Here is a 56,483-nt window from a genome sequence, read left to right on the forward strand (position 1 = left end):
TCGAGCACGACGGCGGCGTCGCGGATATCGGCACCGCCACCGCCGTACTCCTCGGGGATGAGCATGCTCATCCAGCCGGCGTCGTAGAGGGTGTCGACGAACTTCTCCGGGTACTCGTGCTTGGCGTCCAGCTCACGCCAGTAGTCGTTGTCGAACGGCGTGCACAGGCCGTCGATGGCCTCGCGGATGGCCACCTGCTCGTCGGTGAGGCTGAAGGCCGAGGACTCGATGACGCTCATGGGACCCTCTCAGGGGATCGGTGGGGAAGTGGGTGTCGCCAGTGGACCGCGTTGCGTGGCAGAGGGGAACTGCCGCTCTCACCCAACGGAATTGGGTGCGTATGCCGCGTGGCCGGCTACTGCTCGATGCTGCCGAGCAGCACGCGAGAGGTCGCCGACGTGGGCAGCTCGTCGAGGGCCGCGGCGAGGGCCGCGGACCGCTCCGGGCCGAGGTCGCGGGTGGTGAGCGCGAACTTGAGGGCGAGCTGCTCCGGGGTGAGCGGCCGCTCAGTGGTGCCGAGGTTGGTGAGGACCTTCTCCGTGACCGTGGTCCCGTCGACCAGGCGGACGCGCGCGATCGTCGGGAAGTGTCGTGGGTAGATGGCCTCGCACTCGGGGTCGGGCGCGTAGTGCACCGTCGACGCCAGACGTCGGATCGAGGGGTCGGCGAGCGACTCGTCGGTGAAGTCGTCGAGGTAGAGGCCGAGACCCGATCCGCCGTGGAGGGCCATGGCGAAGGTGAAGGGGCCGGAGAACTGCGCATGGTAGGGCGACCGCGGAAACACCTTGGCCTCGCGCGGCTCTGCGATCGTGCGCGTCACGGACACGGGCACCGACAGCTCGACGCGTTCGACGTCCTCGGGCCGGATGCCGCGGGCTGCGAGGGTCAGGGCTGCGTCGATGCCGGTGTGGGTGAAGACGTTTGTGGGGTAGGGCTTGACGAAACAGCGGTCGAGCTCCCACACGTCCCCGAGGTCGCCGAGGAGGGCGTGCAGGGGCGCTCCCGTGACCGGATGGATCCCGGTGTAGGCGTTGAAGAAGCCGAAGCGGCCCTCGAGCACTGACGCGGGAGCCGTGATGCCCCGCGCCGCCATCTGCGCGGCGGTGACTCCGCCGTGCGCGGCCCAGCCGCAGTGCATCCGCTTGACGGTCCCGCCGACCCGGTTTGCCTCGAGGAGACCTGCGCCCATCGAGGCGGCGATGCCCATGGCGTCGGCGACGCCCTCCGCGGTCAGGCCGTAGACGACAGCGGCCGCTGCGGCGGACCCGATGGCCCCGCAGATCGAGGTGGCGTGCAGGCCCCGCTCGAAGAACACGCTGTTGTTGAGGGTCTCGTCGTGGGCCGTCATACCGAGACGGATGGCGATCTCGTTGCCCGCCGCGACGCCGGCGAGCAGCACGCGCCCGGGGGCGTCGACCTCCTCGGCGGCAGCGAGGGCCGCCGGAAAGACGGAGGCAGACGGGTGCAGGATCGAGGGCACATGCGTGTCGTCGAAGTCCAGCGCATGTGCAGCCGTGCCGTTGACGAGGGCCGCGGTCGGGGCAGGCACCCGGTCGCCGGCCCCGATGAGGGCAGCCTGGGCGTGGCCGCCCCAGGACCGCGCGAGGTTCAGGGCGACGCGTACCGGCTCCGTCTCGCGCGCGGCGTAGGCGATCCCGAGCGTGTCGGTCACCCGTGCGAGCGCGTCCTTGGCGATCCGGTCGGGCAGGTTCTCCCGGGTGGCGACGGCGAAGGCGGCCAGGTGGGCGGTGAGCGTGGTCATCACTGCTCCTCCTCCGTGATCAGGGCGAGGGGTCGCAGGGGGGAGCCCGTGGCGCCGACGAGCGGCAGCGGTGCCACGACCAGCTCCCACGACGCAGGCGCCTCGGCCGCGAGCTCCTCGAGCGAGGCCATCTCGATGATCGGCACGCCGCGTTCGACCAGCATGAGGCGGTGCACCGGCAGCCGGGCGTGACCCTGCCCGGCCGGGATGTGCTCGAAGGCCGTCGTGTCCGACCCGACGAAGCTCGGCAACCGTTCGGCGAGCCACGCCCCACCGGACGCATCCGGCCCTGGCACGCCGTCGGCATGGCTGACGAAGGCCACCGCGTCGTGCCAGAGCTGGGCCCAGCCTGTCCTCACGAGGAGCGCTGCGCCGGGCGCGATGCCGGCGGGGCCGCCGTGGAGCAGCCGGGCTGCCGCTTCGAGATCGTCGGCGTCGATCGGACAGCCCGGCGCGAGCCGGTCCACGCCGAGGGCGCGCGGCACATCGAGCAGGACGCCCGGCACGATGTCGGGCGCGATCGTCTCCACGCCGTGGGCGGTGAACCGCCCCGTCCGCTGCGCCTGGGCGGCATCCACGCCGCCGTGAAGACGGCCCTTGTGGCTGATGTGGCTCAGGGCGTCGACGTGGGTGCCGGTGTGCGTGCCGAGCACGAGCAGGTCGTTGGCGCCCGACGAGCCGTCCACGCGGACGGCGTCCCCGTGGCGGCGCAACAGGGCGTGCTTGTAGCCGGGGTGGCTCGGTGACGACGGGATGTCCGGGTGCAGCGGCTGGGCGAGGTCGATGACCCGGCGGCGCGACGGGGCGGGGCGCAGGCCGACCGTGTCGACCGCGTGCGCGACGTGGGGCGTGGCGGCGCTCGTCATGCGAACGCATCCTTCGGGGCCCGGGCGAGGAGCAGGTCGGCCTCGCGCACGATGGCGGGGTCGACGAAGGTGCCGTCGGACAGCGTGTCGGCCGCGCTGCCCTGCCCCTGGCGCTCCCGGGCGGTGGCCACGGTCTCGCGCGCCCACCGGAGCTCCTCGGGAGTCGGTGCGAACGCCTGCCGCACGGCGTCGACCTGAGCAGGGTGGATGCACGAGCGCCCATGGAAGCCGAGCGCTCGCAGCGCGGCGCTGGAGGCGCGCAGCCCGTCCTCGTCCCGGGTGTTGGTGTAGGCGCTCGCGACGGGGGAGGGGAGGCCGAGGGCGCGGCTCGCCAGGACGACCTGCTGGCGGGCGAGCAGCAGGCCCGAGTCGCTCACCGGGCCGCGCGGCAGGCCGAGGTCCGCCCGCAGGTCAGCCTCTCCCAGCATGAGCGAGTGGACACCGGGCACGGCGCCGATCTCGCGTGCGTCGGCAACGGCGCGGGCCGACTCGAGCTGGCAGACGAGCCGGCGGGGTAGGCCCCAGTGCGCGGTCGACGCGGAGGCGAAGGCCGCGTCCTCCGGCGAGTCGACCTTCGCGATGCGCACGCAACGCACCAGCCCGGCCCGGACCAGAGGGGTGAGCGCCTCCACGTCAGCGGCGAAGTCGCGGCTCGTCGGCGGGTTGACGCGCACCACCACCGGTGCGGCCAGCGGCTCGTGTTCGAGCCGGGTCAGGTTCTCCCGGGCCTCGGCCCGGCGTGAGGGGTGCACCGCGTCCTCGAGATCGATGATGACCCCGTCCGCGACGGCAGCCGCCTGGGTGAACCGGTCCGGTCGCACAGCCGGAACGTAGAGCCAGGCCACGGCGCGCTCCCAGTCGAGCTCCGCCGCCGCGGCGGTGGCGGGGGTCATCAGATCGCTCCCGCGGCGCGGAGCTCGGCGATCTGCGCCGGCTCGTAGCCGAGCTCGGCCAGCACGACATCGGTGTCTTCGCCGTGCGCGCGTCCCGTGTGGCGGATCCCGCCGGGGGTCTGCGACAGACGGAAGAGCACGTTCTGCATGCGCACCGCCCCGAGGTCCGGGTCTTCGACCGTCGCGATCGTCCCGATGTGGTTCAGCTGCGCGTCCTCGATCACCTGCGACATGTCGTAGACCGGCGCGATGGCGGCCTCGGCCTGCTCGAACTCCTCGATGACCTGGTCGAGCGGACGGACCGCGATCCAGTCCGCGACGGCCGCGTCGATGACATCGGCGTGCTGCGCGCGGCCCAGGCCCGAGGCGAACCACTCGTGCTCGATGAGGTCGGGTCGGCCCACCAGCCGCATCACGCGTTCGGCGATGGAGTGGGCACTGGAGGAGATCGCGACCCAGCGGCCCTCCGCCGTGCGATAGGTGTTGCGCGGCGCGTTGTTCTCCGAGCGGTTGCCCGCGCGTTGCGTGACGTGACCCAGCTGGTCGTACGCGGTGAGCTGTGGACCGAGCATGGCGAGGATCGGCTCGATGATCGCGAGGTCGACGACCTGACCTTGACCGGTGCGTTCCCGGTGGTGCAGAGCGGTGAGGGTCGCGATGGTGGTCGCGAGGCCGGCGATGTTGTCGGCCAGCGCGAGCGGCGGGAGGGTCGGCGGGCCGTCCGCCTGGCCCGTGGAGAACGCGAAGCCACTCATGGCCTCCGCGAGCGTGCCGAACGCGGGTCGGCGCGCCATCGGTCCGGTCTGCCCGAAGCCGGTCACCCGCACGAGGATGAGGCCGGGGTTGTCCGCCGAGAGGGTCTCGTGGCAGAGGCCCCAACGCTCGAGGGTGCCGGGGCGGAAGTTCTCGATCACGACGTCTGCGTCCCGGACGAGCCGGAGAAATACCTCGCGACCACCCGGCGAGCTGAGGTCGAGCGTCGCCGTGCGCTTGTTGCGCCCGAGCAGGGTCCACCAGAGGCCCTTTCCGTGCTTCGACTTGCCGTGCGTGCGCGCGCCGTCTGGTCGCGTCGGATGCTCGATCTTCAGCACGTCCGCGCCGAAGTCCGCGAGGATCGTCGCGGCCGACGGGCCCGCGAAGAGTGTGGCGATGTCGAGCACCCGAACGTCGGCGAGCGGTCCCTGCCGGGGTCGGGTCTGCTCGTCAGCGGGCGTGGTTTCGGCTGCCGTGCGGGTCACGGGTGCCTCCCTCTTGAGCGGCGGTCGAGCATCCTCGACGGCGGGACTGGATGTTCGGCGAGGCTAGGAACATCACGACGCGACGAACAACGACGGCTATCACTGGGTGATAGAGCCGTGTGACGACCCGGCGACCTCGGTCGCACGCTCTTCCCGTCGGCAGCTCATCGGTGAGCTCGCCCAAGAGGAAGGGACGAGGAATGAGCAGCACCGAGACCCATCAGGTCGAGACGCTCGTCGTGGGCGGGGGCATCGCCGGCCTGGCCACGGCGCTGGGACTCGCGCGCCAGGGCAGGGCGGTCCATGTCATCGAGCGCGCCGAGCGGTTCGGCGAGGTCGGTGCCGGCATCCAGCTCGCGCCCAACGCCATGGCCGTCCTCGACAGCCTCGGCGTCATGGACGCGATCATGCAGGACGCCGTGTTGCCTCAGAAGAAGCGCTACCTCGACGCCGTGACCGGCGAGGAGATCGCGACCATCGACCTGGGCCCTCAGTTCGTCGAGCGCTACGGCTACCCGTACGTGGTGACGCACCGCGCGGACCTGCACGGGGCGCTCCTCCGCGGCTGCCGCGACCACGAACTCGTGACGCTGGAGACCGACCGCGCCGTGACGGGCGCGCGCAACCTCGATGACGGACGCGCCGGCGTCGAGTGCGCTGACGGCATGATCTACGTGGCCGATGCCGTCATCGGCGCCGACGGGTTGCGTTCTGCCGTGAGGCCGCTCGTCGTCGACGATGCCACAGTCCCGTCAGAGTACGTGGCGTACCGCGGCACCGTCCCGGTCGAGACCGTCTCCGCCGAGGCCGCCCAGACCCCGACGGTGCTCTGCTGGCTCGGCCCGCAGATGCACCTCATCCAGTACCCCCTTCGAGGGGGCAAGCTCTACAACAACGTCGCGGTCTTCCGCTCGGAGTGGTACTCGCCGGACCACGACGACTGGGGGACGGAGGCGGAGCTGGACGCACGCTTCGCGCGGTGCTGCACGCAGGTGCAGCAGGCCGGCCGCTACCTCAACCGGGACATCCGATGGCCCATGTACGACCGAGAGCCCATCAGCACCTGGACCCAAGGCGCCGTGACCCTGATCGGGGACGCAGCTCACCCCATGCTCCAGTACCTCGCCCAAGGGGGTGCGCAGTCGCTCGACGACTCGCTCGCGCTGGTCGAGGCCATGGTGAGCGAGCCCTCCGCCCACGCGGCGTTCCGCCGCTACGAGGCGCAGCGCGCCGCGCACACCGGCACCGTCCAGCGCCTTGCCCGAGTCGCCGGCGAGCTGTTCCACATCGACGGGGTCGGACGGGCGCTGCGCAACGCGGCCTTCGCGGACCACGACCCGACGGACTACACGAGCCTCGACTGGATGTTCATGCCGTGGGCCAAGGCCGGCCCGTCGAGGTCCTACCCCTACTGATGTCCCCGTCCCCGCCGAACTATCGACCCATCCCACGTGCGAGCCAGACGACCAGGAGCAGCAGATGAGCACCGACGTGATCCCAGCCACCGACCGCGATGCCTTCTACGCGCGCCTCGCAGCGAACCACTACTCGCCGCTGTGGACGCTCATGGGCGGCCTCGGGCCCGAGCCCACCACCACCCTCGTGCCACACATCTGGCGATACGCGGAGGCTCGCGAGCTCATGGTCGAGGCGGGCGACGTGGTCCCGCTCGAGGACGCCCTGCGCCGCGTGCTCGGCTTCCGGAACCCGGGCTCGCTGGCGCACCAGCGCACCGGTGCAACCGACACCCTGTGGGCCGCCCTGCAGCTGGTCCTCCCCGGCGAGGTCGCCCCGGCGCACCGGCACACCCCCTCGGCGCTGCGCTTCATCGTGGAGGGCGCGGGGGCGTACACGGTCGTCAACGGTCAGCGGGTCGCGATGGAGGAGGGCGACTTCCTGTTGACCCCGAACGGCCACTGGCACGAGCACGGCCACCTCGGTGACGGTCCCGTGATCTGGCTCGATGGCCTCGACTCGCCCTTGGTGTCGCGGCTCAACCAGTACGTCCTCGACGAGGAGGACGACCTCCAGCAGGTCGACGCCGACCTGCCGGCACCGTTTGTCAACGGGATGCTCGCCAAGCACTGGGGCTCGCCCGCGAAGGTCGCCCAGCCACTTGTCTACAAGCTCGCGGACGCGCTGGAGGTCATCGAGCACCTGCGTGACGGCGAGGGCGACCCGTTCGACGACATCGTCGTCGAGTACCGCAATCCGATCTCCGGCGGTTCGGTGATGACGACCATCGCGGCCTTCCTGCAGCTGGTCCGGCCGGGCGTCGACACCCGAGCGCACCGGCACACGCACTCCACCGTCTACCACGTGGTCCGCGGGTCGGGTCACTCGGTGATCGCTGGCGAGCGCGTGGAGTGGACCAAGGGCGACACCATCGCCGTGCCGCTGTGGTACGAGCACTCGCACCACAACCACTCCAGTGAGGACGCGATCCTCTTCTCCTACACCGACAAGCCCGCCGTCGAGGCGCTGGGCCTCGGCCGCACCGCGGCGAGCGCCTGAGCCTTCGGCCGCACCCCAGCCGGAGACCCCAGCCCACCGCAGCCCACTCAGCCCGCCGCACCCATGAGCGGCACCACAGCGAGGAAGACCTGTGAAGCTTTTCGTCTACGACGCCCAACGCCTGGGCGTGGAGGCTACCGACGCCACCATCGTCGATCTCACCGACCTTGTCCCCCTGCACACCGAGCCGAAGGAGCGCATGAACGCCCTCATCCGCGCGTGGGACTCCGTGCGGGACGAGGTCGCCCGTCGCTCCGCACGCGGTGGCGGAGCAGTTCGGTCAACCGTGACGGTCCGCGCCCCTCAGCCGCAGCCGCGCAACCTCATCGCCGCGCCGATCAACTACCACAAGCACCAGCAGGAGATGGGCGGCGGATCAGGCGTCTACCGGGACCGTCCGATCCTCGATGTCACCGTGCGCATCGGCTTCTTCAAAGCCGTCACCTCGATCGTCGGGCCGGACGCCTGCATCCAGCTGCCAATGCCGGACCGGCGATTCGACCACGAGGCCGAGGTCGGCGTGATCATCGGGAAGGAGACGAGGGGCGTCTCGGAGGCCGAGGCGCTCGACCACGTCTTCGGCTTCACCCCGCTGCTCGACATCACCCTGCGCGGCGAGGAGGACCGCTCGTGGCGCAAGTCGATGGACACCTTCACGCCGATCGGGCCGCACATCATCACCGCAGACGAGGTCCCGGACCCGGCGAACCTCGACTTCTGGCTCACCGTCAACGGACAGGTGCGTCAGAAGGCGAACACCTCCCAGCTGATCTGGAGCATCGCCCGGCTCGTCTCCGAGTACTCGCAGGTCGTCACCTTGCAGCCCGGCGACATCATCGCCACCGGCACCCCGGAGGGAGTGGGCCAGATCGTGCCCGGTGACTCCGTGACGCTGACCATCCCGGCCGTCGGTGAGCTGACGATGCCCGTGGTCTCCCGCGCGTAGGGACTGTCGTCCCTGCGATGGCGTGTTTCATCGCGCCTGCTCGTGTTGGCTGCCCTGTGCCAACCTCCTCGGACACGCGGCTCAAGACGCGACCTGCGCGGCCGCGACACCGGCGACGAGCTATCTCGTGATCCTCTGCGGTTTCGAGCGTGCAGGTGTCTTCAGACATGGGCTTCATCAGGGCCCCCTCGTCCCGAGCTGCGCGTGTGAGAGCACTACGGTCCGGAAGCGCTGCGGCATGCGCGTCTGCTCTCCGCAGTGCCGGACCTACGTGCTTTGACGTAGAGGCGACGAGCCGCCGCCGGCCGGCATACGCTGAGCTCGGTGGCGTCCGGCGTACCCTCGGCCCCATGGCGAGTGCGGGAAGCGCGGCGGTGCAGCGGTGACGACCGCGAGCGTGGTCGTGCTCGTCCTCGACCTCGCTGGGACGCTGGTCTTCGCCCTGAACGGAGCGCTCACGGCGATCAGGTCGGTGCGGGTGGACATCGTCGGGGTCGTCACCCTCGGGATGATCACGGCCATGGGCGGCGGCATCGTCCGGGACGTCCTCATCGGGAGGCTCCCTCCGGCGACCTTCAGCGACTGGCGATACCTCGCCGTTGCCGGCGTCGGGGCGCTCATCGCTTTCGCACTCGGCAGGCGACTGGATCGAATCTCACTGTCCATCAACGTCTTCGACGCCTTGGGGCTCAGCTTCTTCGCCGTCACGGGCGCCACCAAGGCGCTCGAGGCGGGGCTGGGCCCCGTCCAGGCGGTCATCCTGGGCGCGATCACGGCCGTCGGAGGCGGCACGCTGCGCGACGTCCTCATCGGACAGGTTCCCTCGGTCCTGAGCAGCGGCCTCTATGCCATTCCCGCCGTGGTGGGAGCTGCCATCACCGTCGTCGCCGTCCGTCTCGGGGTCGACGGGCTGGCGGCAGCACTCCTGGCGGCCCTTGCGTGCTTCACGATCCGCATGCTCGGGCTGCGCTTCGACATAGACGCGCCGACACCTCGGGACGCCCCGCCATCGTGACGGTCAGGTCACCGAGCGGTTGCGCCGCCGTCGGTGGTGTGCGCCGAACGGGCCAGGTAGCTCATGGCTGCCACGGTCATCGCTGAGGCGCCGGTGCGGAAAGTGGGCTCCATGACGGGCACGAAGGTGCTCGCATGGTTGCCCGGGATCGTCTTGGCCAGCGTCCCGGCGGCCTCCGCGCGTCGATAGGTCTCGGGATCGAAACCGCCCCAGATCCAGTACAGGTAGGGCACGTCCAGCCCGTTGGGGATGTCGCTGAAGTCCTCACTGCCGGTGGAGGGCTCCATCAGGATGGCCTTGTCGCCGAAGTGCTCGGTCAAGGCGGCCGAGACCCGGTCGTAGACCTCTGGACTGTTGTCGGTGACGGGGAAGGGGTCGGTGTAGTCGAACTCCGGTGGGACGGGCGAGCCGGAGGCTTCGCACTCCGCCTTGACGATTCGCTCGATCGCCTCCCGCAGCTGCGCCCGGGTGCGGTCGTCGTAGGCACGCAGGTTGAGCAGCAGCGTCGTGCTCTCCGGGATGACGTTGCTCTTGCTCCCCGACTGGAAGGCGCCGACGGTGACGACTCCGAAATGGCCCGGGGCAAGCTCTCGGGAGACGATCGCGTTCAGGCGCATCACCACCGCGCTGCCGAGCAGGATCGGGTCGATGCCGAGATGGGGCATCGACCCGTGGGTGCCACGACCGTGGAGGGTGATCCTGATGCTGTCGGCGGCAGAGAGGGCGGCGCCGGGTCGGGACGCGACGGTGTCGTGGGGCAGTCCCATCACGTGCTGGCCCAGGGCGACGTCCGGCCTGGGGATCCGACCGGCCAACCCGTCCTTGATCATGGCGGCGGCTCCGGTGCCGAGCTCCTCAGCGGGTTGGAAGAGGGCGATGAAGGTGCCGGACCATGCATCGGGGTGGTCGGCGAGCAGCTGGGCCGCCGCGAGCAGGCACGTGACGTGCATGTCGTGTCCGCACGCGTGCATCACGGGGGTCTCGTTTCCGGCCGCGTCGACGGCTGTGGCCGTGGAGGCATAGGGAAGGCCAGTTGCCTCCCGCACCGGCAGAGCATCCATGTCGGCGCGCGCCAGCACCACCGGCCCCTCCCCGTTTCGCAGGACTCCCACGACACCGGTGGTACCGATGCCGGCATGCACCTCGTAGCCCAGCTCGGTGAGGCGGTCGTCGACCAAGCCCGCCGTGCGGCGTTCCTGGAAGCTCAGCTCCGGGTGGCGGTGGAGGTCCTGGTAGAAGTCGAGGTGCCAGGACTGGATCCTGTCGAGGTCGTCGAGCAGCTCATCCGCAGCGGTCATCTGTCCTTCGTACACGCGCGTCAGGGCCGGGACAAGGCCCTGAGCCTGCTGTCCACGGCCCCCTCCACCGACTGGTCACCAGCGCTGGCGAACGTCCTCGGCCCACCCGTACAGTCCGTCGACGCCGACGTCACCCACGCGGCCCGCCCACGTGCCGAAGCACTGGTGGGTCCGCGAGGCCACCAGGCCGAGCTGGGTCACCGAGCGGCGGAGGTGCTCCGGGTGGAAGGTCACGGCCACGGGGCCTCCCGTGATCCGCCACGGCGCCATCCAGTCCTCGTGCGAGTACTCCCACTGGAGGTCGTCACTGATCTTCGTGAGCCGCCCGTCGACGATGACGGCGTTCTCGGTCGACCCGGTGCCGTCGGTCCACCTCCCGCCGAGCTGGAGTCCGATGGTGCGATGCCCGACCATGCCCGAGCCGGAGCCCCAGTTCCACGAGATCGCATAGGGCCAGCGTCCGCGGCCATGGTCGAGGGTCGCCCACGAGGTGCCGGCCGCGATCGGGTAGGGGGTGCCGTCCACGACGAGCCGCCCCACCGCGGGGCGGGCCGGGTCCTTGACGGTGTACTGGAAGAGCCGATCGCTCCACGGCACCACGACGCCGAGTCGTTCATGTCCGGGCACGAGCTGGGCGACGACGTCGAGATCGACGCGCGCGGTTCGCGCGCGGAGTCTGGTGCCCTCCGGGGTGGGGTCGATGTCGATGGACAGACGCGTGGTGCGTGCCCGGGACGGGCCCTCGTCGAGGGTGCCCGGCAGGGTCGTACCGCGGCCGAGCGGAGCCACGGTGTCGACGGCGACCTGCGCACCCGAACGGCGGTCGAGGACGAAGAGCGAGGGGACGGCTGCATACCCGATGTCGGACACGACCAGGGCGACGACGTGCGTCTCGGACGTGACCGCCCAGTACTCCCAGCGCTTGTTGCGACCCCAGCCGACCCGGCCGTGGCCGACGCCGTCTGCGCGGTGGAGCGAGGAACGTGTCCAGCCCACGGCGGCACGGTTCAACCGACCGTCCCCCAGGGTGAGGTCGACAGGGGCGGTGATCTCGCGTTCGTGGGGCACGTGACTCATCATCGACCTGTCCACCGACCGGAGGCGGCGGGGGTCGCGTTCCCGACCCACGTCCGACGACCCTCGCTGCTCCGGCCCGGTCCGCAGGGCTCCCGTCACCGAGGGTCGTTCTCGCTCACGCCAAGGCGCACCTTTCCCGTGCGGGGGCACTCGTCCGAGTGCGCGAGCGCGTCCTTTCGCGCCTTGTCCCGGGCCCGACGAGCGGGGCCTGTCCAGTCGCAGCTCTTGCAGTAGCCGAGCACGAACGAGCCGTCCTCCTGCGTCGTGTCGGCGTCGACGCGTTCGAGCGTCGCGTGGTGCTTGTTGCCCTCGCCATCCTTGACGGTGAGCTCGTCACCGCGGCGCTTGAAGAACCGCGGACCACCCCCAGACTTCGCCATGGCGACATCGTCGCCTGCTTCGGCGCCGGGGCCAAGTGGCTGGCCAGGGCGCGGATGGCCGCCCGCGCGGGTGCCCGGCCGGCGCGAGACGCGGATCGACCCGTGGATGGACCTATCCCGGTCAACTGGCGAGGTCGACTGAGTTCTTCGAATCATGCTCTTGCACAGACGAACTCGACGGTGCTACAACATTCCTACAGCGCATGCCACGACGTGTGAGATGCGGTCGTGGCCACCATGGAGCATCTGGACATGATGGAGGTGACGACGATGCTGATGCGCACCGACCCCTTCCGTGACCCCTTCCGCGACCTCGACCGGGTGGCGCAGCTGGCCCTCGGCGCCAGCGGCACCCTGGCCAGACCCTCGGCCATGCCGATGGACGCCTGGCGCGACGGGGACACCTTCCACGTCGAGCTGGACCTGCCGGGCGTCGACCCGCAGTCCATCGACCTCGACGTCGAACGGAACGTCGTGACGGTCAAGGCCGAGCGGCCCACCCGCGCGAGCGACGCCGATCTCATCGCTGCCGAGCGGCCACGGGGCGTCTTCAGCCGCCAGCTCGTGCTGGGCGACAGCCTCGACACCGAGCAGATCCGCGCGAGCTACGACGCGGGAGTCCTTCGGCTCGCGATCCCGGTGGCGGAGCGCGCCAAGCCGCGCCGGATCGAGATCTCCCAGGACGCCGACAGCGCCGACGACCGGAAGACCATCACCGCCTGAGGGACGGGATGGTGATGGTCACGCCAACCGAGTCGGTCACCGACGTCGACGAAGCCTTCCTGGCCCTCGTCTGCGATGACGAGGAGTTGCTGCGCGCCGAGTTCGACGCGATCGTCGATGCCGCCTGGCCGCCGGGCGGCACGCACCGCCGACCTGCTGACCCCGATGGCGCGCCCGGCGATCGGGCGCGTGTCGAGGACCGGTGCCGCACGGCGGCGCTGCGGGCCGTGCGGCGCGAGGGCGGTCCCGTCGACCGCGGCCGGGAACGCGCCCCGCCGCCGTCGTTCGAGCGTCGGGCTCGTCCCGCTGCCGGCTCACCGGGTGGTTCGCGCCACCCGGTGAGCCGGCGTCACGTCGTCGGGGAGGGCGCCGACCCGCGCGCGGTGGGCACTCGTCTCAGCCGACCGCCGGCCTGCTGACCGAAGAGCCTGCGCGCCGCGCTGACGCGCCAGCCGTCCGGCGCGACAGCCACTGACGAGGGCGCAGTAACCTGAGGCCACGCCCTGACCGTCCACCAGCAGATCCGGAGACCCAGCACCGTGACGTCGCAGCCCGAATGGAGAAGCGGAACCCGCCACCCGACGGGCGGCTACGACAAGGTCATCGTCGCCCGGGGCGACACCCTCTACTTCACGGCCGCGCGGCTGCACCGGCTCGACGGCCCGGCCGTCGAGGCCGAGGACGGCTCCGTCCAGTACTGGGTGCACGGCAAGCAGGTGTCCGAGCAGGAGTATCACGACCGCCCGCAGGCGTAGTCGCTGACGCCGCGCGCCGACGCGTCGACGCGTCGAGTCTTCCGCGCCGTGGGGTCGAGCGGCTACCGGTGAGCGTCGTCGTACGCCGTCACCACGGCCTGAGGGATCCGCCCCCGCGCAGGGGCGTGCTGCCCCGTCTCGGCCGCCCAGGCCCGGATCAGCGCGTTGCGGGACTCGCCCACCGCGGGCAGCACCGTCGTCGACCGCGCAGGTGCCGTATGCGTCCGGCGCTCGTCACCGGCGCGCCGAGCTCCGGCCACCCAGGCCTCGAGCGTCGAGCGGAGGGCGTCGGCGTTCGCCTCCGAGAGGTCGATCTCGAAGGAGTCCCCGTCGAGGCCGAAGGTGACGGTCTCGACGGCCTCGGTGCCGTCGAGGTCGTCGACGAGGGAGACGATGGTCCGGCGCATGGGACGAGCCTAGTGGCGCCCCGGGAGTGGACGGAGGCCCACTCCACCCTGTGTAAGGTAAGGCTTACCTACTCAGGCACGCCGTCCGACGGGACCGGCGCGCCCCTCCGGATCCACGAAGGCAGCTCACATGACCTCCCGCCCCCGCACCACCATCGGCGTCGCCATCGCGGCGGCCGGCGCCCTCGCCCTGACGGCCTGCGGCTCCGGCTCCTCCTCCGGCAACGGCGCGACCGACGGATCGGGCAGCATCACCGTCTACAACGCGCAGCACGAGAGCCTCACGAAGGAGTGGGTCGACGCGTTCACGAAGCAGACCGGCATCACGGTCACCGTGCGCAACGGCGACGACTCCGAGATGTCCAACCAGATCGTCCAGGAGGGCGCGGCGTCGCCAGCCGACGTCTTCCTCACCGAGAACAGCCCCGCCATGACGCAGGTCGAGAACGCCGGGCTCTTCGCCGACGTCGACGCGGCGACTCTCGACCAGGTTCCCGCCGGGTTCCGCCCGTCCACCGGCACGTGGACCGGGATCGCGGCCCGCTCGACGGTCCTCGTCTACGACAAGCGCAAGCTGCAGGAGAACCAGCTGCCCGCCTCGATGCTCGACCTCGCCAAGCCCGAGTGGAAGGGCCGCTGGGCGGCCTCGCCGTCGGGCGCCGACTTCCAGGCCATCGTCTCGGCGCTGCTCGAGCTCAAGGGCGAGACCGTGACGAACGACTGGCTCACGGCGATGAAGACCAACGCCAAGGCCTACAAGGGCAACAGCACCGCGATGAAGGCGGTGAACTCCGGCGAGGTCGAGACGGCGCTCATCTACCACTACTACTACTACGGGGACCAGGCGAAGACCGGCGAGAACTCGGCCAACGTCGGCACCCACTACTTCAGGAACCAGGACCCGGGCGCCTTCGTGTCCGTCTCCGGCGGTGGCGTGCTCAAGGCGTCGAAGAACGCCGCGGCCGCCCAGTCCTTCCTCAAGTTCGTCACCGGCAAGGCCGGCCAGGAGGTGCTCCGACACGGCACGTCCTTCGAGTACGCCATCGGCTCCGACGTGCCCTCCAACCCGGCGCTCGTGCCCCTGAAGGACCTCCAGGCCCCGACGGTCGACCCCGCCAAGCTCAACTCCGCCACGGTCACCGATCTGATGACCAAGGCGGGTCTGCTGTAGTTCTCGGGTGACCACCGACCTCACCGCACCCGGCGCGCACCGCGCGACCGGCACCGGCACGGCTCCCACGCCGGGCCCGGGCACCCGCCCGGGCCCGGCGTCCGGGCGTCGGCGACCGCACGCCCTCGCGGTCATCGCCGTACTCATCGCGCTCTTCTCGCTCGTGCCCCTCGGCTACGTCATCGCGATGACGGTCGCCACCGGATGGGACACCGCGGTCAGTCTCATCTTCCGAGCGCGCGTCGGTGAGCTGCTCCTCAACACCATCCTGCTCATGGCCGTCTCGGTGCCGCTGTGCCTCGTCCTCGGCGTCGGTGGCGCCTGGCTCGTCGAGCGGACCTCTCTGCGCGGCAACAGGTTCTGGGCGCTCGCGCTGGCCGCGCCGCTCGCCATCCCGGCGTTCGTCAACAGCTACGGGTGGGTGTCGGCCGTGCCGTCCCTCGCCGGCCTCTGGTCGGGCGTCCTCATCTCGGTGCTGTCGTACTTCCCGCTCGTCTACATCCCGGCGGCGGCGACCCTGAGCCGCCTCGACCCGTCCCTCGAGGAGTCCGCGGCCTCGCTCGGTCTCGGCCCGTGGCAGGTCTTCCGCCGGGTCGTGCTGCCCCAGCTACGGCTCGCGATGACCGGCGGCGCGCTGCTCGTCGGACTGCACCTGCTCGCCGAGTACGGCGCTTTCGCGATGATCCGCTTCGACACCTTCACGACGGCGATCATGGTGCAGTACCAGTCGACCTTCAACGGCGCTGCCGGCAACATGCTCGCCAGCGTCCTCGTCGTCCTGTGCCTCCTGCTGCTCGTCGCCGAGGTCCGCAGCCGCGGCACCGCTCGCTACGCCCGCGTCGGCTCCGGTGGACAGGCGGCCCCGGGGCGTATGCCGCTCGGTCGGCTCCACGTGCCGGCGCAGCTCGCGCTGCTGCTGCTCGTCGTCCTCGCCGTCGGCGTCCCGATGTGGTTCGTCGTCCGTTGGGTCGTGCTCGGCGGATCGGAGATCTGGGCTCCCGACGAGCTGGTCCCGGCCCTGCTCCAGACGCTCGTCTACGGCGTGGCCGGTGCGGTCGCGACGACGCTCGTCGCCTTCCCGATGGCCTTCCTCGCGGTGCGCCGACCGAGCTGGTTCACCCGCTCCCTCGAGCTGTCCAACTACATCACGAGCTCGATGCCAGGCATCGTCGTCGGCCTCGCCTTCGTCACCGTGTCCATCCGCTTCCTGCCGGCGTTCTACCAGACGGCCGTCGTCCTCGTCGCGGCCTACGTGCTGCTCTTCCTGCCGCGTGCCCTGGTCAGTCTCCGCTCCGGGCTCGCGCAGGCGCCGCGGGAGCTCGAGGAGGCCGCGCAAGCGCTCGGGGTGCGTCCCCTCGGCGCCTTCGTCCGGGTCACGCTGCGGCTCACGGCGCCGGCCGCCGCCGGGGGAGCGGCGCTGGTCTTCCTCGCCATCGTCAACGAGCTGACGGCGACCCTCCTGCTCGCCCCCAACGGCACCACCACCCTCGCGACGGAGTTCTGGGCCAAGAGCAGCGAGATCGACTACGCCGGTGCCGCGCCCTACGCCCTACTCATGGTCGTGCTCTCGGCACCGATGACCTACCTGCTGTTCCAGCAGTCGAAGAAAGCGGCCGGACAATGACCACGACACCCCCGTCGACCTCCTCGCACCCGCCGGTCGACTACCACGACCCGTCGGCCCGGGGCCGTCTCGAGGTCAAGGGACTGACGAAGAGCTTCGGTCCGCAGCAGGTGCTGCGCGGCGTCACGCTGTCGGTCGACCCGGGGAGCACGACGGCCATCGTCGGTCCGTCGGGCTCAGGCAAGACGACCCTGCTGCGGCTCATCGCCGGCTTCGAGGGCGCCGACGCGGGCTCGGTCACCCTGAGCGGGCGCGCGCTCGCCGGTATCGATGCCTGGGTGCCCGCGCACCACCGCGACGTGGGCTACGTCGCCCAGGACGGCGCCCTCTTCCCCCACCTCACCGTCGGCCAGAACATCGCCTTCGGCATCGATGCCTCCGACCTGGCCGGCGGGCGCAAGGCCGTGCGGGCGCGTGTGGCCGAGCTGCTCGAGATGGTCTCGCTCGACGGCGCGCTCGCGGCGCGGCGACCGCACGAGATCTCGGGCGGGCAGCAGCAGCGGGTGGCGCTCGCGCGGGCCCTCGCCCGCGAACCCGAGCTCATGCTCCTCGACGAGTCCTTCTCTGCCCTCGACGCGGGTCTGCGGGTCGCGACGCGTCGCACCGTGGCCAAGGTGCTGCACGACGCCGGCATCACGACGGTCCTCGTGACGCACGACCAGGCCGAGGCACTGAGCTTCGCCGACCAGGTCGCCGTGATGCGCGACGGTCTGCTCGCGCAGGTCGACAGCCCGCTCGAGGTCTACACGAGACCCGTCGACCGGGCCACGGCCGAGTTCCTCGGCGACGCGGTGATGCTCGAGGCGTGGGTCGACGGCGACACGGCGACGTGCTCTCTCGGGTCCGTCCCGCTGGCGGCCACGACCCTCCGCGGACGAGTGCAGCTCATGCTCCGACCGGAGCAGATCCGCGTCGACGACGACGGCCCGATCCGCGGGGTCGTCGTCGACACCGACTACTTCGGTCCCGAGAGCACGGTTCGTCTCGAGCTGACCTCGAGCCGCGAACCCGGTTGTGAGACATCGGCGCTCGCTCGGGAGGGTGAGATCATCAGCATCCGCCACTCCAACGCGTTCATCGCCGCCAGGGGCACCGAGCTCCGGTTGCGCATCGAGGGCGAGGCCATCGCCTTCCCGGCGACGGCAACCGGCGCCCCAGCCTGACGGGTGAGCGCCGCAGGGCGCCCGAGGTCGTCCTTCAGGGCATCGGCACCGGGACGTCGGTGCCGCCCTGCGGGGTGATGCGTCCACGGACCTGCACCACGCTCGGCATGGGGACGAACCCGCCGGCGAGCAGCGCCTCACCCTGACGGAAGCGGGCGGCCTGCGCGAGCAGCCCACGGGGCACGAACCCGAAGACGGAGGCGAGCTGGTCGAGGTCGTCCCGCGAGTTCATCCGCATCAGCGTCAGGTTGTCGCACTGGGACACGATGCCGGGGTGCACCTTCGAGGGACGCTGCGTCGACAGGAGCAACCAGAGGCCGTACTTCCGGCCCTCGGCGGCGATCTGGATGAGCCGGTCGCGCACCGCGACTCCGAGGGGGGTCTCGGGCTCCGGTGGGCAGAGGTTGTGCGCCTCGTCGACGACGATGAGGAGGGGGCGGCGTTCGGTGCGCCGGGCCCACAGGTCGTCGAGGACGGCGAGCGCCACGGTGAGCTGCTCCTCGGGACGGTCGTAGCCACCGAGGTCGACGACCGTCGCGGCCGGTCGGCGCTCGATGACGTCCGTGACGGCCGTGGCTCCGAATGCCCAGGTCCTCGTCCACTCGGTGAGGCCGAGGTTCTCGAGGCGCTGCGCCAGGGCTTCGGCGTCCGGGTCGCCGAGCGAGCGCAGGTACGGGACGATCTGACCCGCGTCCACGGTCTGGAAGTCTCCTCCGAAGAGGCGCAGCAGCGCGTTGTACTCGGCCCGGTCGACGACCGGGTCGAGACGCAGGACCGCGGCCTTGGCCCGGGACGTGAGCTCGGTGAAGCGCACCCGCAGCGGGTTCTGCTCGTCGTCGGGCCGCAGGATGACGACCTCACGGTCATGGAGTGCGTCGGCCTGCTCGTCCTCCGCGCCGGCCTGGACGGCCTGCTCGTGAAGGCGCACGAAGTCGCTGTTGGGGTCGAAGACGACCATGGGGAGGCGGGTCGTCAGGAGGATCCGCTCGAGGAGCACGCCGAGGGCGTACGTCTTGCCGGAGCCGCTCTGTCCGCACCAGAACGTGTGTCGGTTGAGGCGGTTGGGCACGAGCGCGACGCCCACCGACTCCTGGCCCGCGAGGTGGCCGAGGTGCAGCCGGGGGTCGCCGCCCGACAGCAGCCGCTGCACGGTGTCGGGCCGGGTCGGCCGAACCGGGACCTCGTGCCGCGGCGAGTCCGCGGGTCGCCCCGAACCGGAGCCACTCCCGACCTGCACCAGCGTGCCGGTGGCGGCGAAGCCGACGCCCGACGCCTCGTCCGTGACCTCCTCGACGAACGCGAGGATGCCGTCCTCGTCGTCGAGCTCGAGGTAGTCACCCGGCAGCGGGCGCTCGCTCCCGGGGCCGCGGGCGACGAAGGACCGGCCGTCCGTGGACTCCAGATGGGTCAGCGCCGCAGGCACGGAGGTCGGAGCGGTGGGCGGGTCGACCTCGACGTTCGCAGTCATGGATCCATGATGCTCACGCCTGGGCCCGATGGGCACCCCTTGGCGCAGAAGGCCGCCGGACAAGCCCGAAGATCACTCTGGAGGGGTGAGCGCATCGCGCCCCGACGTGTCCATGCTCGAAGCAGGTGGTCGGGTGCGACGAGAGGTCCGCCCGCAGCCGGTCAGTGCCGTGGAGGCCTCATGGAGCAGTCGGACGTCGTCCGCACCGGGCAGAAGGTCGGCCTCGTCATGGCCTCCTTCGTCACACCGTCGACGCTCGCGCCGTCGCTGTCGAAGCGCTCCTGGCAGGACCAGGGGATCATCACCGGCTTGTCGACGGGCGCCCACTACCTCGTCGCGCTCTCCTCCCAGGACGTCATCGACGTCGTGGCGAGCGCGGCCGCCACGTGGGCGGTCTTCCCCGACAGCTGGTCCGTCGAACGCCGCCGGTCGGCGGCAACCCTCGGGTGCGAGCTGGTCATGGCGCCGCTGGGACTCGGTCTCGCGGCGTATCTCGACCGGCGCGGCGTCGCGACGGCGAAGGACGGCCTCCTGCGGCAGGGCGCCTGGCGGATGGGCGCCACGGGCCTGTGCGGATCGGTGCTCATCGGGGCGACGGCCGGGGTGCGTCGGCTCGACCGCGCCGTCGGTGCCGACGGGCGCATCGCGGCCCTCCCGCTGTCGATCCCCGTGGGTCTGGCCACGTCGGCCCTCATCGAGCGCGTCCAGCGCGAGTCCGGCTCGGAGGCCGGACTCGACACCGCGGACGACGTGCCCACCCTGCGGGGGCTCGCAGCCGGCGGCGGGGTCCTCGCGGTGCTCTACGGCGCAGGCTGGGTCGAGCGGTGGACCGCCGAGCAGGTGCGCCGGCTGGCCCCGGGGCAGACACCTGGCGCCGGGCTCGCCTGGCAGCTCGTCTCGCACGCCGCCTTCGTGGCCGGCGCCGGCATCGCCGTCAGCGCCCTCTGGACGCGCGTCATGCAGCGGATCGAGGCCGTGACGACGACGGTGGACCCGTGGATGCAGGCGGCACCCGGCGTCTGGACCGACCCGATGACGAGCGGTGACCCGGCGAGCCTCGTGTCGTGGGAGTCCTTGGGGCGGGAGGGCCGCCGGCACGCTGTCACCTATGTGCGCCCCGCACCCGTCGCGCAACCGCTGGCGCTCCCGGACGGCAGGACCCCGCCGGACCTGTCGATCGCGACGGTGATGGGCGAGCCCGCCCGCGCGCACCCCGTCCAGGTCTTCGTCGGCCTCGACAGCGCCGCGACTCCGACCGAGCGCGTCGAGCTCGCGATCGCCGAGATGGATCGCACCGACGCGTGGTCGCGCTCGCTGCTCATGCTCGTGTCGCCCACCGGGACGGGCTACGTCAACTACGTCGCGATCGCCGCAGCTCAGTACCTCACGCGCGGAGACGTCGCGAGCGTCACGATGCAGTACTCCAAGCGTCCCTCCCCGCTGTCGCTCGGCAAGGTCCGCGACGCGCGCGAGCAGAACCGGCTGCTGTGGCTGCGCATCTTCGAGCGGGTGCGCGCCATGGCACCGGAGGAGCGGCCTGAGGTCGTGCTCTTCGGTGAGTCGCTCGGCGCGCACACGAGCCAGGACGTGTTGCTCGGCTGGGGGACCCTCGGACCGCAGGCCCTCGGGATCGACCGGGCCCTGTGGATCGGCACGCCCGGTGGCAGCCAGTGGATGCACGAGGTCACAGGGGCACCACGCCCCGATGTCGATGCGAGCCTCGTCGCCGTCGTCAACGACCACGAGCAGTTCCTCGCCCTCGGCCAGGAGGCGAGGGAACGGCTGCGCTACGTGCTGCTCAGCCACGACAACGACGGTGTCACGAAGTTCGGCCCCGACCTGCTCAACCGCAGACCCGCCTGGCTGGGGCCCGACCGGCCGCGCCGCGAGGACGTGCCGTTGCGGTCGCCACGCGGCATACCGGCAGGGATGCGGTGGCGTCCGGTCACGACGTTCTTCCAGACGCTCATCGACATGAAGAACGCCCAGCTGCCCGGCGAGTTCAGGGCCTGGGCCCACGACTACCGCGCCGACCTGCCCGAGTTCATTCGCGACGTCTACGGCCTCGAGTGCACGGACGAGCAGATGCATGCCATCCAGGCGGCGGTCCGGGTACGCGAGGAGTTCCGCGAGGAGGTCTTCGCCTGAGCGACCCGCTGCACCAGCACGTCCGATCCATCCGCTGACAGCCAGAACCACCTGAACGGAGGCCGCCATGGCCGGCGCCAACCCCACCGCCCCCACCCGCCGCGCCCGCACGCTCTGGGCCGCCGGGGCCAGCACCTTCGCCGCGACGATCATGCTCATCGTGGGCCTGTTCCAGTTCGTCGAGGGACTCGTCGCCGTCGTCAACGGCCCTGAGTTCTACGTCAGCACTCCGAGCTATGTCTTCACCTTCAACGCCACCGCGTGGGGGTGGTTCCACATGGTCATCGGCCTTGCAGCGGCCGTTGCCGGGGCGTTCATCTTCACCGGCAACCTGCTGGCCAGGTCGGTCGGAGTCGCCCTCGCGGTGCTGTCCGCACTGGCGAACTTCCTGTGGCTGCCGCACTACCCGCTCTGGGGGATCGTCATCATCGCGCTCGACGTGCTCGTCATCTGGGGTCTCACGTCGGTCGACCTCAGCGATCTGTGAAGCCCCCACCTCTGCGTCGGTGACCTCAGCCGTGGGGAAGGATCGCCGGGCCGAGCCGGAGCAGCTCGGCTCGCAGCGCCTCGTCGTCGACGTCGGCGAGCATCGGGTCGATCCCGGCCTGGGCGACGCCGGCCCCGACGACGGAGACGGCGATCCGTCGGCGCAGGTCGGGGGACGGTCCGAGGAGCAGGGCGGTCAGCCGTCCGATGAGGGAGTTGAGGTCGTCGTGGGCAGCCATGATGCGCTCGACCTCGGGGTCGCGCATCAGCGCGGCGACGACCTGACGGTGGCCGATCATGAGGTCGACGAGCCCTCGCAACGCTGCGGTCGCGGCCGCGTCGGGGGTTGCCTCCGCCTCCGCTGCCGTGACGAAGGCCGTCATGTCGACGAGCGCCTCCTCGAGGACGGCCAGGACGATGTCCTCCTTGGCGTGGAACTGGTAGTAGACGGCCGCCTTGGTGACCCCGAGGTGGTCGGCGATCATCTGCAACGACGTCCCGGTGACGCCGTGTTCGGCGAAGAGCTCGACGGCAGCCTCGATGACGCGCCGGCGGCCGTGGCCCCGGGGGGCCTGGGGTCGCGCCATGGTCGCCTCCTCGTCGGTGCTCCACGCGGGGGCCGTATGCCGTCGGCTGCCGGGGCGCGGCGGCGTCCCGTCGACGGGCGCGGCGTGGTGCGCGTCACCCTAGCGGAGCGGGCCGATCGGCTTGTCATCGAGTTAGCCGAACGGTTAACTTGAGAACCGCTGGCCAGTGACGCCCGGCACCGAAGCACCTCGAGACCCCTTGGAGTCACCCCCATGGCCACCCTTCTCTACCGGATCGGACGTCTCGCGTTCGGTCGTCGCGGCGTCGTCGCGTCCGCCTGGTTCGTCCTGCTCGCCGTGCTCGCCGGTGTGCTGCTGACCCTCGGCAGCGCCCCGACCTCCAGCGTCACGATCCCGGGCACGGAGTCCCAGCGGGCCCTCGAGGCGCTGGCCAAGGAGTTCCCGCAGGCGAGTGGGGCCTCGGGCACCGTCGTCGTCCGGGCGCCCGAGGGGCAGACCGTCGTCGCCCCCGCGGGCACGGCGGTCGTCGACGACGTCGTCACGAGGGCCGGGAAGATCCCGGGTGTCGTCGGGGCCCTCAGCCCCTTCGACACCAAGGCGCTCAGCCCTGACGGCCGCTACGGCCTCGTCACGGTCCAGTTCGACCGGACGGCGGACGAGCTGACCGCGGAGCAGCGCTCTGCCTACGAGGCGCTCGGCGACGGCGCCCCGAGCGGCTGGGCCGTGGCTGCCGGTGGGGAGCCCCTGCTCGCGACGCCGGAGATCGGCTCGACCGAGGGCATCGGCGTCCTCGTCGCGCTCGTCGTGCTCGTCATCACCTTCGGCTCACTCGTCGCGGCGGGGATGACGATGGTCAACGCCCTCATCGGGGTCGGCGTCGGCATGATCGGGCTGCTCATCGTCGGACATGCCGTCGAGCTCTCGAGCGTGACTCCGGTGCTCGCGCTCATGCTCGGTCTCGCGGTAGGCATCGACTACTCGCTCTTCATCACCTCGCGCTACCGGCACAACCTCGCCCTCGGGCTCGAGCGCCAGGAGGCGGCAGCGCGTGCCGTCGGCACCGCCGGCACCGCCGTCGTCTTCGCCGGGCTGACCGTCATCATCGCCCTCGCGGGCCTGTCGGTCGTCGGCATCCCGTTCCTCACCGCGATGGGCCTCGCGGCCGCCGGGACCGTGCTCGTCGCCGTCCTCGTGGCCGTGACGCTGCTACCGGCCCTGCTCGGTTTCGCCGGCGACCGGGTGCTCTCACGCCGGCAGCGCCAGGCCGACGCCGCCGGCACGGACCTCGACGAGAGGGCCGGCAACCGCGGCTTCGCCTGGGGACGCTTCACGGTGCGCCACCGCGTCCCGGTGCTCCTCGTCGGCATCGTCGTCCTCGGCGCGGTCGCGCTGCCGGCTGCCGACATGCGGCTCGCCCTGCCGGACGACGGCACGGCGCCGGCCACGAGCAGCAAGCGCGCCGCCTACGACCTCATCTCGGACGGCTTCGGCGAGGGTTTCAACGGCCGCCTCGTGATGGTGGTCCACGGCGACAGCGAGCAGCAGGCGAAGCAGGCCACGGAGGGTGCGGCCAAGGCGGCCACCGGTCTGTCCGACGTGATCGCCGTCGCGCCCGGGCAGACGAGCGCCGACGGACGCACGACGATCCTCGCGGTCATCCCGAGATCCGGCCCCACGGCGGAGGCGACCTTCGACCTCGTCCGCGACCTGCGCTCGGCTCTCGCCTCGACGGCCGGCACGACCGGAGCCGAGATCTCGGTCACCGGTGTCACGGCAGTCGGCGTCGACGTGTCCGACAAGCTCTCCGCGGCCCTGCCCGTCTACCTGCTCGTCGTCGTCGGGCTCGGCTTCGTCCTGCTCATGCTCATGTTCCGGTCGCTGCTCGTGCCGCTCAAGGCGACCCTCGGCTTCCTCCTGACGATCGGTGCCGCGTTCGGAGCGACCGTCGCGATCTTCCAGTGGGGCTGGCTGTCCTCGCTCGTGGGGCTCGACACTGCTGGGCCGCTCGTCAGCTTCCTGCCGATCCTGCTCATCGGCATCCTCTTCGGTCTGGCGATGGACTACGAGGTCTTCCTCGTCTCGCGGATGCGCGAGGACTTCGTGCACGGGGAGACCGCGCGCGAGGCGGTCGTCGCCGGTGTCGGGCACGGGGCTCGGGTCGTCGTCGCCGCGGCGCTCATCATGATGTCGGTGTTCGCCGGCTTCGTCCTCGTCGAGGACCCGATCATCAAGTCGATGGGCTTCGCCCTGGCCTTCGGGGTCGCGGTCGACGCCTTCATCGTGCGCCTGTCGCTCGTCCCTGCGGCCATGTCGTTCCTGGGCGACAGGGCGTGGTGGCTGCCGCGGTGGCTGGACCGCGCCATGCCCAACGTCGACATCGAGGGTGAGAAGCTCCGTCCCGCAGGCGGATCCGGTGACCCTGAGGGTGCCGAGCGACCGGCGGTCCAGACCGCTCCGTGACGTCGCCGACCTCGTATGCCGCGTGTCGGAGGGGACACGGCATACGAGGTCGTCAGCGGCTGGCGAGGACGACGACGAGGGTGAGGGCGGCGACCGCGAGGACACCGGCGATCGCGGCCGTCCTCGCGATCGGGGCCGCGGCCACCGTACGGCTGTCCGGGTCGTCGCGCATGCGCACGAGCCGGCTGCCGTCGCGGTAGCGACGTCGTGCCGTCAGCGCGAGGTCGACGCTCCACAGCAGGCCGAGGAGGGCGACGGCATACCCGAGGGGTCCGACCTGCGGGGGGAGCACCCGTATCGCGAGGAGCGAGCCGACGGCCACCGAGAGCGCCGTGCGGCGCCAGGCGAGGGACGTGCGCTCGGCCTGCAGCCCGGGGTCGGCTGGGGAGGTCACAGCAGCAGGCCGACGACGACGGCGAGCGCGACGAGCCCGAGCAGCAGGGCGATGGGCAGCTTGAGGCCCGACGACGGCAGCGGGGCGAGGCGGCGCATGGCGCGCTCGGTGCGCACCCACGAGAGCCAGGCCTGCGCGGTGGCTGCGAGCCCTGCGAGGACGAGCAGGAGGGAGATGGTCACGCGGAGCCAGTCGGTCACCGGCAGCTGGAGGGCCTCGACGGCGAGCCCGGCCGCGACGAAGGCCAGCCCGGTCCGGATCCAGGCGAGGAAGGTGCGCTCGTTGGCGAGGCTGAAGCGGGGGTCGGGGTCCTCGCCGTGGTCGAAGACGGATCGTGGAAAGCGTCCGCGGTCCTGGGCCATGTCCGTCGTCCTCCTCGTCGACGAGCCCGGGTGGGTCGCCGGGGTCGCACCGATCATCCTCCACCCAGGGCGGCCCCCGCCCCACGACCGCTCGCACGAGCCGGCCGCCCCTCGCCCCCGGCACGTGGAGTGCCTAGGTTGGGACCCATGACCCAGGTTCCGACCCGCACCCTCAGCGACGGCACGACCCTCCCCGCCACCGGCTTCGGCACGTACCCGCTCACGGGCGAGGACGGCATACGTGCCATCGTGTCGGCGCTCGAGGCCGGCTATCGGCTGCTCGACACGGCCGTCAACTACGGCAACGAGGCGGAGGTGGGCGAGGCGATCCGCCGGTCCGGCGTGCCCCGCGACGAGATCGTCGTCCAGACGAAGGTGCCGGGGCGCGACCACGCGTACGACCGTGCCATCGCCTCCGTCGAGGGGTCGCTCGAGCGCCTCGGCCTCGAGCAGGTGGACGTCGCCGTCATCCACTGGCCCAACCCGAGCGTCGGGCTCTACGGCGACGCGTACCGCGCTCTCCTCGAGTGCCGCGAGCGCGGCCTCGTGCGGTCCGTCGGTGTCAGCAACTTCACCGAGCAGCATCTCGCCGACGTCATCGAGGCGACGGGTGTCACGCCGGTGCTCAACCAGGTCGAGCTGCACCCGCTCTTCCCGCAGGAGCGTCTGCGAGCGGTCCACGAGCGGCTCGGGATCGTCACCGAGGCGTGGAGCCCGCTCGGCAAGCGGAACGCCCCCTTCGGCGCCGACCCGGTGGCTGCTGCCGCGGAGGCGCACGGCGTCACCCCGGCCCAGGCGATCCTGCGCTGGCACGTGCAGCTCGGCGTCGTGCCGCTGCCGAAGTCGTCGGACGCCCAGCGGCAGCGCGCCAACCTCGACGTCTTCGGCTTCGAGCTGTCCCACGCCGAGGTCACCGCCATCTCGGCGCTGGCGCGCGCGGACGGGCGCCTCTTCGGGGGCGACCCGGACACGCATGAGGAGATGTGAGGCTCGACCGGGCGCGTCGGGCCACGCAGCCGCGCGCGGCGGCGAGCTGGTCGGCGTCGGGCCGGAACCACGCCCAGCTGCCCGGGCGCCCTGAACGCCATCGATGCCGGCGGCGACGCCGAGGCCGTGGTGGTCCGCAGCACCTACGGTGTCGGCTCAGTCGCGGGGCTCGTCGTCGTCGTCCCAGTGACACATGCACGAGCACGTGTGGTCCACCGTTCCGTTCGCCGGGCACCTCTTGTGCCAACCGTTCTCGCACTCGGCACTCATGGCCATCGGTTCACCCCTTGTGAGGTCTCCACGCTCCTACCGCCCGGGCCACCGAGGGCGGGTCGCGCCCAGTGGGGCGTCCCGGCCGCTCGGCCCGGCAGCCGGCGGTCAACCGGTGGACGCACCCACGAGGGAACGCCTCAATCCTGAACGACGGCTGGGGGCAGGGGTACGGTGAAACCGGGCCGAGCGGCTGGTCACTTCGGTGGCTGGCGGCCGAGTGTCCGGCCCGAACGTGTCGCAGGCGTTACCCCTCACGAAAGTGCACCGTGATGCCCCTCCCAGCACGTCCTCCCTCCCACCGACACGCCACCGACCCCCCGGAGGCCGTCGGGCGACCTCCAGCGTCCTCCGGCCAGGGCTGACGCCGTGCACTCGGGGACTGCGCGCACGACCGACGGCCACGTCGACGGGCGGGCCTCCTCCACCCTCCCGCGCTCGCCCAAGCACCGACCGCCCGCCCTCACGGTCCGCACCGTACGACGGGCCACGATCCCCGCGCCCCTCCCGCTGGACTCGGCGACGGAGCGTGCCAGCGGCACGGTCGTGCTCGTCGCCGGCTCGGTCGGCACGGGCAAGACGACGTTGCTCGCGGACTGGTCGGGCGCGCTGGAGCAGCGCGGCGACCTTGTCGGCTGGGCCTCGCTCGACCGTGAGGACAACGACCCCCGGGTCATGGGCGAGACGCTGCTCGGCGCCCTCACGGCGGCCGTGGGAGCCCAGGTCCCCGCCGTCGACGCGGAGACGGTCCCGAACCGCGTCGGGCACGCGTTCGTGACCCGGCTCGTCCAGCTCGCGGGTGAGGCTCCTGCGGACACGTGGCTCGTCCTCGACGACCTGCACCTCGTCCGCGACCCGCGGTGCGTGGAGCTCGTCGAGCTGATCGTCCGATGGGCCCCGGCGCACCTGCACGTCGTCGTCGGCACGCGTGCCGACCCGGGACTGCACCTGGCCCGGCTGCGCCTCGAGGAGCGGCTCGTCGAGGTGCGCGAGCACCAGCTGCGCTTCACCATCGACGACACCCGTGAGCTGTTGTCCCGGCACGACGTCGGCCTCGACGAGGGCCAGGTGCGCCACCTTCAGGAGCTCACGGAGGGGTGGGCGGCCGGGGTCGCCCTGGCGGCTGTCTCGTTGGCGCGCGGTCGCGAGGCCGATGCCTTCCTCCGCGAGTTCGCGCGGAGCCACCGCGCGATGTCGGGCTACCTCGTCGAGGAGGTGCTGGCGAGCCTCGACGAGGAGGTGCGTGACTTCCTCGTCTCGACCTCGGTCCTCGAGGACCTCACGCCCGACCTCGCCGCCGCCGTGACCGGGCGCGACGACGCGGGGGCGCTGCTCGAGGCGCTCTCGTCGGACAACGCCATGGTCAGCGTCGACCGGCTCGGGTCGCCGACCTATCGCTACCACGTGCTGCTGCGCAGCTACCTCGGCGCGATGCTCGAGTCCCGTAGCCTCCGAGGTGCCCGGGAGGTCCATGCCCGGGCCGCCCGGTGGTATGCCGCCCACGACGTCCCGGGACAGGCGCTGCGTCACGCCGAGGCGGCCGGGGATCTCGACCTCATGAGCGACGTGATCCATCACCACGCGCTCCACCTGCTCCTCGACGGCCGGGCCGCCGACGTCGAGGCCGCCGTGCGCACGGTCCCGATCGGGGACCCCGTCATGACCGCGGTCGCAGCACTCGCGAGCCTCGACCTGTCGGACCCGGACGCCGCGCGGACCCAGCTCGTGTCACTCGCGACGCAGCCCGACACGTGGCTCGCCGGCGAGGTGGACGGTGCTCCGGCGGATGTCGAGCCGGCGCCCGACGGCCCGGGCCCCGCCGACCCGGGAGCGTTACCCCTCGAGCGCCTGCTGGCGGTCGGCCTCCGCTGGCTCTCCTTCGTGGGTGACGACGTGGGTCGACGGTCGGCTGCGGAGCCGGCTGCGGGTCCGGCTGCGGGCCCGGCTGCGGGCCCGGCTGCGGGTCCGGCTGCGGGTCCGGCTGCGCGCCTCGGCGCCCAGCCCAGCGGCGACGAGCGCGTCGCGGACGGCCTGACCGCCGAGCTGTCCTCCACCTTCCGGGCGTGGTCGGGCAGCCGGTCCGCACGCAGCCACGTCGTGCCGACCCTCGACGACTCCGTCCCGAGCACCATGGCGGGAGAAGGGCTTTCGGAGCGGAGTCGGCTGATGGGCCGCGCGCCGCACGAGCACGCCCAGACCGACCTCGACCTCCTCGACGAGCTGACGAGCGGGGGCGTCCTCTTCGGCGCCGGCCGTCTCGACGACGCCCGGACGGCCTACGGCGCGGCCCTCGGCACCGCTCGCCGTGCCGGGCACCTGCTGTCCGCCCTTCAGGCCATGGTCGGGCTCGCGTCGGTCGCGGCCGGCCGGGAGGACCTCGTCGAGATGACGGCATGGTCCGAGCGTGTGCTCGCCGAGGCGCAGGGCACGCCGTGGGCCCGGTCGCCCCGGCTCCTGCCCGCCCATGTCTTCGCGGCGTGGGGCGCCCATCAGGTCCTCGACATCGCGACCGCGCGGGACCGCAACCGGACCGCCCTCGCGCTGATCGCCGAGGTCTCGTCGATGATGCCCGCGCTCGTGTCCGGGAACGGGGAGCCCGGCGACGCAGCCTCCTCGACAGCGGCGCGCGGCCTCGAGCAGCTGGGTCGGCTCGCGCGGATGCTCGACGCCGACCTCGACCTCGAAGAGGATGCGGACGAGCCCGGTGCCCGGCAGGACGTGGTCGCCCGCGTCATGGCGGGAGCCAGGGACGTGTCGCGACTGTCGATGACCCCGGACCTCGCCGTGGGCGAGCTGTCCCGGGCGCACCGGATCGTGCTGCTCGCAGGGTTCCCGCGACTCGCTGTCGAGGTCGAGCAGCTGAGTGACGGGCTGCCCGGGTGCGAGGTCGAGATCGCCGTCATGGCGGGGGTGCGCCACCTGTGGGACGGTGACGACGCCGCTGCCCGCTCGGCGGTCGCGCCCCTGCTCGCGGTCGACCCTGCGATGCTTCCCCTGCGCGCGGCCGTCACGGCGCACCTCGTCAAGGCGGTGGTGGCCCATCGCAACGCCCAGCCCACCGTCGCGCACGAGGGACTCGTCGTCGCCCTGACCCGAGCCGCTCCCCAGCGCGCGCTCCGGACGGTGCTCGAGGTCGCGCCTGAGGTCGCCGAGGTCCTCGCCGTCGGTGCAGGACGGCTCGGCGAGCTCGAGCCGTTCGCCCTCGAACTGCGCGAGCACTCCCGTCCGGCTGCGGACCTGCGCCCGGATCCGCTGCTCGAGGTCGCCCTCAGTGCCCGCGAGCTCAGCCTGCTGCGTGAGCTGCCGTCGCTCCTGACCGTCGCCGAGATCGCCGACGCGCGAGCCGTGAGCCGCAACACCGTCAAGACGCAGATGCGGTCGCTCTTCCAGAAGCTCGGCGTCGGGTCGCGCCGCGACGCCGTGGCAGCAGCGCGTCGTCTCGGGCTCCTCTAGGACGCCGACGCGTCGAGGTCACCCGCCCGGGGTGACGCCGCGACGCGCCCGGACGGGCACCATCGGAGCAAGAGCCTTCGGCATCCGGTCCGACCCGCGAAGGGGGCGGCGTGCGCTACGAGTTCATCCTGGCCGAGCAGATCCCCGAGGTCGCCCGCGCGGCCTTCCCGGAGCTCGACGAGTCGACCGTCCCGGTCGGCGCGCTGGGCTCGGTCATGTACGGACACGTCGTCGACGCACCGCACCTGCACGGCATCCTCGACCGTTTCCAGGACCTCGGCTTCACGCTCCTCGAGCTGCGTCGCCTCCCGGACTAGGACCGGTGACCCAGGAGCCCGCGGGGGACTCTGCGGTCGGCCCCCCTGAGCCAGGGCGGTCCGAGCAGCCGCAGGAGCCGCCGTCGCGAGGTGAGGGGCGGCGACGGTCGACGCGACGACGGACGCTGCTCGTCGGTGCCCTGCGGATCGGTCTGACACTCGTGGCGCTGTGGTGGTTCTCCCGCGTCGTGCGACGGGTCAACTGGTCGGCCGTGTGGGACGCCGTGGCCGGCCTGACCCCGGCCCAGGTCGTGGCCCTGCTGGGCGCCGTCGCGCTGCGCCAGTGCCTCAATGCCGGCCCACTCGCAGTCTTCGTGCCGTCCCTCGGACTGCGCCGGGCCGTGTCGAACGACCTGTCGGCGAACCTCGTCGCGACAGTCGCGCCCCCGCCGGGCGACGTCGTGCTGCGCATCGCGATGCTCCGGTCGTGGGGGATCCCGTCCGCCGAGGGCATCGCCGGCATCTCGCTCAACACCCTGACCTACTACGTCGCCCGTTTCGGCGCACCGGTCCTGGGGCTGGGACTGGCCGCGGTCGCTGGACAGGTCGAGCCGGCATACGTCTGGACCGCTGTCTCGAGCGGGGCGGTCAGCCTCGTCGTCGTCGTGGGGCTCGTCATCGCGTCCCGCGGTGAGCGACCCGCCGCGCGTGCCGCCGGATGGGTCGGCCACCAGCTGCGACGTGTCACCCCGCGGGTCGACCCCGCGGCGTGGTCGACCCGCGCCACCGAGTTCGTCCGACAGGCGGGCGACGTCCTGCGCCGCGGTTGGGGCCGGGCCATGGCCTGCCAGGTGGGACTGGTCCTCAGCGAGGCGCTGTTGCTCGTGCTGTCGCTGCGCTTCGCCGGCGTGCCGGCGCTCGTGGCTCCCACCGTCACCGTCGTCGTGGCCCTGCTCATCAGCTACCCCCTCACAGCACTGCCCTTCGGCGGCCTCGGGGTGCTCGACGGCGCCGTCATCGCCATCCTCGGCCTGGAGCAGGGACCGTTCGAGACGAAGGCCATCGCGGGGCTCGTCGTCTTCCGCGTGTGCTGGATGCTCGTCCCGCTCGCGCTCGGAGCCGCGGCGGTCACCCGATGGCGGCGCGCCCACGTCGCCGAGGCAGCGGCCGTCAGAAGCGCCACACGAGGGGAATGACGGTGACGGCCACGACGAGCCACAGGAGCAGGACCGGAAGCCCGAGGCGCCAGTAGTCGCCGAAGCGGTAGCCGCCCGGGCCCATGATCATCATGTTGGCCGGCGTCGCGATCGGGGTGAGCAGCGACGCGGCCCCGGCGACCGCGACGAGCATGAGGACCGGCAGCACCGAGACCCCGGTCTCCTGGGCCGCGGCGACCGCGATCGGCACGATGATGAGCACCGTGGCGGTGTTGCTGACGACCTGCCCGACGACCGCGGTCAGGGCGAAGAGCGCGATGAGGAGCGCGTAGGGGCGACCCGCGCCCACGACGTCGATGAGGCCCCGTGCCACGAGGTCGGCCGCGCCGCTCGTCTCGATCGCGGTCGACAGCGGGATGAGGCCACCGATGAGCACGACGGTCTGCCACGAGACGGCGCGGTAGGCCTGGTTGACGCTGATGACCCGGGTCAGCACCATCGCGGTCGCGGCAGCGAGGCCTGCGATCGCCGGCGGCACGACTCCGAGCGCGAGCAGGGCGACCATGACGAGGAGGACGACGATCGCCCGGCCCGACCGTGGACCGAGCGGAACTGCTTGTCGCCGAACGAGATCCGGGGAGTCGACGAGCAGCACGTCACGGTCGTGCACGAGCTCCTCGATGGCCGTCCACGTGCCGTGCAGCAGGAGGCTGTCACCGGCGTTCAGCTCGAGCGGCGCAGCCCCCACGTCCTTGCCGAGACGACGGATCCCGAGCACGACGAGGTCGCTCGCTCGCATCTGTCCGGGGAAGGCCGTCTCGCCGACCAGCGGCGAACGCGGGGGCACGACGACCTCGGCCACGCCGACCTCGCGGTTCATGATCCCGGCCGACTCGACCGTGATCGGCCGCATCGCGACCGCGAGACGCAGCTCGGGCACGAGCCGGCTCACTGCCTCGCTCGCCCCGCTCACGACGACGACGTCGTCGTCACCCACGGGGGTCGGGCCCGTGACGACGTGGCCACCGGTGCTCTGCACGCCGATGAGCGTCACCCCCGGGTATGCCGCGAGGTCGAGACGGTCTGCCGGTACCCCGACGACGGGCGACCCGGGACGCACCCGGAGGCGGTAGAAGCCGTCGTGCAGCTCGTAGTACGCCGGGAGCCGGTTGGCGTGACGGCCGAGGTCTCGCACGGGCTGCGACGAGGTCCGGCGGGGGAGCACCCGGGGTCCGAGCAGGACGCCGAGCGTCACGGTGCCGATGACGAGAGGCAGCCCGACGACGGCGAAGTCGAAGAAGCCGAACGGCTCCGAGCCGGCGTCGACGGCTGCGTTGGAGACGATGACGTTGACCGGGCTGCCGGTCAGGGCGAGGAGGGACCCGGCGCTCCCGGCGAAGGCCATCGGCATGAGCATGACCGACGGGGACCGCCGGATCCGGGTGGCGAGGACGAGCACCATGGGCAGCAGGGCGGCGACCGAGCCGTTGAGGGTGATGACGGCGGTGAGCACGGCACACAGCCCGAGCACCGCGACCATGAGCCGCACCGCCCCGTTGCCGACGACGTCGATGAGCCGCTGGCCGGCCCACGTCGTCACGCCGGCTGAGTCGATGGCCTCGCTGACCACGAAGAGGGAAGCGATGAAGACGACGACAGGGTCGCCGAACCCCGACAGGGCCGTGTTCGCGTCGACGAGTCCCGTCGCGTACAGCGCGAGGCAGGTGAGGACGGCCACCCCGCCCACGGGCAGCCGGTTCCAGATGAAGAGGACGACGGTCGCGGCGAGGACCACCAGGCTCGTCGTCGCGGGGCTCATCGCCCCATCGTCCGGGCTCGGGGACCTGGTGCGGTCACCCACGACGGGTGAATCGGTCGCCGGGCGGCACGGCCATGCTCGGAAGGGCCAAGACCAACGTCTCCCGAAGGAGTCGGCGTGAGCACCCCTGCCATGCGCACTCTGGATCCCATCCCGTCCACCCGTTCGTACGTCACGGTCGACGCCGTCACCGAGCTCCCCGGCGCCGACGAGGTCGGGGCGGTCGCGGTGCCCGTGGCCGAGGGTGCCGACCCGCCGGCCGACCTCGGGCAGGACGCCGCTGCACTCGCCGCCGCCGGCTTCACCGGTAGACGCGGGGAGACGATCGTCCTTCCCGGCGGGGGGCGGGCCCTCGTCGCGGTCGGCATCGGCGCCGTGGACGACGTCGACGAGGCCGCGGTGCGCGACCTCGCCGCGACGTTCGCACGGGCCGTGCCACAGCACACGAGGCTCGCGGTGGAGCTGCCCGACCGGGAGATCGGGCTGTCACCCCGAGACTTCGCCCGGGCCGTCACCGAGGGCGTCCTCCTCGCCCGCTGGCGCTTCCGCATCAGCGAGTCCGACGACGATCCCGTCCTCGAGCGGCTCGTCCTCGTCGCCCCCGCCGAGCACTCCGAGGCAGTCGTAGAGGGCGTTCGCCGTGGTGTGGTGCTCGCACGAGCGGCAGCCCTCGGCCGCGACCTCGCCAACTGTCCGGCCGCGGCGCTCACGGCGACCCGCATCGGCGAGGTCGCGCAGGAGCTCGGCCCTGACGCAGGACTGGACGTCGACGTCGTCGGCCTCGACGAGCTCGTCGAGATGGGGTGCGGCGGCCTGCTCGGGGTCAACCTCGGCAGCGTCGAGGAGCCCCGCATGGTCCGCCTGCACTACGTGCCGGAGGGCGAGTCCCGAGGGCACCTCGCCCTCGTCGGCAAGGGCATCATGTACGACTCCGGCGGGATCAGCCTCAAGCCGAGCGACGAGTCGCACGCGCAGATGAAGAACGACATGACCGGTGCGGCCACGGTCCTCGCGGCGATGACCGCGCTCCGTGCCGTCGGCTGCCAGACCGAGGTGACCGGCTACCTCATGTGCACCGACAACATGCCCTCCGGCTCGGCGCTCAAGCTCGGCGACGTGCTCCGGATGCGCAACGGCAAGACCGTCGAGGTGCTCAACACCGATGCCGAGGGACGCCTCGTCATGGCCGACGCGCTCGCCCTCGCCGTCGAGCTCGACGTCGACGCGATCGTCGACATCGCCACCCTGACGGGCGCGTGCCTGCGGGCGCTGGGCGTCGACATCGCCGGCGTCATGGGCAACTCGGACGCGCTCGTCGAGCAGGTCCGTGCGGCCGGTGACGCGGTCGACGAGCCGGTCTGGCCGCTGCCGCTGCACCGCCGATACCGCTCGCAGCTCGACTCGCCGATCGCCGACATGACCAACATGGGCGGCCCGAACGCCGGTCAGATCACGGCGGCCCTCTTCCTCGAGGAGTTCGTCGGTGGCAAGCCGTGGGCCCACATCGACATCGCCGGCACGGCACAGCTGCCGGAGGCCAGGGGCTGGCGCAACAAGGGCGCCACCGGGTTCGGCAGCCGGCTCCTCGTCGAGCTCGCCTGCGCGTTCGAGAGGCCGACCGAGGGGGACGCATGAGCACGGTCGCGGACACACCGCAGTCGCCGGCCGACGAGGAGGGGAAAGGCGCCGGCAAGCCTGGGGGGACCCAGCGCTTCCTCGACGCGATCGAGCGTCTCGGCAACAAGGTGCCGCATCCGGCGCTCATCTTCCTCGGCCTCATCGTCGCCGTCATCGTGCTCTCGCACGTGCTCTACCTCACCGGTGCCAGCGTCACGGCCGACGTGGCCGAGCCCGGCTCGGTCCCCGCGGTCCCGGACTACGAGGGCGGCACCTCGCTTCCCGGCTACCCGCACCCGCCGACCGGCGCGGTCCCGGACTACGAGATCGAGCGCGAGACGATCACGGCCAACAGCCTCTTGACGGCGGACGGCATCCGCTTCATCTTCACGACGGCCGTGCAGAACTTCAACGACTTCGGCGTCGTGGCCGTCATCCTCGTCGCCATGATCGGCGTCGGGGTCGCGGAGGAGGCCGGACTCATCGCCGCCCTCATCCGCAAGATGGTCAAGGTCGCCCCGCGCGGCGCGATCACCTTCATCATCGTGCTCCTCGGTGGCATCTCGAGCGTCGCCTCCGACGCCGGCTACCTCGTGCTGATCCCGCTCGGTGCCGCGGCCTTCGTGTCGCTCGGGCGCCATCCCCTGGCCGGTATCGCGGCGGCGTACGCCGGCGTCAGCGCCGCCTTCTTCGTCAACGTCCTGATCACCCCGGCCGACGGCATCATCACCGAGGTGACGAACGAGACCATCGGTCTGGTCGCTCCGAACGTCGAGCTCAACGTCACCCACAACTTCTTCTTCAGCACGGCGTCCCTCCTCTTCTGTGCCGTCGTCATGACGTGGGTCACCGAGCGCCTCCTCGAGCCACGGCTCGGCCGGTGGAACCGCGCAGAAGGACCCGACGACGTCCCGCCCGAGACGGTGCCGACCGACGACGAGATGGCGCTCGAGTCGCGCGGACTGCGGATGTCACTGATCTGGACCCTCGTCGCCGTCGCCGTCGTCGCCCTGCTCACGGCTCTGCCGAATGCGCCGCTGCGCAACCCCGAGACCGGGGAGGTCTTCGGGTCCTCGCCCTTCATGAGCAGCCTGCTCTTCATCATCTCGATGCTCTTCCTCGCGGCCGGCCTCGGCTACGGCCGGGGGGCGAAGACGCTGACCGGCAGCACCAACGTCATCAACGCGATCGTCAAGACGTTCAACGGCCTCGGCGGCCTGATCTTCCTCATGCTGCTCATCGCCCAGTTCATCGCGTACTTCAACTACTCGAACATGAGCAGGCTCGCGGCGACGGGCCTGGCCGACGTCCTCGAGAGCGCCAACATCGGGGCGCTCGCGCTCCTCGTCGGCTTCATCCTGCTCGTGGCCGTCATCGACCTGATCATGCCGGGGGTCATCCCCAAGTGGGCGATCCTGGCGCCGATCTTCATCCCGCTCTTCTACCGGCTCGGGATCGCGCCGCAGACGGTCATCGCCGCCTACCGCGTCGGCGACGGACCGATGAACGTCATCACGCCACTCATGGTCTACCTGCCCTTCATCGTCCTCGTGTGCCAGCGCTACCAGAAGAAGGCCGGACTCGGCACCGTGGTGTCGATGATGATCCCGTACACCGCGATCGTCCTCGTCACGTGGATCCTCTTCTTCGTCGCCTGGTACCTGGTCGGGATCCCTTGGGGTCCAAGCGCTCCCGTCCACCTCAACTGACGCCGTCGGTACCGGTGGCGTGACGTGGACGTGGGGGCCGACGGTTCCGGGGGCAGCGTCGCCGGCCCGGTGGGCGACCCCCGGTCCGTGGCGCCGGACGGTCCGGTCGCCCGGGTGTCGACCGGTCACCTGCCGGACGACGCCACGGTCGGGGAGCTGCTGCGGGTGGCCTACGACCGGCACCGCCACGTGGCCGACGGCGACGTCGCGACGTACATCCCACAGCTCGCCCGGGCCGACCCAGCCTGGTGCGCGGCCTCCGTCGTCTCGGTGTCAGGGCGCGCCTTCGAGGTCGGCGACGTCGGCGTGCCCTTCTCGATCCAGAGCGTCTCGAAACCCTTCGTGCTGGCTCTCGTCGTCGAGGCGCTCGGGCACGACCGATCGCGAGACCTGTTGGGCGCCAACGCGACCGGCCTGCCCTTCAACTCGGTGATGGCCGTCGAGGTGCACGACCACCGCACCATGAACCCCATGGTCAACGCCGGCGCCATCGCCACGACGAGCCTCACCCCGGACGTGGCCGGCCTGAGTCGCCACGACAGCGGCGCCGAGGCCGCGTGGGGTGTGGTCGTCGACGGGCTCTCGGCCTTCGCCGGGCGACGTCTCGCCGTCGACGAGGACGTGTACGCGTGCGAGTCCGGCACGAACCTGCGCAACCGTGGCATCGCCCACCTGCTGCACAGCTACGGGCGGGTGCACTGCGACCCCGACGTCGCGACCGACCTCTACACCCGGCAGTGCTCGCTGACCGTCGACGTGCACGACCTCGCCGTCATGGCCGCGACGCTCGCCGACGGGGGCGTCAACCCGGTGACCGGCCAGCGCGTCGTGTCGGACGGGACCTGTGCGCGCGTGCTGGCCGTCATGGCGACCGCCGGCCTCTACGAGCTGTCCGGCGACTGGCTCTGGGAGGTCGGCCTCCCGGGCAAGAGCGGCGTCAGCGGGGCCGTGGTGACGGTCGCCCCCGGCAAAGGAGGTCTGGCCGCGTGGTCGCCGCCCCTCGACGCCGCGGGCAACAGCGTGCGGGGTCAGCTCATCACACGCTCCCTGAGCCGGGCGCTCGGGCTCAACGTCTTCGCCTCGGCACCCGATCCGCACGCCGCGCCGCGGGGCGACTGACCGAGATCGGGGGCGCCCGCGGTCGCACCGAGGTCCCCGCGCCCGGTCGCTCCCGCGCAAACCGTTCGCGTCGCGCCCGTCGTGGTGGAGACAATCGTCCGGTGGACATCGACCTCGAGGTCACGGGAGGCGTCGTCCGCGGGGTCACCGACGGCGACCTCGTGGTCCTCAAGGGCATCCCCTACGCGGCCCCACCGACTCCGTTCACCGCGCCCGAGCCGGTGCGGCCCTGGCACGGCGTCCGCGAGGCCGTGACCTTCGGGCCCCCGCCCCCGCAGTCGGGGGCCTTCGGGATGGACGCCCTGGCCGACCGCGGTGACGACTGGCTGACGCTCAACGTGTGGTCGCCCGACCTCGACGGCCGGCTGCCGGTCATGGTCTGGATCCAGGGCGGCGCCTACGTCTTCGGCAGGTCGGGCCTCCCGGAGTACGACGGAAGCACGCTCGCCCGGGGCGGGGTCGTCCTGGTGACCTTCAACTACCGGGTCGGCCTGGACGGCTTCGGCTGGGTCGAGGGGACGCCGCCGAACCGCGGGCTGCTCGACCAGGTGGCGGCCCTCGAGTGGGTCCGCGACAACATCGGGGCGTTCGGTGGGGACCCCGACCGGGTGACGGTCTTCGGGCAGTCCGCAGGCGGCGGTTCGGTGGCTGCCCTCCTGGCCATGCCGCGTGCCGCCGGCCTCTTCCACCGGGCCGTCGTGCAGAGCATGCCCGGTACCTTCTTCACCCCTCGGTTGGCCGCCGACATCACGCGGGCCTGCGCAGCCGAGCTGGGTCTGGAAGCCGCTGAGCTGCCTGCGGCCGACCCCTGGGCCCTGCCGACCGCCGGTGACGCCCTGGCCTCGACGATGTCGCGCCACGCGGATCGCTGGGGCCGCGCCGCCCACGCCCTGGTGCCCTTCGCGCCGGTCGTCGACGGAGACGTGCTCCCGACCACGCCGTGGCTCGGGCTGACCGGCCAGGTGCCGGTGCTGGTCGGTCACACGCGCCACGAGCAGCGGTTGCTCACGGCACTCGGCGGACTGCTCGGCGAGGTCACCGCGGACCAGGCCGTCGAGGCCGCCCGGATCTTCGGCCCGGACCCGCAGCGCTACCGCGACAGCTTCCCCGACCCCGAGGAGCTCTACGACGTCGTGCGGTCGGACTGGCTCTTCCGTATGCCGTCGCTGCACCTCGCGCTGGCCCAGCTGGCAGCGGGCGGGCGGGCTCACCTCTACGAGCTGACCTGGCCGGCCCCGGGCATGGGGGGCGTGCTCGGCGCCTGTCACGGCCTCGACGTGCCCCTCGTCTTCGGCAACCTCACGCTGGGCCAGCCGGCTGTGCTCATCGGTGAGCCGACGGCGGAAGCGGAGGCCGTGTCGGAACAGATGCGGCGCGCGTGGACGGCGTTCGCGACGAGTGGTGAGCCGGGCTGGCCGTCCCACGACACCGGTGCGACGCGGCTCTTCGACGCGGCGCCTTCGGTCGCGGACTACCCGGAGCAGGTCTCCCGCGAGATCTGGCACGAGCCGCCGGGCGTGCTCGACCTGGTCGGCACGGACTGACCGCGGAACCGGATGGCCCGGCCCCGGGGGCGGGTCAGCTGGTGGGCGGCGCGACGGGCGAGACCGGCGAGACGGTCGGCAGTCCGAACCCGTCGACGAAGACGTTGACCGTCACGCTGCCGGCCTTCTCGAAGCGGAAGCTCACGGGCAGGAGCCGACCGGCCCGCACGTCGAGCTTCAGGTCGACCATCTCGAGGTGCAGGCCGCCGGGGTACTGCAAGGACACGACACCGTTGCCCGGGACGTCGACCTGCACGGGGGCCTCGGGGCCGTCGGTGCCCTGGCGCATGACGACCTGACGCGCGTACACCGAGCTCACACCCACGAGCCGGTCGGCGGCGTCGCCGTCGTTGGCGAGGGTCGTGAACAGGCCGGTGTTGGACCCGCCGAGGAGCTTGCGGTCCTGGGGAGCGTCGATACGTGTCGCGAGGAGCCGGATGCGGCCGACCTCGGCGTTGACGCTCGTGCCGCGAGCCGGGTCGGTGATGCGCGCCTGCACCGGGTCCGGCTGCGAGGTGCACGCGGCGAGCGGGACGACGCCGAGCGACAGGAGAGCGACGACGACGATCGGGCTGGTCCTCTGGGTCCTCATGGTCGTCAGGGTAGGAGGGGTGCACCGTAGGGCGATTCGCCCGTCGAGGGTGATCCGGTCCGCCTGACGGGTCGGCGTCACGTCCGGGAGCCGCGCGCGCCCGCGACGGTCCTCAGCACTGCGCGTACGGCGTCGTCGTCGGGCTCGGCGTCGCGGGGCGCGGCGTCCGGATCGCCGCGCCCGTGCCGCTCGCTGAACCGGGCGTCGTGGACGTCGGCGTCGGTGTCCTCGCGGGCTTCGGCGCGGCGATCCCCTTCCTGACGAGGGCCCGGATCCTCGCGTAGTCGGGGTCCCACGGCTTGATGCCGTCGTCGAGGGTCAGCGTCACGCTGTTGACCCTGGCCTTCTGCACCCGCTCGACGAGGTCGACGAACGCCGGCAGGCTCCGGGCCGGGATGTCGGTGTAGATGTTGTCGCGCGCGATGCGGGCCAGCTGGGGATACCGCCCCACCATCTCGGCCGGGTTCACCTGCTCGACAATCGCCTTGACCACGCACCGCTGGCGGGCCTGGCGGAACGTGTCGCTGTCGGCGGCACGCGAGCGGGCGTACCAGAGCGAGTGCCACCCGTCGAGGTGCTGGCGACCGGGCGTGAACCAGGCCTTGACGCCGACGATGCGCTGGTCGGCGGTGACGTGCCCGCCGATCGGCAGCGGCCCGCCCGTGCCGGCGTTCTTGACGTTGATGTCGAGCCCGCCCATGGCGTCGATGAGCAGCGAGAAGCCCTTGAGGTCGATGACGACGACGTGGTCGATGGTGAGCCCGACGATCTGCTGCACGGTGCCGCGGATCTCCTCCCGACCCGGCACGACGCCCTTCGGGTACGCGCCCGGGTGGTCGACGGCATACGCCTCCGCCTCGCTGTAGAGGTTGGTGAGCAGGCACTGGCCGGTCACGCCGGGCGCGTTCTGGGCGCAGGACCGCTCGGGCGAGCCGAAGCGGCCGGACGGGTAGCGGGCGAGGAGGGGGCTGCCGGGGGCGAGCGGCGCCTTGAGCAGGTTGCGGGGCATCGAGATGAGCGTCGTGCGCCCGGAGTGCGTGTCGATGCTCGCGACGATCATCGAGTCCGTGCGGGTGCCGATGCGGTCGGAACCCGCGTCGGAGCCGAGCAGCAGCACGTTGACCCGGGCCTGCTCGGCCCACGGGTCGTCGCCCTCGACGACCTTCGCGCCCACGCCCGGTCGCGACGGTGGCGCGGAGAAGACGACCTCGACGGTGTCCTGGGTGATGAGGGCGTAGTCCGCGGCGGTCAGGGCCCCCCCGCCCACGACGAGCACCATGAGCGTCGTGAAGGCGGCGAGCAGGCCGGTGCGGCCGCGGTCGAGCGTGCCCGGTCGCGCCTGGACGGCGGTCAGGACGATGGATGCGCACCAGACAAGGCCCCAGGTCCCGATCACGACGACGGCGCCGCGGAGCAGGTCGGGCCGGGCGACGACCGTCAGTGCAGCACTCGTGACGCCCCGGGTCAGCACGGCGTAGGCCCCGACGGCGACCGCGGCGAGGGTGACGCCGAGGATGGTCCAGCCGACCCGACGGCTACGGGTCTGGGTCAGCCCGGCGCCCGGCAGGATTGTGCCGAGGGCCGTGAGACCGAGTGCGCGGCGCAAGCCGGACCCAGGCTCACGGCGCACCTGGCTGCGACCCGGCTCACCCGGCTCACCCGGCTCACCCGGCTCACCCGGCTCACCCGCCCCGGTCGCTGCCGGCGGCGGCGCGTCCGGCGGCCGCGGTCCGTGCGCGGCGCCGTCCGGCATCATCGTGCTCCTCCCGGCCTGGCCACACGCGCAGGTCACCGAATGACATCATCTCTCCCGGCGGCGCCGAGCAGAAGCACTTCGGCGAACGGCCCTCCAGAGGGCCGGCGGGCCCAGCGGCCCCGCCGGTCACGACCGGTCGATGAGCCCCGTCTCGACGACCTCGAGCGCCAGCACGTGCAGCTTGACGTTGCGCGCCATGCTGGCCCTCCGCAGCTCGTCGAACGCCTGATCGCGAGTCACGCGGCGCAACGCCATGAGGATGCCGATGGCGGCGCCGATGTCACGGCTGTGGGCGAGGGCGGCCTCGAGCTGGAGGGCGCGCGACTCGGCGGCGTCGAGACGCTCGAGCGCCTCGAGGAGGTAGGTCTCGACCGGATTCAGCTGCTTGTCGGCCACGTCGGACGCCCCGAAGACCGTCTCGACCCCGTCCTGGGGCGAGGTGCCCGCCACGACGTGTGGCTCCATGCGAGAACTCCTACTGGTACCCCGCCGGCGGCCTTTGCTCGACCGCGATCTGGCGCCCGTCAAGCCTAGGGGACTGGTCCGACGGATGGTGCCGAGCGGGTGGGGTGTCCGGTTCGTCCGGGAGGGCGCGGCGCGCGGCGAGCGGCGAGCGCACGCGGCGAGCGCACGCGGCGAGCGACTGACCCGGCGCTCGCTGGGTACTCGTCACCCGGCGGCATCGTCGCTCTTCAACCAGCCAGGGGCGGCGGTGACGTCGCAGGACGGACCGGATCCGGACACACAGCGAGACGGCACCCGCTCGGGGGATCGGGTGCCGCCTCACCCACACCATCGCGGCCCGCGTTCATCCGTTACAGCCTCCGGATCGCGTATGCCGTCACGGCCGCCCGTGGTGATCCGCGGGCTCCGTGCCGTGCTGGGCGCCGTAGACCGCCGCCTGGGTGCGGCGCTCGAAGCCGAGCTTGGCGAGCAGGCCGGACACGTAGTTCTTCACGGTCTTCTCGGCGAGGTGCAGCCGTTCGCCGATCTGGCGGTTGGTCAGTCCCTCGGCGATGAGGGTGAGGATCTCCTGCTCCCGGTCGGTCAGGGTCCCCGTGCGCGAGCCGGCTTGCGCCGAGCCCGCCCGTCCCGACGCGTGGCCACGGCCGCCGTCCGCGGTGTCGGCGCCCAAGGGGCGGCGGATCCGCTCGAGCAGGCGCTCGACGAGGGCCGGGTCGATGAGGGAGTGGCCGGCGGCGACGTGTGCGACCGCCTCGGTGAGGGACGTGCCCCGGATCTGCTTGAGCAGGTAGCCCGAGGCCCCGGCCATGACCGCCGCGAAGAGGGCGTCGTCGTCGTCGTAGGAGGTGAGGATGAGACAGCGCGTGCCGGGGCTGCTCACCTGGACGTCGCGGCACACGTCGATGCCGCTCCCGTCGGGCAGCCGCGCGTCGAGCAGCGCCACCTGGGGAGCGAGCGTCGGGATGCGTCGCAGGGCCTCGGCGGCGGTGCCGGCCTCACCGACGACCCGGAAGCCGTCGTGCGACTCGAGCAGGTCGACGAGCCCTCGACGGACGATCTCGTGGTCGTCGAGGAGGAACACCGTGACCGGCGTCGTCACGGGGTCAGCAGGGCGGTCCATCTCAGCACCGTCTCCCTCTCGTGGGTCGTCAGCGTGCAGTCCCCGCCGCGGTCGCGGGCGCGAGTCGTGAGGTTGGCTACGCCGCGGTGCCGTCGCTCGAGCGGGTGCGTGGTCCGCCCAGTGGCGTCGGCGGGGTCGCGGACACCCGGGGTCCCCGAGCCCTGTCGGCGCGTTCCGTCGGGCCCCGCGGCCCGGGTTGCCGGGCCGTCGTCGGTCACCTCGACCGTGACGTCCTCCGACGTGGCGGCGACGCGGACGGAGACGGCCGAGCACCGCGCGTGCTTGACGACGTTGGTCAGTCCCTCGCGGAGGACGGCTGTGACGTCGTGGAGCAGCACGGGGTCGATGACCGTCGCGACCGGCCCCTCGAGGCTCAGGGTCGGCTCGAGGCCGAGACCTGCCGTCGCGGCGGCCACCACCTCGAGCAGCACGGCGCGGGCGTCGAGCGACGACGGGGGTTCCTGCAGCTCGAAGATCGAGGCCCGGATCCGTCGGATCGTCTCGTCGAGGTCCTCGACCGCCCGGTCCAGGGCCCCGCGGAGCGTCGCGTCGGTGGCCCGCGCGGTGACCGCCTCGAGCGACAGGGCCGTCGCGAAGATGCGCTGGATGACGTGGTCGTGCAGGTCGCGCGCGATGCGGTGGCGGTCCTCGAGCACCGCGATGCGCTCCTCGTCGGCGCGGCCGTCCGCGAGCTCGAGCGCGAGCGCGGCGTGGGTCGCGAGCTGCTCGGCCATCTCGACGTCGGTGGGGGTGAACGGGCGGCTCCCGGCCCGTCGGGCGACGACGACGGCGCCGCGCACCCCGGCCTCGCCGACGAGCGGACAGGCCATGGCCGGGCCGCCGGCCCCGGCCTCGGCGACGGAGGCGAGGGTCGCGTCGGCGGGCCCGGACGCCTCGGCGAGGACCACCCGACGCTCGCGCATCGCGGTACCGGCCAGCGAGGGACCGGAGCGGTATGCCGTCCCGACGAGACCGTCGGCACCCACCCCGCGCGCGACCCCGACGACGAGGCGGACGGCATACGCCAGCGGTTCGTCGGCGTCGGCGAGGACGGCGTCGGTCTCGCGGTCGGGGAAGTCGAGGGTGACGACGTCGGCGTCGGCGAGGCGCAGCACCGCATCGGCGATGCGGACGAGGACCTGTTCGCCGAGGCCGGGTCGGAGCAGGTCGCGGCTGATCTCGGCCGACGCCCGCAGCCACTCCTGACGTCGTCGCGACTCCTCGTAGAGGCGAGCGTTCTCGATGGCCACACCGGCGCTCGCGGCGAGGGCTACGACGAGGTCCTCGTCGTCGGGCGAGAAGTCCGAGCCGTCGACGCGCTCGGCCAGGTAGAGGTTGCCGAAGACCTCGCCGCGGGACCGCACCGGCACCCCGAGGAAGCCCTGCATCGGCGGGTGCCCGGCGGGGAAGCCGACGGACCGCGGGTCGTCGGAGATGGCGTGCAGGCGGATCGGCTCCGGCTCCTCGATCAGCGCTCCGAGCACGCCGCGCCCGGTGGGCAGGTGGCCGATCAGCTCGACCACCTCCGCGTCCATGCCCGAGTGGATGAACTGCTCGAGCCGGCCGTCGATCCCGATGACCCCGAGCGCGGCGTAGCGGGCGCCGGCGACGGTGCGTGCTGCCTCGACGATGCGCCGCAGCACGGCAGGGAGCGCGAGCTCCGAGACGACGGAGCGGTTGGCCGCGAGCAGGCCACGCAGCCGGTCCTCCGCCGAGCCCATCGGGGCCGTCGAGGCTGCCCTGCGTGCCGAGCCGCGCGATCCCGGTGCACCGGCCGGGCGGGGCGACGGGACACGCTCGACCATCAGCGTGTCGTCCGCGCAGGACAGGCGTCCGCCCCGCCCCGACCGGTCGCGCACGTCGCCGTCATCACCCAAGGCTAGGCCCGCGCGGCTGCGCCGGTGGCTCGTTGTCGCAGGACGGGTCGGGCGGTCAGCGGGCACTGCGTCGCGCCGCGGGCGGCACGCGCTGCGACCCGAAGGAACGGCCGGTGATCCGCTCGACGCTGATCCCGATGAAGACGTTGCGCACGCCACCAGCCCAGGGCTCGGCACCCTCGACGGTCCACAGGTGGGTGAGCAGCGCTGGTGACGCGACGGCTTGGGCGCGACCGCGGGCGATGACGCTCCACCCCGTGTGTGCCATGTCGTCGAGGTCGTCGACCTCGAAGACCACCTGGGTCGGCCGCACGAGTTCCGAGAGCACGCCGAAGGGTGAGGTCCGGAAGACGATGAGGTCGGCCGCGCAGGCATAGCTGACGGGGAAGATCTGCGGGCCGTGGCCGGCGTTCCACCCGATGCGCCCGACGTCGCGGGACTCGAGCAGGGCCTGGCACTCGGACGGGGTCAGGTCGGCGTAGTTGATGCGTCGGCTCGACCGCTGCCCGTGGTCGCCGTGGTCGGTGTGGTCGCCGCTCTTGCCGGCGGGCCGGCCGGTCGTCGTCATGTCAGGACCTCGGCGTCGGCCCGGCCGAGGCCAGGCGTTGGGGGTGGTGGGCGCGGCCGGGGTCACGTCCCACAGGCCGTCCGAGCTCGACGGCGCTGACCGGGCGCGGCTCGGGCGTCACGGCGCGGAGCATCGCTCGGCACCGGTCGAGCTCGGCCCGCACCCGGGCCAGCTCGGTGCGCACCTCGAGGAAGTGCCCGAGGTGGTCGCCGATGCTGCGCGCCCACGCGTCGACGGCACGCCAGTCGGCGCACCACGTCATGGGGATGGTGGACCGACCGTCCTCCGGTCCCGCCTCGGTGCCGGCGTGCGGCGGCTCGGCGGGCCGGGCCGGGACCAACGGCCGGCCGCTCAACGGCCGGCCGCTCCAGTGGCTGACGTGCAGGTGGTCGACGGCGACGACGAGGTCGAAGCCCTCCGTCGACGTGATCGCGACGCACGGGCGGCACGTGACGCGGTGGCCGGCGTGCGAGAGCTCGTCGGCGATCGCCGCGGCGATCGCCTCGTCGATCCCCGCGGTCGTCGCCGCGAACGAGGGCGACGAGGGGGCCGTGGCGCTCGCGCCGGTGGCCACCCCGGCCTGGAGCACCCCCGTGGCATACGACTGTGGCGCCGCCTCCGGCGGGGGTCGGGGGGTGGAGTACGTGATGAGGACGGTGCACATGGTGCTCTCCCTGGTCGGCGGCGCCTGGCGAGGCGCTTCTTCGAGGGTGCGCCGCAGTGGGTGGGCGATGACACGGCCGAAGGTCGCCAGGTGCCGGGACCAAGGTCCCGGATCGGACAGGACCGATGCATCTGTCGGCGGGCCGGGTCGCGGCAGAGGCTGGACACAGAGGTGGGCACCATGGATGAGACGAGACGGCGTGACCCGGGTCCGGCGCGCTCCGGGGCGGACCGTGTGGCGACCCGAGCCGCTGGGGCGCGGGGGGCTGGCGCGGCTCGGCAGAACGGCAGGATCGTCGTGGGTGTCGACGGCTCGAAGCAGAGCCGCGCCGCGCTGCGCTGGGCCTGTGCCGACGCCCGCGCCACGGGGTCGACGGTCGTCGCGGTCGCGGTGTGGCACCTCTACCCGCTGGCGCCGCCCGAGCGTGTCGGTGCGTCGCCGTGGTGGTTCACGGCCGACCCCGAGGAGGCCACCCGGGCCTTCCTCGCGGAGGTCGTGGACGAGGTGGCCGGGGACTTCCCGGACGTCGTCGTCGAGCAGCGGGTGCTGTCGGGGCATGCCGCCGAGCAGCTGATCAGCCTGTCCGCGGTCGCGGACCTCGTCGTCCTCGGGGCGACCGGCAGCGGTGGCTTCGCCGGCATGTCGCTGGGCTCGACGAGCCGCGCCGTCGTCGAGCACGCCCTCAGCACCGTGGTCCTCGCCCGCTGACGTTCAGCCGGGCGCGTCTCCGGTGACCCTCCACGTGCCGTCGGGATCGCGCCGGGCGAGCCCCCGCGTGGCGAACGCGTCGAGCCATCCCTCCATCGGCCACCAGCCCCACCGGCGGGCGAAGCGGTTGGCATTGGCGACGATGTCGTGCACGTGCTGGACGGGCGGCGAGCTCGTCGGGTGATGCTGATGGTGTGCTGCGGCGCCGCCGACCCAGAGCAGGCGCCCACCGGAGCCGCCGAGGCGCTGGCCGAAGTCGGTGTCCTCGCCGCCGTAGCCGACGTATCCCTCGTCGAAGCCTCCGACGGCCTCCCACGAGCGCACGGTCAGCGCGAAGGACAGCGACCAGAAGAGCCGCAGGTCCTCGGCGGGACGCACCTCGTCCGGGGCCAACACCGGCCGTGCGGGGTGCGGGGCGGCGAGGGCGGCGAGGTCGAGGTCCCGGTAGTCGCGTCCCGCCGGGGCCGGTGGCAGGTAGGCCACCTCTCCGGAGAGGACGAGCGGTGCCCCGCCCGGCCCGAGACGGCGCCGGTGCTCGTCGGCCAGCACGGCCGCATACCGCTCGACGAGTCGCGGCGACGGGATGCAGTCGACGTCGAGGAGCACGACCTGCTCGGCGCGAGCGCGGGCGGCGACGGCGACCCCGAGATTGCGCGCCGCGGCCAGGGGTAGCCTGCCCTCGCGTCGCGGCAGGCTCGCGACCCGCACGTCCCACGGCCCCGCCTGCGACCGGGCGAGCGGCTCGACCTCCGGGTCGTCCATGGCGACGACCACGTGCAGGTCCGGCAGGCGGCTCTGGCGACGCAGGCCCCACAGCTGGCGCGCGAGGTGCGTGTGGCGCCCGTGCACGATCGTCACCACGGCCACGCTCGGCGCCCTGCGCGCGGACGTCCCAGCTTCTGCTGCGTGGGCGGTGGTCACGACGCCGTACGCATGTCGCCGCCACGGCGGTGGTGGCGGTCGGCGAGCTCGTCCAGCCTGGCCGCTGCGTAGGGCGCCCCGTGGCCGGTGGACCACTGGCGCCAGCCCTCCCCGCCGCGGTCGAGGGCCTGCTCGAGCAGGCCGGGCCACGCCGAGGCGAGCGGCCACGCGGGGACGCCGACCGCGACCCCGAGCCGGTCGACGGCGGCGGCCGTCGCCACCTGCTCGTCGAAGGGTCGCGGCTGGGCCACGACGACGGCGGGACGGCGCGCCGCGGCGACCTCGGCGACGGCGTTCTGGCCGCCGTGCGTGACGACGACGTCGGCAGACTCGAGGTCGGCCCACAGGTCTGGCGACGGCGAGCCAGGGCCGCGCTCGACCCACTCCCAACCCGGTGTCGCGGCCCGGGCGGCGGCCACCTCGACGGCGGACGTCGACCGTCCGCCGCCGCCCCAGAGGACGAGGACGCGTCGCGGCGACGTCTCGTCAGGCTCCGGCCCGGCAGCGGTGGGGCTGTCCACCCACGCCTCGATGCCGCCCGCGGGCGAGCCGAGGGACGTGCGTCGACGGGCCGGGACCCGGTCGTCGAAACGCGAGATGCCCCCGACCGCCCACAGCTTGTCCCGCCACGACGCGGGCCAGGCGGTCGCGTGGGCCGCCTCGGGCCACGGGGCGAGCAGTGCCTCGGCCAGGTCGTAGGCGAGGACGTGGGCGCGGTCAGTGCGTTCCCCGGGCATCGCCAGCACGACCACCGGTACCCCGCACAGCCGGACGAGCGTCGCGACCTCCACCGACACGTCGACGACGACGAGCGAGGGCCGCATCCGCGTGACCCACTCGGTCAGGGCGGCGGCACGGCGGGCCAACCCGACGTCGTGCAGGGGGACCCAGTGCAGCACGTCGCCCGCCCGGGGGTCGGCGCGGGCGACCTCGCAGGCGGGCATGCGGTCGTCGCGGTCGAGCTGCAGCCACTCCGACGTCCAACCGTCGGGGGGCGGAAGGGAGCTGAGACCGGTGACCGGGGACCTGAGGTGCTCGGCGACGGCCTGCAGGCGGGTCAGGTGGCCGAGCCCCTGGTGGTGGACGTACCAGCCGATCACGCGGCACCGGACATCGCAGTGAGGGACTCGTAGATCCCGAGGTAGCTCTCGACCATGCGGTCCACCGAGCAGGCCGCGACGGCATGGGCCCGGCACGCGGCCCGGTCGAGGTCGACGGCCGCGGCCACGGCGTCGACAGCGGCCGCGTCGTCGCAGTCGCGGGGGAGCAGCAGCCCGACGCCGGGCACGACGAACTCGCCCAGGCCGCCGCGATCGAGGGCCACGACCGGCGTGCCGCACGCAAGGGACTCCGCCGCGACGAGGCCGTACGGCTCGTCCCACTCCGGCGTCACGAGCGTGGCCGCGCTCGCCCCGACGAGGGCGACGAGGCCGTCGGTGTCGAGGTGGCCGACGTACTCGACGTCGTCCCCGAGCTCGCCCGCGACGTGCCGGGTGAAGTAGTCCGCATCGCCGACCGGGCCCGCGAGGCGGAGCCGTCGGCCTGCCGCCCGGGCCATGGCGATGGCCCGGTGCGGTGCCTTCTCCGGCACGAGCCGTCCCACCCAGACGAGGTCGTCGCCGCCGGGTCCTTCGACCCATCGGTCGACGTCGACTCCGTTGTGCACGACGTGCGCCGGGGTGACGTGCGCCCACGACCGCGCGGTGTGCTCGCTCACGGCGACGAAATAGCTGTGCCGCAGAGGGTTCCGTGACCGGGTGCCGATCTCGATCGCGGGCTCGAGCCACGGGGTCGGCGGAGTGTGCAGGGTCGTGAGCACGGGCGACGGCAACGAGTCGGCCATCGCGACCGGCAGGTGGTGGAGGCTGTTGTTGTGCACGACCGCGACATCGGGACGTCGCTGGAGCGCGAGCATGACCTGCAGGTAGGCGTGGTGCTCGCGCAGCCACGCCTCCGGCACCATCGAGGTGTCGCTCCGGGCAGCGTGGCTCAGGCGCAGGGGCTCCACGTCGAGCGCGGTGGCCCCCAACGCCGGGTCGCTGCCCGGGCCGGCGAAGAAGGACACGTCGACACCCTGTCGTCTCAGCCCTCGCACGAGGTGCCACGTCAGCGACTCCAGGCCCCCGGCGAACGGCTCCGCGATGGGGTGCCTCGCGGCAGCGAGGATCACGACGCGCATGCGACACCCCCCTTCGCCGCCGCAGCCAGCACGGCGGCATACACCTGCTCGTGGGCGCGCGAGACGTCGTGGCGCTCGCGCCTGCGCTCCTCCGACCCGGCCCGCCACGACGGCCGCTCGCGGTACGCGCTCAGGAGGGTGTCCCGGAGCGTCGGGGCCCCGCCCGCGGGGGACCCCGGCGCGCGGTAGAGGAGGCACGGACGCTGGTCGGCGTAGTGGCCGCAGTCGGGGGCGACGACCGTCGTGCCGAGGTCGTGGCACGCCTCGAGCCAGCCCGAGTGCGTGCCGAAGCGGTAGGGCAGCACCGACACGTCGAGGGACTGGAGGTAGTCCCACAGGTCGTCGTCGCTGAAGTAGTCGTGCACGTGCAGGTCGACGCCGTCGGTCGCTGCGAGCTCCCGGAGCCGGGGCTCGAGGTCGGTCGCGTGCCGAGGACCGCCCGGCGTCATGACGTCGGTGTGCGCGTCGACGCGCAACCGGGCACCGGGCATCTCGGGCAGCGTGGCGACGATGCTCTCGATGACGGGCAGGGGGTCCATGCCCGCGCGCAGGCTCTTGACGTGGACCCCGATGACGTAGCCGCGATGCGGCACCCGGGGTCGGGACAGACGCGGCTCCTCGACGACGTGCGGGTGGGGCACGACGAGCGCCTCGCGTCCCCACCGCTCGGCGATCTCCGCCGCGGCACCGGAGGTGAGCGTGATGAGGGCGTCCGCCGCCTCGACGAGGACCCCGAGCTGCGCGTCGTGCAGCTGGCGCTCGTGGTGGTGCGGGTTGCGCAGGTCGTGCACGGTCAGCACGAGGGGCTTGCCGTGGCGGCGCAGGCTGGAGGCGACCCGGGCGAGGTCGTCGGGTGACACGGCGTCGAAGCCGAAGTGCACGTGCATCACGTCGAAGTCGGTGGCGTGGGCGTCGACCCAGCCGGGCTCGAGCATCCGCGGCGGCCACCACTGGGCATCGGGGACGTCGGCACGGGGACGGGGGTCGGGCAGCCGCGTCACCGTCGTGTCGCCGTCAGGGGGAGCGAGGTGACGGACGTAGACGTGGCCTGCGGGGACGGACGCGATGACGGGGCTCAAACCGGTATGCCTCTCGGGTGCACACCGCCCGACGCACCGAAGGAGGGGGCGCCGGCGCGGGTTCAGGGGGCCGCTGGGCTGGAGCCTCCACGCAGGTCCATACCCGGGTAGCGGCCCGGTCACACCGATCCGGTGGATCGTGTGCGGTATGAGGTGGTTTCGCCCGCCCGGCCGGCGCGCGCATGCCGTCAGACCGCCCTCGCGGCGGCGCGCTCCCGCCGGCGCTCGAGGTAGCCCATGACCGGAGTGGCGAGCGTGCCGTGGACCATGACCGACAGCAGGATGGTGAAGGCGACCGTCGACCACAACCACCGCTCGTCGGCGAAGGCGTGCTCGCCGGCGGCGAAGGCGAGGTAGTAGAGCGAGCCGATGCCGCGCACCCCGAAGAATGCCGTGGCGAGCGTCTCGCGGCGACCGAGCCCGCCCGGGAGGTCGGCCGGGCGGGCCCGCAGCCGCAGACTCGCCCATCCGGACAGCGGGCGGACGACGAAGACGAGGGCGACGGCGATGACGACGCCGCGCCAGTCGAGCTCGTCGAGCACCCCCTTGGTCATCGCCATGCCGAGCATGAGCAGGATGATGAGGGTCAGCAGGCGCTCGAGCCGCTGGACGACCTCGTGCATCGAGCGGTGGTAGCGGTGGTTGCGCTCGGCCGCCCGCAACGTCATGCCGCACGCGAACACCGAGAGGAAGCCGTAGCCCCCGACGAGCTGGCTCAGGCCGTAGGTCATGACGAGCGCGGCGAGGACGAGAAGTGGCTCACCCTGCTCGGCGAGTCGCAGCGACCGGCGCGACGACCGGAAGGCGACCCGGGCCAGGCCCCACCCGACGGCCACGCCGACGAGCACGCCGACGACGACCTTGCCGACGAGGTCCCAGGCCAGCCAGTGCAGGCCCCACGACGAGAAGCTTCCGGCCGACGCGAGGAGCACCGCGGCCGTGACGAAGGGGAACGCCAGCCCGTCGTTGAGTCCGGCCTCGGACGTCAGCGCGAAGCGGACGTCGTCCCGCTCGTCGACCGGCTCACCCAGGGCTTCTCCGTCCTCGGCGCCGTCGTCACCGGTCTCGCCCGCTGGGCCCGAGCCGTCGACCCGCGGACCCTCCACCTGGACGTCGCTGGCGAGCACCGGGTCGGTCGGTGCGAGCGCCGCGCCGAGCAGCAGCGCCGCGGCGGGCGCGACACCGAGACCCCACCCGAGCAGGGCCACCGACGCGATCGTCAGTGGCATCGCGACGGCGAGCAGCCGCCACGTCGGTGACCACGAGGCCCAGGCGGACCGGCTGCGCCAGTCGAACGAGCGGTCGATCGCGAGACCGACGCCCATGAGCGCGACGAGGATCGTGAACTCGGTGACGCGCTCCACCTGAGGCCGGATGACGACCGGGTCCAGGCGCATGCCCTCGGGCAACGGCAGCAGGCCGATGCCCATGCCGAGGACGAGGAGCACCATCGCGGCCGACACGGCATACCGTTCGAGAGCCGCCGGCAGGACAGCCGCGAGGAACATCGCCAGACCGGCGATGAGATAGATCAGGTTGATCGACATGACGACACGGGGTTGCTCCTCGGGGTGGGCCTCATGATGACCTACCCGACCGGGTGACCCGCCGATCGTCGCCCGTGCGCGGCCCAGGAGACAGCACGCCGGGTCGAGAGGACGTCGACGACGTTCGCCTTCGGCCCCTGCGGTCTGCCGGCTCCCTTTTTGGCCGGCAGACCTGCGCAGCAGACGCCCCGGGACGCATGGCACGCTGTGTCCATTGCACCCCCGTAGGTGCACGCGTGCAACCAGAGCGGGCCGCCTCGTGGAACCCTCGCCACACCGTGTGTCGAGGTCTACGGTCGGGGGAGAAGGAAGGGTGAGCCATGGGCGTGGACGAGCTGGCACCCGGTGACGACGCGCTCCGCGACGTCGCCGAGGCTTTCGCGAAGCTCGGGGCGGAACTCGGGTCGTCGGGTGCCGACGACACCCTCGACGCGCTCGCACGAGCGGCGGTCGAGCGCGTGCCCGGGGCGAAGTGGGCGAGCATCACGAGCTACGAGCACGACCGCTTCCACACGGTCGCGGCGACGGACGAGATCGCCCGACGTGCCGATGCCATCCAGTACGCCGTCGGGTCCGGACCGTGCATCGACGCCATCGTCGACGACACCCTCTACCGCCCCCGCGACCTCCGACATGACGAACGGTGGCCCGAGTACGGCGAACGCGTCTCGAGGGAGCTCGGCATGAGCAGCATGCTGTCCTACCGCTTGGGCCACGGGATCGGCGACCGCGTCGACGGCCTCAACATGTACTCCGACGAGCTCGCGGCGTTCGACGAGCGGTCCGAGCTCATCGGGCTCATGCTGGCCACGCACGGAGCGCTGGCGGTGGCGCTGGCGGCCAACCAGGAGCGGGTCGAGCACCTCCAGACGGCCCTGCTGTCGAACCGTGAGATCGGTGTCGCCATGGGGGTGCTCATGGCCAGGCACCGGGTCACCCGGGACCAGGCGTTCGGCCTGCTGCGGATGGCGAGCCAGAACTCCAACCGCAAGCTGCACGACGTGGCCCTCCAGGTGGCTGACACCGGTTCGCTGCCGCCGATCCCGGGCGAGCGTTCGCGACGCAGGGAGCGTGCCGCCGACTGAGGCGAACGACACGCGTTCACGAGGCGGTGCTCATCTCCTCGCCCACGTCCGGCTGCCCGGTCGGGTCCACGTCGTGCTCGGTGAGCTGCTCGTGGAGCCGGACCGTGATGCGTCGGAGAGTCCGCGAGACCTGCATCTGGCTGACGCCACGCACCTCGCCGATCTCGCGCTGGGTCATCCCCTCGACATAGCGCATGAGCAGCAGCTCGCGCTCGTCGTCGTCGAGCTCGGTCAGGGCCTCGGCGAGGCACACGCGGTCGTCGGCGCCGACGAGGTCGTCGTCGTCCGCGGCAAGGAAGGCCGAGAGGCCCGGCCGATCCTCGTCCGAAGGGCTGCAGTCGAGCGAGAGCGGACGGAAGCCGGTGGCTGCCGTGGCCACCTCCCGCACCTCCTCGACGGACGCCCCGACGGCCTGGGCCAGCTCTGCGTCCGTGGGGGTGGCACCGAGCTCCTGCTCGAGACGGCCCCGAACCGACTGCAGGTTGGCGCGCAGCTCCTGGAGGCGTCGCGGCGGACGCACGACCCAGCCGCGGTCGCGGAACCATCGCTTGAGCTCCCCGGAGATCGTGGGGACGGCATAGGCGGCGAACGACGGGGCGTGCCCCGGCTCGTAGCGGCGGACGGCCTTGACGAGTGCCAGCCGGGCGACCTGGACGAGGTCGTCGTGCTCGACGCCTCGACCGTCGTACCGCCCCGCCATGGAGGAGCAGAGATCGAGGTAGAGGTGGACGATCTCCTCGACGATCGGCTCGGAGTCCTCCGGGGTGCGGGCGGCGGCGAGGCGACGGAAGAGCTCGGACGTCTCGGCGTCACGCTCGGCGAAGGAAAGTCGGGGATGCTGAGGGGCCTGCGACATGACTCATCTCCGGGGTGCGGTGACGGAGTCGGCGCTGTAGTTGGACCGCTCAGATGATTCGACAGTGCCACGCGGAGGCAGATTTGGCAACAGTCTGGGTCAGCGAGAACCGATGGGCTGCAGCAGATCTCGATGCTCCGCTACCTGTCGTCGTCGTCCTTCGCCGTGGACCTCCTCGAGAACTGGCAGTCCGAGTACCTTCAGTTCACGTTGTACATCCTGCTGACGGTCTGGCTGGTGCAGCGGGGCTCGTCGGAGTCGAAGAAGCCGGGCGACGAGGGTCGTGGCTCCGACGAGGAACAGCTCCTCCGACGCCTCGCGCGCCCCCACTCGCCCAGGTGGGCGCAGCGGGGAGGCTGGCGCCGCACGGTCTACTCGCACTCGCTCGTCGTGGTCATGGGCGTCATCTTCGTCTGTGCTGGCCGGCCCAGGCGGTGACCGGGCACCACGCCGAGAACGAGCAGCGGATGCGGGACCTTCTCGACCCGGTCGGGCTCGGCGACGATCTCGCGGGCCCGCACTTCTGGTCACGGACCGTGCAGAACTGGCAGTCCGAGATGCTGGCGATCGGCTCGATGGCCGTCCTCGCGATCTGTCTTCGCGAGCGTGGTTCACCCGAGTCGAAGCCGGTCGGCAGGCCCCATGACGTCACGACGTCGGATGACTGAGCCGCGTGAGACGGCCCGGCCCGGGTACGCGTAGGGCGCACCCGCTTCGACTGGAAGGATCGACCGTGTCCGAGATCGCCGACCGTGCCCAGGGCATGGTGCGCCACGACGACAAGGGCGGCTTCCCCGCCCAGCAGCAGGACCCGCCCGGACTGACGAGCCAGATGCATCCGGAGCCGGACCACGGCGAGCAGACCTACGTCGGTCACGGCCGGCTCGAGGGGAGACGGGCACTCATCACCGGTGGGGACTCCGGCATCGGGCGGGCCATCGCGATCGCGTACGCCCGTGAAGGTGCCGACGTCGCGATCAGCTACCTGCCTGCCGAGCAGTCCGACGCAGAGGACACCCTGCGCTGGATCGAGAAGGCCGGTCGCACCGGCGTGCTCGTGCCGGGCGACCTCGTCGAGCGTCAGGCCTGCATGCAGGCGGTCGCCGACGCGGTCCGTGGCCTGGGGGGCCTCGACATCCTCGTCAACAACGCCGGCTACCACTGGGACCGCGGTCCCGAGGGGCTGGAGGGGCTCCAGCCGGAGCACGTCGAGCGGGTCCTGCGCACCAACCTCTACGCGGTGATCTGGCTCTGCCAGGCGGCACTGCCGCATCTTCGACCTGGCTCGTCGATCATCAACACGACGTCCATCCAGGCCTACGACCCGTCGCCCGCGCTGCTCGACTACGCGGCTACCAAGGCTGCACTCAACAACCTCACCGTCAACCTCGCGGCGTCACTCGGGCCCAAGGGGATTCGCGTGAATGCCGTGGCCC

At 72.3% G+C, this 56,483-nt stretch carries 51 protein-coding genes and 1 pseudogene (2 of these 52 running past the window's edge); 25 read left to right on the forward strand and 27 right to left on the reverse strand.

Going from position 1 to position 56,483, the window contains the following annotated elements:
* The 5 genes from NR112_RS12230 to NR112_RS12250 form a co-directional block, all read right to left on the reverse strand.
* A protein-coding gene (locus NR112_RS12230) for an acyl-CoA dehydrogenase family protein (protein ID WP_256794604.1) crosses the window boundary here: on the reverse strand, nt 1-239 show its 5' portion. Its footprint begins 946 nt before the window's first position; 239 of the gene's 1,185 nt are visible here — the first part of the coding sequence; it begins with the start codon at nt 237-239; the stop codon falls past the left edge of the window.
* A 116-nt stretch (nt 240-355) separates the two neighbouring features.
* Complete coding sequence (locus NR112_RS12235) at nt 356-1,762, reverse strand: MmgE/PrpD family protein (protein ID WP_256794605.1); 1,407 nt, start codon at nt 1,760-1,762, stop codon at nt 356-358.
* The gene (locus NR112_RS12240; RefSeq protein ID WP_256794606.1) at nt 1,762-2,628 is read right to left on the reverse strand and encodes a cyclase family protein; all 867 of its coding nucleotides are present in this window, start codon (nt 2,626-2,628) and stop codon (nt 1,762-1,764) included. Before NR112_RS12240 ends, NR112_RS12235 begins: the two co-directional genes overlap by 1 nt.
* Nucleotides 2,625-3,521, reverse strand: a complete 897-nt coding sequence (locus tag NR112_RS12245) for a CoA ester lyase (protein ID WP_256794607.1) — start codon at nt 3,519-3,521, stop codon at nt 2,625-2,627. The genes NR112_RS12240 and NR112_RS12245 overlap by 4 nt, the downstream gene beginning before the upstream one ends.
* Nucleotides 3,521-4,759, reverse strand: a complete 1,239-nt coding sequence (locus NR112_RS12250) for a CoA transferase (RefSeq protein ID WP_256794608.1) — start codon at nt 4,757-4,759, stop codon at nt 3,521-3,523. Before NR112_RS12250 ends, NR112_RS12245 begins: the two co-directional genes overlap by 1 nt.
* A gap of 200 nt (nt 4,760-4,959) precedes the next feature.
* Between NR112_RS12250 and NR112_RS12255 the strand changes: the two genes are divergently transcribed.
* The 4 genes from NR112_RS12255 to NR112_RS22930 all read left to right on the forward strand — a co-directional run bounded on the left by NR112_RS12255 (nt 4,960) and on the right by NR112_RS22930 (nt 9,234).
* Nucleotides 4,960-6,174: an FAD-dependent oxidoreductase gene (locus NR112_RS12255; protein ID WP_256794609.1), complete on the forward strand. Its 1,215-nt coding sequence runs from the start codon at nt 4,960-4,962 to the stop codon at nt 6,172-6,174.
* Between the two features lie 64 nt (nt 6,175-6,238).
* Complete coding sequence (locus NR112_RS12260; protein ID WP_256794610.1) at nt 6,239-7,273, forward strand: cupin domain-containing protein; 1,035 nt, start codon at nt 6,239-6,241, stop codon at nt 7,271-7,273.
* 91 nt (nt 7,274-7,364) lie between these two features.
* Entirely contained in the window at nt 7,365-8,219 is an 855-nt protein-coding gene (locus NR112_RS12265) for a fumarylacetoacetate hydrolase family protein (protein ID WP_256794611.1), read from the forward strand.
* 382 nt (nt 8,220-8,601) lie between these two features.
* Nucleotides 8,602-9,234: a trimeric intracellular cation channel family protein gene (locus NR112_RS22930; RefSeq protein ID WP_256794612.1), complete on the forward strand. Its 633-nt coding sequence runs from the start codon at nt 8,602-8,604 to the stop codon at nt 9,232-9,234.
* Nucleotides 9,235-9,242: 8 nt separating this feature from the next.
* Here the strand turns inward: NR112_RS22930 and NR112_RS12275 are convergent, their stop codons facing one another.
* From NR112_RS12275 to NR112_RS12285, 3 genes are all read right to left on the reverse strand, one after another.
* Nucleotides 9,243-10,532 (reverse strand): amidohydrolase, encoded by a 1,290-nt coding sequence (locus NR112_RS12275; RefSeq protein WP_256794613.1) that lies wholly within the window; start codon nt 10,530-10,532, stop codon nt 9,243-9,245.
* Between the two features lie 75 nt (nt 10,533-10,607).
* Nucleotides 10,608-11,600, reverse strand: a complete 993-nt coding sequence (locus tag NR112_RS12280; protein WP_374512283.1) for a DUF2804 domain-containing protein — start codon at nt 11,598-11,600, stop codon at nt 10,608-10,610.
* 104 nt (nt 11,601-11,704) lie between these two features.
* Nucleotides 11,705-11,989, reverse strand: coding sequence for a hypothetical protein (locus NR112_RS12285; RefSeq protein ID WP_256794615.1), 285 nt, complete (start codon nt 11,987-11,989; stop codon nt 11,705-11,707).
* A gap of 270 nt (nt 11,990-12,259) precedes the next feature.
* Between NR112_RS12285 and NR112_RS12290 the strand changes: the two genes are divergently transcribed.
* From NR112_RS12290 to NR112_RS12300, 3 genes are all read left to right on the forward strand, one after another.
* Nucleotides 12,260-12,712, forward strand: coding sequence for an Hsp20/alpha crystallin family protein (locus NR112_RS12290; protein ID WP_256794780.1), 453 nt, complete (start codon nt 12,260-12,262; stop codon nt 12,710-12,712).
* 14 nt (nt 12,713-12,726) lie between these two features.
* Nucleotides 12,727-13,131: a hypothetical protein gene (locus tag NR112_RS12295; protein WP_256794616.1), complete on the forward strand. Its 405-nt coding sequence runs from the start codon at nt 12,727-12,729 to the stop codon at nt 13,129-13,131.
* Nucleotides 13,132-13,251: 120 nt separating this feature from the next.
* Entirely contained in the window at nt 13,252-13,467 is a 216-nt protein-coding gene (locus NR112_RS12300; RefSeq protein ID WP_256794617.1) for a hypothetical protein, read from the forward strand.
* A gap of 62 nt (nt 13,468-13,529) precedes the next feature.
* Here the strand turns inward: NR112_RS12300 and NR112_RS12305 are convergent, their stop codons facing one another.
* A complete protein-coding gene (locus NR112_RS12305) occupies nt 13,530-13,874 on the reverse strand; it encodes an Lsr2 family protein (protein WP_256794618.1) in 345 nt (114 codons plus the stop codon).
* A 130-nt stretch (nt 13,875-14,004) separates the two neighbouring features.
* Between NR112_RS12305 and NR112_RS12310 the strand changes: the two genes are divergently transcribed.
* The 3 genes from NR112_RS12310 to NR112_RS12320 are packed head-to-tail and all read left to right on the forward strand — an operon-like array spanning nt 14,005 to nt 17,832.
* Complete coding sequence (locus NR112_RS12310; RefSeq protein ID WP_256794619.1) at nt 14,005-15,045, forward strand: iron ABC transporter substrate-binding protein; 1,041 nt, start codon at nt 14,005-14,007, stop codon at nt 15,043-15,045.
* 7 nt (nt 15,046-15,052) lie between these two features.
* Nucleotides 15,053-16,669: an iron ABC transporter permease gene (locus NR112_RS12315; RefSeq protein ID WP_256794620.1), complete on the forward strand. Its 1,617-nt coding sequence runs from the start codon at nt 15,053-15,055 to the stop codon at nt 16,667-16,669.
* Complete coding sequence (locus NR112_RS12320) at nt 16,666-17,832, forward strand: ABC transporter ATP-binding protein (RefSeq protein WP_256794621.1); 1,167 nt, start codon at nt 16,666-16,668, stop codon at nt 17,830-17,832. The genes NR112_RS12315 and NR112_RS12320 overlap by 4 nt, the downstream gene beginning before the upstream one ends.
* A 34-nt stretch (nt 17,833-17,866) precedes the next feature.
* Here the strand turns inward: NR112_RS12320 and NR112_RS12325 are convergent, their stop codons facing one another.
* Nucleotides 17,867-19,300, reverse strand: a complete 1,434-nt coding sequence (locus NR112_RS12325) for an ATP-binding protein (RefSeq protein WP_256794622.1) — start codon at nt 19,298-19,300, stop codon at nt 17,867-17,869.
* A 180-nt stretch (nt 19,301-19,480) separates the two neighbouring features.
* Here NR112_RS12325 and NR112_RS12330 point away from each other — a divergent pair, with 180 nt between their 5' ends.
* Together NR112_RS12330 and NR112_RS12335 are read left to right on the forward strand one after the other, a co-directional pair.
* Nucleotides 19,481-21,448 (forward strand): alpha/beta-hydrolase family protein, encoded by a 1,968-nt coding sequence (locus NR112_RS12330; RefSeq protein WP_256794623.1) that lies wholly within the window; start codon nt 19,481-19,483, stop codon nt 21,446-21,448.
* Nucleotides 21,449-21,515: 67 nt separating this feature from the next.
* Nucleotides 21,516-21,935 (forward strand): hypothetical protein, encoded by a 420-nt coding sequence (locus NR112_RS12335; RefSeq protein ID WP_256794624.1) that lies wholly within the window; start codon nt 21,516-21,518, stop codon nt 21,933-21,935.
* A gap of 25 nt (nt 21,936-21,960) precedes the next feature.
* On the opposite strand, the gene NR112_RS12340 is transcribed toward NR112_RS12335, so the two are convergent.
* Nucleotides 21,961-22,521, reverse strand: coding sequence for a TetR/AcrR family transcriptional regulator (locus NR112_RS12340; protein ID WP_256794625.1), 561 nt, complete (start codon nt 22,519-22,521; stop codon nt 21,961-21,963).
* Between the two features lie 213 nt (nt 22,522-22,734).
* Between NR112_RS12340 and NR112_RS12345 the strand changes: the two genes are divergently transcribed.
* Nucleotides 22,735-24,942 carry an MMPL family transporter gene (locus tag NR112_RS12345; protein WP_256794626.1) on the forward strand — a complete coding sequence of 736 codons (2,208 nt, stop codon included), beginning with the start codon at nt 22,735-22,737 and terminating at the stop codon, nt 24,940-24,942.
* Nucleotides 24,943-24,994: 52 nt separating this feature from the next.
* Here NR112_RS12345 and NR112_RS12350 read toward each other — a convergent pair whose 3' ends face one another.
* Nucleotides 24,995-25,336 carry a DUF202 domain-containing protein gene (locus NR112_RS12350; RefSeq protein WP_256794627.1) on the reverse strand — a complete coding sequence of 114 codons (342 nt, stop codon included), beginning with the start codon at nt 25,334-25,336 and terminating at the stop codon, nt 24,995-24,997.
* Nucleotides 25,333-25,698: a YidH family protein gene (locus NR112_RS12355; RefSeq protein WP_256794628.1), complete on the reverse strand. Its 366-nt coding sequence runs from the start codon at nt 25,696-25,698 to the stop codon at nt 25,333-25,335. Before NR112_RS12355 ends, NR112_RS12350 begins: the two co-directional genes overlap by 4 nt.
* Nucleotides 25,699-25,845: 147 nt before the next feature.
* On the opposite strand from NR112_RS12355, the gene NR112_RS12360 reads away from it, so the two are divergent.
* The 4 genes from NR112_RS12360 (at nt 25,846) to NR112_RS12375 (ending at nt 31,861) form a co-directional block, all read left to right on the forward strand.
* Nucleotides 25,846-26,685 (forward strand): aldo/keto reductase, encoded by an 840-nt coding sequence (locus NR112_RS12360; protein WP_256794629.1) that lies wholly within the window; start codon nt 25,846-25,848, stop codon nt 26,683-26,685.
* Between the two features lie 639 nt (nt 26,686-27,324).
* The gene (locus NR112_RS22935) at nt 27,325-30,408 is read left to right on the forward strand and encodes a LuxR C-terminal-related transcriptional regulator (protein ID WP_256794630.1); all 3,084 of its coding nucleotides are present in this window, start codon (nt 27,325-27,327) and stop codon (nt 30,406-30,408) included.
* Between the two features lie 110 nt (nt 30,409-30,518).
* Nucleotides 30,519-30,725 (forward strand): hypothetical protein, encoded by a 207-nt coding sequence (locus NR112_RS12370; RefSeq protein ID WP_256794631.1) that lies wholly within the window; start codon nt 30,519-30,521, stop codon nt 30,723-30,725.
* A gap of 5 nt (nt 30,726-30,730) precedes the next feature.
* Nucleotides 30,731-31,861: a lysylphosphatidylglycerol synthase domain-containing protein gene (locus tag NR112_RS12375; protein ID WP_256794632.1), complete on the forward strand. Its 1,131-nt coding sequence runs from the start codon at nt 30,731-30,733 to the stop codon at nt 31,859-31,861.
* Here the strand turns inward: NR112_RS12375 and NR112_RS12380 are convergent.
* On the reverse strand, nt 31,836-33,641 hold the full coding sequence (locus NR112_RS12380) for an SLC13 family permease (RefSeq protein ID WP_256794633.1): 1,806 nt from the start codon (nt 33,639-33,641) through the stop codon (nt 31,836-31,838). The genes NR112_RS12375 and NR112_RS12380 overlap by 26 nt on opposite strands.
* Nucleotides 33,642-33,758: 117 nt before the next feature.
* Between NR112_RS12380 and NR112_RS12385 the strand changes: the two genes are divergently transcribed.
* The 4 genes from NR112_RS12385 (at nt 33,759) to NR112_RS12400 (ending at nt 39,630) form a co-directional block, all read left to right on the forward strand.
* The gene (locus tag NR112_RS12385) at nt 33,759-35,276 is read left to right on the forward strand and encodes a leucyl aminopeptidase (RefSeq protein WP_256794634.1); all 1,518 of its coding nucleotides are present in this window, start codon (nt 33,759-33,761) and stop codon (nt 35,274-35,276) included.
* Entirely contained in the window at nt 35,273-36,967 is a 1,695-nt protein-coding gene (locus NR112_RS12390) for an AbgT family transporter (protein WP_256794635.1), read from the forward strand. Before NR112_RS12385 ends, NR112_RS12390 begins: the two co-directional genes overlap by 4 nt.
* 69 nt (nt 36,968-37,036) lie before the next feature.
* Nucleotides 37,037-38,086: a glutaminase A gene (gene glsA / locus NR112_RS12395; protein WP_256794636.1), complete on the forward strand. Its 1,050-nt coding sequence runs from the start codon at nt 37,037-37,039 to the stop codon at nt 38,084-38,086.
* A 101-nt stretch (nt 38,087-38,187) separates the two neighbouring features.
* Entirely contained in the window at nt 38,188-39,630 is a 1,443-nt protein-coding gene (locus tag NR112_RS12400; RefSeq protein ID WP_256794637.1) for a carboxylesterase/lipase family protein, read from the forward strand.
* Between the two features lie 34 nt (nt 39,631-39,664).
* On the opposite strand, the gene NR112_RS12405 is transcribed toward NR112_RS12400, so the two are convergent.
* The 7 genes from NR112_RS12405 to NR112_RS12435 form a co-directional block, all read right to left on the reverse strand.
* A complete protein-coding gene (locus NR112_RS12405; protein WP_256794638.1) occupies nt 39,665-40,222 on the reverse strand; it encodes a copper chaperone PCu(A)C in 558 nt (185 codons plus the stop codon).
* A gap of 112 nt (nt 40,223-40,334) precedes the next feature.
* Complete coding sequence (locus NR112_RS12410) at nt 40,335-41,975, reverse strand: LCP family protein (RefSeq protein WP_256794639.1); 1,641 nt, start codon at nt 41,973-41,975, stop codon at nt 40,335-40,337.
* A 129-nt stretch (nt 41,976-42,104) separates the two neighbouring features.
* Nucleotides 42,105-42,443 (reverse strand): ANTAR domain-containing protein, encoded by a 339-nt coding sequence (locus NR112_RS12415; RefSeq protein ID WP_256794640.1) that lies wholly within the window; start codon nt 42,441-42,443, stop codon nt 42,105-42,107.
* A gap of 376 nt (nt 42,444-42,819) precedes the next feature.
* Nucleotides 42,820-43,563, reverse strand: coding sequence for a response regulator transcription factor (locus tag NR112_RS12420; protein WP_256794641.1), 744 nt, complete (start codon nt 43,561-43,563; stop codon nt 42,820-42,822).
* A complete protein-coding gene (locus NR112_RS12425; RefSeq protein WP_256794642.1) occupies nt 43,539-45,368 on the reverse strand; it encodes a GAF domain-containing protein in 1,830 nt (609 codons plus the stop codon). Before NR112_RS12425 ends, NR112_RS12420 begins: the two co-directional genes overlap by 25 nt.
* 127 nt (nt 45,369-45,495) lie before the next feature.
* Nucleotides 45,496-46,008, reverse strand: a complete 513-nt coding sequence (locus NR112_RS12430; RefSeq protein ID WP_256794643.1) for a pyridoxamine 5'-phosphate oxidase family protein — start codon at nt 46,006-46,008, stop codon at nt 45,496-45,498.
* 1 nt (nt 46,009) lies between these two features.
* On the reverse strand, nt 46,010-46,672 hold the full coding sequence (locus tag NR112_RS12435; RefSeq protein ID WP_256794644.1) for a hypothetical protein: 663 nt from the start codon (nt 46,670-46,672) through the stop codon (nt 46,010-46,012).
* Between the two features lie 297 nt (nt 46,673-46,969).
* Between NR112_RS12435 and NR112_RS12440 the strand changes: the two genes are divergently transcribed.
* Complete coding sequence (locus NR112_RS12440; protein ID WP_256794645.1) at nt 46,970-47,380, forward strand: universal stress protein; 411 nt, start codon at nt 46,970-46,972, stop codon at nt 47,378-47,380.
* A 3-nt stretch (nt 47,381-47,383) separates the two neighbouring features.
* Here NR112_RS12440 and NR112_RS12445 read toward each other — a convergent pair whose 3' ends face one another.
* The 5 genes from NR112_RS12445 to NR112_RS12465 all read right to left on the reverse strand — a co-directional run bounded on the left by NR112_RS12445 (nt 47,384) and on the right by NR112_RS12465 (nt 53,106).
* Nucleotides 47,384-48,238, reverse strand: a complete 855-nt coding sequence (locus NR112_RS12445) for a galactosyltransferase-related protein (protein WP_256794646.1) — start codon at nt 48,236-48,238, stop codon at nt 47,384-47,386.
* 59 nt (nt 48,239-48,297) lie between these two features.
* Entirely contained in the window at nt 48,298-49,401 is a 1,104-nt protein-coding gene (locus NR112_RS12450; RefSeq protein WP_256794647.1) for a glycosyltransferase, read from the reverse strand.
* Entirely contained in the window at nt 49,398-50,480 is a 1,083-nt protein-coding gene (locus NR112_RS12455; RefSeq protein WP_256794648.1) for a glycosyltransferase, read from the reverse strand. Before NR112_RS12455 ends, NR112_RS12450 begins: the two co-directional genes overlap by 4 nt.
* Nucleotides 50,468-51,559: a glycosyltransferase gene (locus NR112_RS12460; RefSeq protein ID WP_256794649.1), complete on the reverse strand. Its 1,092-nt coding sequence runs from the start codon at nt 51,557-51,559 to the stop codon at nt 50,468-50,470. The genes NR112_RS12455 and NR112_RS12460 overlap by 13 nt, the downstream gene beginning before the upstream one ends.
* A 188-nt stretch (nt 51,560-51,747) precedes the next feature.
* Nucleotides 51,748-53,106: a cation:proton antiporter gene (locus NR112_RS12465; protein WP_256794650.1), complete on the reverse strand. Its 1,359-nt coding sequence runs from the start codon at nt 53,104-53,106 to the stop codon at nt 51,748-51,750.
* Nucleotides 53,107-53,426: 320 nt separating this feature from the next.
* Here NR112_RS12465 and NR112_RS12470 point away from each other — a divergent pair, with 320 nt between their 5' ends.
* Nucleotides 53,427-54,191: an ANTAR domain-containing protein gene (locus tag NR112_RS12470; RefSeq protein ID WP_256794651.1), complete on the forward strand. Its 765-nt coding sequence runs from the start codon at nt 53,427-53,429 to the stop codon at nt 54,189-54,191.
* Nucleotides 54,192-54,207: 16 nt separating this feature from the next.
* Here NR112_RS12470 and NR112_RS12475 read toward each other — a convergent pair whose 3' ends face one another.
* Nucleotides 54,208-55,047 carry a sigma-70 family RNA polymerase sigma factor gene (locus NR112_RS12475; RefSeq protein WP_256794652.1) on the reverse strand — a complete coding sequence of 280 codons (840 nt, stop codon included), beginning with the start codon at nt 55,045-55,047 and terminating at the stop codon, nt 54,208-54,210.
* A gap of 132 nt (nt 55,048-55,179) precedes the next feature.
* On the opposite strand from NR112_RS12475, the pseudogene NR112_RS22940 reads away from it, so the two are divergent.
* Nucleotides 55,180-55,715: pseudogene (locus NR112_RS22940) on the forward strand (DUF6766 family protein).
* Between the two features lie 95 nt (nt 55,716-55,810).
* Nucleotides 55,811-56,483, forward strand: the 5' portion of a protein-coding gene (locus NR112_RS12490) for an SDR family oxidoreductase (protein ID WP_256794781.1). 200 nt of this gene lie beyond the right edge of the window; the window shows 673 of its 873 coding nt (coding positions 1-673); its start codon is at nt 55,811-55,813; its stop codon lies off the right edge, out of view.

The sequence above is a fragment of the Terrabacter sp. Ter38 genome (assembly GCF_024519435.1).
GTDB lineage: Bacteria > Actinomycetota > Actinomycetes > Actinomycetales > Dermatophilaceae > Terrabacter.

What these genes read in the sequence shown, in the direction of transcription:
- NR112_RS12305 (WP_256794618.1), bottom strand. Translation starts at nt 13,874, where the DNA reads ATGCGCCGGACCATCGTCTCCCTCGTCGACGACCTCGACGGCACCGAG.
- NR112_RS12430 (WP_256794643.1), bottom strand. Translation starts at nt 46,008, where the DNA reads ATGACGACGACCGGCCGGCCCGCCGGCAAGAGCGGCGACCACACCGAC.
- NR112_RS12380 (WP_256794633.1), bottom strand. Translation starts at nt 33,641, where the DNA reads ATGAGCCCCGCGACGACGAGCCTGGTGGTCCTCGCCGCGACCGTCGTC.
- NR112_RS12355 (WP_256794628.1), bottom strand. Translation starts at nt 25,698, where the DNA reads ATGGCCCAGGACCGCGGACGCTTTCCACGATCCGTCTTCGACCACGGC.
- NR112_RS12275 (WP_256794613.1), bottom strand. Translation starts at nt 10,532, where the DNA reads ATGACCGCTGCGGATGAGCTGCTCGACGACCTCGACAGGATCCAGTCC.
- NR112_RS12310 (WP_256794619.1), top strand. Translation starts at nt 14,005, where the DNA reads ATGACCTCCCGCCCCCGCACCACCATCGGCGTCGCCATCGCGGCGGCC.
- NR112_RS12345 (WP_256794626.1), top strand. Translation starts at nt 22,735, where the DNA reads ATGGCCACCCTTCTCTACCGGATCGGACGTCTCGCGTTCGGTCGTCGC.
- NR112_RS12425 (WP_256794642.1), bottom strand. Translation starts at nt 45,368, where the DNA reads ATGGTCGAGCGTGTCCCGTCGCCCCGCCCGGCCGGTGCACCGGGATCG.
- NR112_RS12470 (WP_256794651.1), top strand. Translation starts at nt 53,427, where the DNA reads ATGGGCGTGGACGAGCTGGCACCCGGTGACGACGCGCTCCGCGACGTC.
- NR112_RS12325 (WP_256794622.1), bottom strand. Translation starts at nt 19,300, where the DNA reads ATGACTGCGAACGTCGAGGTCGACCCGCCCACCGCTCCGACCTCCGTG.
- NR112_RS12255 (WP_256794609.1), top strand. Translation starts at nt 4,960, where the DNA reads ATGAGCAGCACCGAGACCCATCAGGTCGAGACGCTCGTCGTGGGCGGG.
- NR112_RS12455 (WP_256794648.1), bottom strand. Translation starts at nt 50,480, where the DNA reads ATGCGCGTCGTGATCCTCGCTGCCGCGAGGCACCCCATCGCGGAGCCG.
- NR112_RS12435 (WP_256794644.1), bottom strand. Translation starts at nt 46,672, where the DNA reads ATGTGCACCGTCCTCATCACGTACTCCACCCCCCGACCCCCGCCGGAG.
- NR112_RS12390 (WP_256794635.1), top strand. Translation starts at nt 35,273, where the DNA reads ATGAGCACGGTCGCGGACACACCGCAGTCGCCGGCCGACGAGGAGGGG.
- NR112_RS12465 (WP_256794650.1), bottom strand. Translation starts at nt 53,106, where the DNA reads ATGTCGATCAACCTGATCTATCTCATCGCCGGTCTGGCGATGTTCCTC.
- NR112_RS12475 (WP_256794652.1), bottom strand. Translation starts at nt 55,047, where the DNA reads ATGTCGCAGGCCCCTCAGCATCCCCGACTTTCCTTCGCCGAGCGTGAC.
- NR112_RS12360 (WP_256794629.1), top strand. Translation starts at nt 25,846, where the DNA reads ATGACCCAGGTTCCGACCCGCACCCTCAGCGACGGCACGACCCTCCCC.
- NR112_RS12235 (WP_256794605.1), bottom strand. Translation starts at nt 1,762, where the DNA reads ATGACCACGCTCACCGCCCACCTGGCCGCCTTCGCCGTCGCCACCCGG.
- NR112_RS12340 (WP_256794625.1), bottom strand. Translation starts at nt 22,521, where the DNA reads ATGGCGCGACCCCAGGCCCCCCGGGGCCACGGCCGCCGGCGCGTCATC.
- NR112_RS12240 (WP_256794606.1), bottom strand. Translation starts at nt 2,628, where the DNA reads ATGACGAGCGCCGCCACGCCCCACGTCGCGCACGCGGTCGACACGGTC.
- NR112_RS12295 (WP_256794616.1), top strand. Translation starts at nt 12,727, where the DNA reads ATGGTCACGCCAACCGAGTCGGTCACCGACGTCGACGAAGCCTTCCTG.
- NR112_RS12290 (WP_256794780.1), top strand. Translation starts at nt 12,260, where the DNA reads ATGCTGATGCGCACCGACCCCTTCCGTGACCCCTTCCGCGACCTCGAC.
- NR112_RS12405 (WP_256794638.1), bottom strand. Translation starts at nt 40,222, where the DNA reads ATGAGGACCCAGAGGACCAGCCCGATCGTCGTCGTCGCTCTCCTGTCG.
- NR112_RS12420 (WP_256794641.1), bottom strand. Translation starts at nt 43,563, where the DNA reads ATGGACCGCCCTGCTGACCCCGTGACGACGCCGGTCACGGTGTTCCTC.
- NR112_RS12285 (WP_256794615.1), bottom strand. Translation starts at nt 11,989, where the DNA reads ATGGCGAAGTCTGGGGGTGGTCCGCGGTTCTTCAAGCGCCGCGGTGAC.
- NR112_RS12415 (WP_256794640.1), bottom strand. Translation starts at nt 42,443, where the DNA reads ATGGAGCCACACGTCGTGGCGGGCACCTCGCCCCAGGACGGGGTCGAG.
- NR112_RS12260 (WP_256794610.1), top strand. Translation starts at nt 6,239, where the DNA reads ATGAGCACCGACGTGATCCCAGCCACCGACCGCGATGCCTTCTACGCG.
- NR112_RS12410 (WP_256794639.1), bottom strand. Translation starts at nt 41,975, where the DNA reads ATGCCGGACGGCGCCGCGCACGGACCGCGGCCGCCGGACGCGCCGCCG.
- NR112_RS12335 (WP_256794624.1), top strand. Translation starts at nt 21,516, where the DNA reads ATGGCCGGCGCCAACCCCACCGCCCCCACCCGCCGCGCCCGCACGCTC.
- NR112_RS12330 (WP_256794623.1), top strand. Translation starts at nt 19,481, where the DNA reads ATGGAGCAGTCGGACGTCGTCCGCACCGGGCAGAAGGTCGGCCTCGTC.
- NR112_RS12320 (WP_256794621.1), top strand. Translation starts at nt 16,666, where the DNA reads ATGACCACGACACCCCCGTCGACCTCCTCGCACCCGCCGGTCGACTAC.
- NR112_RS12245 (WP_256794607.1), bottom strand. Translation starts at nt 3,521, where the DNA reads ATGACCCCCGCCACCGCCGCGGCGGCGGAGCTCGACTGGGAGCGCGCC.